Annotated in this window: 52 protein-coding genes and 1 pseudogene (1 of these 53 running past the window's edge); 50 read left to right on the top strand and 3 right to left on the bottom strand. The window is 52.5% G+C overall.

Going from position 1 to position 57671, the window contains the following annotated elements; translation table 11 throughout:
* The 43 genes and pseudogenes from ACTOY7_RS00265 to ACTOY7_RS00055 form a co-directional block, all read left to right on the top strand.
* Positions 1–50, top strand: partial view of a type II toxin-antitoxin system PemK/MazF family toxin gene (locus ACTOY7_RS00265; protein ID WP_160283061.1) — the final stretch only. 298 nt of this gene lie to the left of the window's left edge; 50 of the gene's 348 nt are visible here — the last part of the coding sequence; its start codon lies off the left edge, out of view; the stop codon is at positions 48–50.
* A gap of 160 nt (positions 51–210) precedes the next feature.
* The gene (locus tag ACTOY7_RS00260; RefSeq protein WP_160283060.1) at positions 211–945 is read left to right on the top strand and encodes a YebC/PmpR family DNA-binding transcriptional regulator; all 735 of its coding nucleotides are present in this window, start codon (positions 211–213) and stop codon (positions 943–945) included.
* 86 nt (positions 946–1031) lie between these two features.
* Complete coding sequence (locus tag ACTOY7_RS00255) at positions 1032–2306, top strand: O-acetylhomoserine aminocarboxypropyltransferase/cysteine synthase family protein (protein ID WP_482670480.1); 1275 nt, start codon at positions 1032–1034, stop codon at positions 2304–2306.
* 157 nt (positions 2307–2463) lie between these two features.
* Positions 2464–3156, top strand: a complete 693-nt coding sequence (locus tag ACTOY7_RS00250; RefSeq protein WP_160283058.1) for a ClpP family protease — start codon at positions 2464–2466, stop codon at positions 3154–3156.
* Between the two features lie 117 nt (positions 3157–3273).
* Positions 3274–5829 (top strand): FtsK/SpoIIIE family DNA translocase, encoded by a 2556-nt coding sequence (locus ACTOY7_RS00245; protein WP_160283057.1) that lies wholly within the window; start codon positions 3274–3276, stop codon positions 5827–5829.
* Between the two features lie 116 nt (positions 5830–5945).
* Complete coding sequence (locus ACTOY7_RS00240; protein WP_482670479.1) at positions 5946–7616, top strand: formate--tetrahydrofolate ligase; 1671 nt, start codon at positions 5946–5948, stop codon at positions 7614–7616.
* A 14-nt stretch (positions 7617–7630) separates the two neighbouring features.
* Positions 7631–8467, top strand: a complete 837-nt coding sequence (gene folD, locus ACTOY7_RS00235; RefSeq protein WP_160283055.1) for a bifunctional methylenetetrahydrofolate dehydrogenase/methenyltetrahydrofolate cyclohydrolase FolD — start codon at positions 7631–7633, stop codon at positions 8465–8467.
* A 19-nt stretch (positions 8468–8486) separates the two neighbouring features.
* A complete protein-coding gene (locus ACTOY7_RS00230; RefSeq protein WP_160283054.1) occupies positions 8487–10262 on the top strand; it encodes a chitobiase/beta-hexosaminidase C-terminal domain-containing protein in 1776 nt (591 codons plus the stop codon).
* A 132-nt stretch (positions 10263–10394) separates the two neighbouring features.
* A complete protein-coding gene (locus ACTOY7_RS00225; RefSeq protein ID WP_300884012.1) occupies positions 10395–11576 on the top strand; it encodes an iron-containing alcohol dehydrogenase in 1182 nt (393 codons plus the stop codon).
* Between the two features lie 211 nt (positions 11577–11787).
* Positions 11788–12678: a sulfide/dihydroorotate dehydrogenase-like FAD/NAD-binding protein gene (locus ACTOY7_RS00220; protein ID WP_160281079.1), complete on the top strand. Its 891-nt coding sequence runs from the start codon at positions 11788–11790 to the stop codon at positions 12676–12678.
* Complete coding sequence (gene gltA, locus ACTOY7_RS00215; RefSeq protein WP_160281080.1) at positions 12678–14066, top strand: NADPH-dependent glutamate synthase; 1389 nt, start codon at positions 12678–12680, stop codon at positions 14064–14066. Before ACTOY7_RS00220 ends, gltA begins: the two co-directional genes overlap by 1 nt.
* 142 nt (positions 14067–14208) lie before the next feature.
* Positions 14209–14688 (top strand): 23S rRNA (pseudouridine(1915)-N(3))-methyltransferase RlmH, encoded by a 480-nt coding sequence (gene rlmH, locus ACTOY7_RS00210; RefSeq protein WP_160281081.1) that lies wholly within the window; start codon positions 14209–14211, stop codon positions 14686–14688.
* Positions 14689–14898: 210 nt separating this feature from the next.
* A complete protein-coding gene (locus ACTOY7_RS00205) occupies positions 14899–15777 on the top strand; it encodes a DegV family protein (RefSeq protein ID WP_482670478.1) in 879 nt (292 codons plus the stop codon).
* Complete coding sequence (locus ACTOY7_RS00200; protein ID WP_160281083.1) at positions 15774–16364, top strand: HAD family hydrolase; 591 nt, start codon at positions 15774–15776, stop codon at positions 16362–16364. Before ACTOY7_RS00205 ends, ACTOY7_RS00200 begins: the two co-directional genes overlap by 4 nt.
* A 294-nt stretch (positions 16365–16658) precedes the next feature.
* Complete coding sequence (locus tag ACTOY7_RS00195; RefSeq protein ID WP_160281084.1) at positions 16659–18248, top strand: flotillin family protein; 1590 nt, start codon at positions 16659–16661, stop codon at positions 18246–18248.
* Positions 18249–18404: 156 nt separating this feature from the next.
* Entirely contained in the window at positions 18405–18689 is a 285-nt protein-coding gene (locus ACTOY7_RS00190; RefSeq protein ID WP_300824733.1) for a YabP/YqfC family sporulation protein, read from the top strand.
* Between the two features lie 16 nt (positions 18690–18705).
* Positions 18706–20031, top strand: coding sequence for a sporulation protein YqfD (locus ACTOY7_RS00185; protein WP_300884019.1), 1326 nt, complete (start codon positions 18706–18708; stop codon positions 20029–20031).
* A complete protein-coding gene (locus tag ACTOY7_RS00180; RefSeq protein ID WP_482670477.1) occupies positions 20006–21010 on the top strand; it encodes a PhoH family protein in 1005 nt (334 codons plus the stop codon). The genes ACTOY7_RS00185 and ACTOY7_RS00180 overlap by 26 nt, the downstream gene beginning before the upstream one ends.
* Positions 21011–21092: 82 nt before the next feature.
* Positions 21093–21596, top strand: a complete 504-nt coding sequence (ybeY, locus tag ACTOY7_RS00175; protein ID WP_482670476.1) for an rRNA maturation RNase YbeY — start codon at positions 21093–21095, stop codon at positions 21594–21596.
* Positions 21597–21655: 59 nt separating this feature from the next.
* Positions 21656–23329 carry a putative polysaccharide biosynthesis protein gene (locus ACTOY7_RS00170; protein WP_300884021.1) on the top strand — a complete coding sequence of 558 codons (1674 nt, stop codon included), beginning with the start codon at positions 21656–21658 and terminating at the stop codon, positions 23327–23329.
* A 140-nt stretch (positions 23330–23469) separates the two neighbouring features.
* A complete protein-coding gene (locus tag ACTOY7_RS00165) occupies positions 23470–23868 on the top strand; it encodes a hypothetical protein (protein ID WP_160281089.1) in 399 nt (132 codons plus the stop codon).
* A gap of 13 nt (positions 23869–23881) precedes the next feature.
* A complete protein-coding gene (locus ACTOY7_RS00160) occupies positions 23882–24103 on the top strand; it encodes a DUF896 domain-containing protein (RefSeq protein ID WP_160281090.1) in 222 nt (73 codons plus the stop codon).
* A complete protein-coding gene (locus ACTOY7_RS00155; RefSeq protein ID WP_482670475.1) occupies positions 24081–24743 on the top strand; it encodes a 5-formyltetrahydrofolate cyclo-ligase in 663 nt (220 codons plus the stop codon). The genes ACTOY7_RS00160 and ACTOY7_RS00155 overlap by 23 nt, the downstream gene beginning before the upstream one ends.
* Positions 24733–24915 carry a DUF4250 domain-containing protein gene (locus ACTOY7_RS00150; protein ID WP_160281091.1) on the top strand — a complete coding sequence of 61 codons (183 nt, stop codon included), beginning with the start codon at positions 24733–24735 and terminating at the stop codon, positions 24913–24915. Before ACTOY7_RS00155 ends, ACTOY7_RS00150 begins: the two co-directional genes overlap by 11 nt.
* The gene (miaB, locus tag ACTOY7_RS00145; protein ID WP_482670474.1) at positions 24912–26366 is read left to right on the top strand and encodes a tRNA (N6-isopentenyl adenosine(37)-C2)-methylthiotransferase MiaB; all 1455 of its coding nucleotides are present in this window, start codon (positions 24912–24914) and stop codon (positions 26364–26366) included. The genes ACTOY7_RS00150 and miaB overlap by 4 nt, the downstream gene beginning before the upstream one ends.
* A complete protein-coding gene (locus ACTOY7_RS00140; protein ID WP_300884029.1) occupies positions 26363–26779 on the top strand; it encodes a putative ABC transporter permease in 417 nt (138 codons plus the stop codon). Before miaB ends, ACTOY7_RS00140 begins: the two co-directional genes overlap by 4 nt.
* A gap of 116 nt (positions 26780–26895) precedes the next feature.
* The gene (mutS, locus tag ACTOY7_RS00135) at positions 26896–29550 is read left to right on the top strand and encodes a DNA mismatch repair protein MutS (RefSeq protein ID WP_482670473.1); all 2655 of its coding nucleotides are present in this window, start codon (positions 26896–26898) and stop codon (positions 29548–29550) included.
* A gap of 100 nt (positions 29551–29650) precedes the next feature.
* Complete coding sequence (mutL, locus tag ACTOY7_RS00130; RefSeq protein ID WP_482670472.1) at positions 29651–31747, top strand: DNA mismatch repair endonuclease MutL; 2097 nt, start codon at positions 29651–29653, stop codon at positions 31745–31747.
* A gap of 3 nt (positions 31748–31750) precedes the next feature.
* On the top strand, positions 31751–32695 hold the full coding sequence (gene miaA, locus ACTOY7_RS00125) for a tRNA (adenosine(37)-N6)-dimethylallyltransferase MiaA (protein ID WP_482670485.1): 945 nt from the start codon (positions 31751–31753) through the stop codon (positions 32693–32695).
* A 64-nt stretch (positions 32696–32759) separates the two neighbouring features.
* On the top strand, positions 32760–34058 hold the full coding sequence (locus ACTOY7_RS00120; protein ID WP_482670471.1) for a methionine gamma-lyase family protein: 1299 nt from the start codon (positions 32760–32762) through the stop codon (positions 34056–34058).
* Positions 34059–34188: 130 nt separating this feature from the next.
* The gene (locus ACTOY7_RS00115; RefSeq protein ID WP_482670470.1) at positions 34189–35415 is read left to right on the top strand and encodes a BaiN/RdsA family NAD(P)/FAD-dependent oxidoreductase; all 1227 of its coding nucleotides are present in this window, start codon (positions 34189–34191) and stop codon (positions 35413–35415) included.
* Complete coding sequence (locus ACTOY7_RS00110) at positions 35402–37018, top strand: NAD(P)/FAD-dependent oxidoreductase (RefSeq protein WP_482670469.1); 1617 nt, start codon at positions 35402–35404, stop codon at positions 37016–37018. The genes ACTOY7_RS00115 and ACTOY7_RS00110 overlap by 14 nt, the downstream gene beginning before the upstream one ends.
* Positions 37019–37341: 323 nt before the next feature.
* Positions 37342–38031: a RadC family protein gene (radC, locus tag ACTOY7_RS00105; protein WP_300884037.1), complete on the top strand. Its 690-nt coding sequence runs from the start codon at positions 37342–37344 to the stop codon at positions 38029–38031.
* A 35-nt stretch (positions 38032–38066) separates the two neighbouring features.
* Positions 38067–39098 carry a rod shape-determining protein gene (locus tag ACTOY7_RS00100; RefSeq protein WP_160281098.1) on the top strand — a complete coding sequence of 344 codons (1032 nt, stop codon included), beginning with the start codon at positions 38067–38069 and terminating at the stop codon, positions 39096–39098.
* A 30-nt stretch (positions 39099–39128) separates the two neighbouring features.
* Positions 39129–39995 (top strand): annotated as a pseudogene (gene mreC, locus ACTOY7_RS00095) (rod shape-determining protein MreC); the annotation flags it as partial.
* Between the two features lie 324 nt (positions 39996–40319).
* Positions 40320–40853, top strand: a complete 534-nt coding sequence (gene mreD / locus ACTOY7_RS00090) for a rod shape-determining protein MreD (RefSeq protein ID WP_160281099.1) — start codon at positions 40320–40322, stop codon at positions 40851–40853.
* Entirely contained in the window at positions 40846–43698 is a 2853-nt protein-coding gene (locus ACTOY7_RS00085) for a penicillin-binding transpeptidase domain-containing protein (RefSeq protein ID WP_482670468.1), read from the top strand. The genes mreD and ACTOY7_RS00085 overlap by 8 nt, the downstream gene beginning before the upstream one ends.
* A gap of 14 nt (positions 43699–43712) precedes the next feature.
* Complete coding sequence (locus ACTOY7_RS00080; protein WP_160281100.1) at positions 43713–44363, top strand: septum site-determining protein MinC; 651 nt, start codon at positions 43713–43715, stop codon at positions 44361–44363.
* A gap of 27 nt (positions 44364–44390) precedes the next feature.
* Positions 44391–45182: a septum site-determining protein MinD gene (gene minD / locus ACTOY7_RS00075; RefSeq protein WP_160281101.1), complete on the top strand. Its 792-nt coding sequence runs from the start codon at positions 44391–44393 to the stop codon at positions 45180–45182.
* A gap of 15 nt (positions 45183–45197) precedes the next feature.
* Positions 45198–45407, top strand: a complete 210-nt coding sequence (locus ACTOY7_RS00070) for a cell division topological specificity factor MinE (RefSeq protein WP_160281162.1) — start codon at positions 45198–45200, stop codon at positions 45405–45407.
* Positions 45404–46537, top strand: a complete 1134-nt coding sequence (locus ACTOY7_RS00065; RefSeq protein ID WP_160281102.1) for an FtsW/RodA/SpoVE family cell cycle protein — start codon at positions 45404–45406, stop codon at positions 46535–46537. The genes ACTOY7_RS00070 and ACTOY7_RS00065 overlap by 4 nt, the downstream gene beginning before the upstream one ends.
* Before the next feature lie 15 nt (positions 46538–46552).
* Complete coding sequence (locus ACTOY7_RS00060) at positions 46553–46948, top strand: methylglyoxal synthase (protein WP_016294052.1); 396 nt, start codon at positions 46553–46555, stop codon at positions 46946–46948.
* Between the two features lie 13 nt (positions 46949–46961).
* On the top strand, positions 46962–48137 hold the full coding sequence (locus ACTOY7_RS00055) for a D-alanyl-D-alanine carboxypeptidase family protein (protein WP_482670467.1): 1176 nt from the start codon (positions 46962–46964) through the stop codon (positions 48135–48137).
* 164 nt (positions 48138–48301) lie between these two features.
* Here the strand turns inward: ACTOY7_RS00055 and ACTOY7_RS00050 are convergent, their stop codons facing one another.
* Entirely contained in the window at positions 48302–48517 is a 216-nt protein-coding gene (locus tag ACTOY7_RS00050) for a DUF378 domain-containing protein (protein ID WP_016294050.1), read from the bottom strand.
* 133 nt (positions 48518–48650) lie between these two features.
* Here ACTOY7_RS00050 and ACTOY7_RS00045 point away from each other — a divergent pair, with 133 nt between their 5' ends.
* The 7 genes from ACTOY7_RS00045 (at position 48651) to ACTOY7_RS00015 (ending at position 54591) form a co-directional block, all read left to right on the top strand.
* Positions 48651–50048, top strand: a complete 1398-nt coding sequence (locus ACTOY7_RS00045; protein WP_482670466.1) for a biotin/lipoyl attachment domain-containing protein — start codon at positions 48651–48653, stop codon at positions 50046–50048.
* 26 nt (positions 50049–50074) lie between these two features.
* Entirely contained in the window at positions 50075–50773 is a 699-nt protein-coding gene (locus tag ACTOY7_RS00040; protein WP_394682751.1) for a YggS family pyridoxal phosphate-dependent enzyme, read from the top strand.
* A gap of 38 nt (positions 50774–50811) precedes the next feature.
* Positions 50812–51366, top strand: coding sequence for a cell division protein SepF (locus ACTOY7_RS00035; protein WP_160281106.1), 555 nt, complete (start codon positions 50812–50814; stop codon positions 51364–51366).
* Positions 51366–52187 carry a YlmH/Sll1252 family protein gene (locus ACTOY7_RS00030; protein WP_300884055.1) on the top strand — a complete coding sequence of 274 codons (822 nt, stop codon included), beginning with the start codon at positions 51366–51368 and terminating at the stop codon, positions 52185–52187. Before ACTOY7_RS00035 ends, ACTOY7_RS00030 begins: the two co-directional genes overlap by 1 nt.
* A gap of 21 nt (positions 52188–52208) precedes the next feature.
* Entirely contained in the window at positions 52209–52727 is a 519-nt protein-coding gene (gene lspA / locus ACTOY7_RS00025) for a signal peptidase II (protein WP_300884058.1), read from the top strand.
* Positions 52728–52815: 88 nt separating this feature from the next.
* Positions 52816–53844: an RluA family pseudouridine synthase gene (locus ACTOY7_RS00020; RefSeq protein ID WP_482670484.1), complete on the top strand. Its 1029-nt coding sequence runs from the start codon at positions 52816–52818 to the stop codon at positions 53842–53844.
* Between the two features lie 99 nt (positions 53845–53943).
* On the top strand, positions 53944–54591 hold the full coding sequence (locus ACTOY7_RS00015) for a cytidylate kinase-like family protein (protein WP_160281108.1): 648 nt from the start codon (positions 53944–53946) through the stop codon (positions 54589–54591).
* A 97-nt stretch (positions 54592–54688) separates the two neighbouring features.
* On the opposite strand, the gene ACTOY7_RS00010 is transcribed toward ACTOY7_RS00015, so the two are convergent.
* Positions 54689–55459, bottom strand: coding sequence for a tRNA 2-thiocytidine biosynthesis TtcA family protein (locus ACTOY7_RS00010; protein ID WP_160281109.1), 771 nt, complete (start codon positions 55457–55459; stop codon positions 54689–54691).
* Between the two features lie 16 nt (positions 55460–55475).
* On the bottom strand, positions 55476–56543 hold the full coding sequence (locus ACTOY7_RS00005; RefSeq protein WP_160281110.1) for a tyrosine-type recombinase/integrase: 1068 nt from the start codon (positions 56541–56543) through the stop codon (positions 55476–55478).
* Positions 56544–57671: the final 1128 nt, after the last annotated feature.

Raw genomic sequence — 57671 nt, 5'->3', positions numbered from 1 at the left:
TGTGCAAAGTCAATGAAGCGATTCGGATCAGTCTGGAGCTGAATACATAAAAAGAACGCGCCAGATCCGGAGTTACTGTTCATACCCTGACCGGGCGCTCACAGTAACGATCCGGAACCGCTGCTGTGCTTCCGGCCGGTAAAATAGCTTTACAGATAGAAAAAAGCGTGGTAAACTAAACAAAGCACGAAAAAAGAGGAGATTTGAAAAATGTCAGGACATTCAAAATTCGCAAATATCAAACATAAAAAAGAAAAAAACGACGCGGCAAAGGGGAAGATCTTTACCAAGATCGGACGTGAGCTGGCCGTTGCGGTCAAGGAAGGCGGTGGTCCGGATCCATCGAACAACAGCAGGCTCCGCGACGTCATTGCCAAGGCAAAATCTAACAACATGCCCAATGACACCATAGACAGGAACATCAAAAAGGCGGCGGGAGAGGGTGCCGGGGACAATTACGAGCACATTACATATGAAGGCTACGGTCCCAACGGGACGGCCATCATCGTGAAGACGCTGACAGACAACAAGAACCGCACGGCTTCCAATGTGAGAAATGCCTTTACCAAGGGCAGCGGTAACGTAGGCACACCGGGCTGCGTCTCCTTTATGTTTGACGAGAGGGGACAGATCTTCGTTGCAAAGGAAGACTGTGAGATGGATGCCGATGAGCTGATGATGCTGGCTTTAGACGCAGGCGCGGAGGACTTTTCGGAGGAAGAGGAGAGCTTCGAGATCCTTACAGCCCCGGCGGATTTCAGTGAGGTCCGCCTGAAACTGGAGGAGGCAGGGATTCCCATGGCAGAGGCGGAAGTGACCATGATCCCCCAGACCTATGTGGATCTGACCAGTCCGGAGGATATCAAGAATATCCAGAAAACCCTGGACCTTTTGGAAGAGGATGACGACGTTCAGGACGTATACCACAACTGGAACGAAGATTAAGCGTTTACAGGCCGAACCCCGTTACTGTGAGCATCCGGTCAGTGTGTGATCAGTCATCAGAACAGAGACAACAGGAGGAAATGAACATGAGCGACTTCAGAATAGAGACGAAATGCATCCAGTCCGGATACGAGCCGGGCAATGGGGAACCGCGGGTCCTGCCAATTTACCAGAGTACCACATTTCGGTACACGAGCAGTGAGCAGATGGGACGTCTGTTCGATCTGGAGGAGTCCGGTTATTTTTATACCCGGCTCCAGAACCCGACAAATGATGCTGTAGCGGCAAAGATCTGTGACCTGGAAGGGGGAGCGGCGGCCATGCTGACATCCTCCGGGCAGGCTGCCAGCTTTTATTCTGTGATGAATATAGCCGGAGCAGGGGACCATATCATCTGTTCCTCCGCGCTTTACGGCGGTACATATAACCTTTATGCGCATACGCTGAAAAAGATGGGCGTAGAAGCTACTTTTGTAGATCCGGACTGTACTTCCGGAGAGCTGGAAGGGGCATTCCGTGAGAACACCAAGGCCGTATTCGGTGAGACCATTGCCAATCCGGCGCTGGTTGTCCTGGATCTGGAAAAGTTTGCCGGGGCGGCCCACGCCCACGGGGTTCCGTTTATCGTGGACAATACCTTTGCGACACCGATCAACTGCCGGCCCATTGAGTGGGGAGCGGACATCGTGATCCACTCTACCACAAAGTATATGGACGGCCATGCGTCCTGCGTGGGCGGCGCCATCGTAGACAGCGGGAATTTTGACTGGGAAGCGCACAGCGACAAGTTTCCGGGGCTGACCACACCGGACGAGACCTATCACGGGATCGTCTATACACAGAAGTTTGGAAAGCTGGCATATATCACCAAGGCTACCGCACAGCTGATGCGGGATCTGGGTTCCATCCAGTCGCCCCAGAACGCATTTCTGCTGAATCTGGGATTGGAAACCCTGCATCTGCGGATGCCGCGCCATTGTGAAAATGCGCTGGCGGTTGCGAAGTACCTGAAAAACCACGAAAAGGTGGCATGGGTATCCTGCCCGTCCCTGCCGGACGACAAGTACTATGACCTGGCGCAGAAATACATGCCGAACGGAAGCTGCGGCGTACTCACATTCGGCTTAAAAGGCGGAAGGGCGGCAGCGGTAGAGATGATGGATAAGCTGAAGCTGGTTGCCATCGTGACTCATGTTGCGGACGCAAGGAGCTGCGTGCTCCATCCGGCCAGCCATACCCACCGTCAGATGAACGAACAGGAGCTGGTAGAGGCAGGAGTTCAGCCGGATCTGATCCGTTTCAGCGTGGGAATTGAAAATGTAGAGGATATTATTGCGGATGTAGAGCAGGCACTGCTTTAACTAAGATGGTATGGATGTATACAATTTGCATCCATACCATTTTTGGTGAAAGGGGATTTTTGGAAAAGTGAATTAAGAAACAAAATAATGTCCGTTGTATAATCCGAAGCCTTTTTTCACATACTACCTCTGATCAATATACGAGAAAGGTTGTGAAATGATGGGAGAGACGCAGGAAAAAAAGGAAGCTGAGCGGGAGGAGATCAAGGAGACCGGGACGCTGGATCTGCATCAGAATCCGGACAGACACCGGATCCAGCTGATGACGATCATCGGGGAGATCGAGGGCCATGAGGCGGTGTCCGGCAATACGAAGGCCACCAAGTATGAGCATCTGCTGCCCAGGCTTGCGGAGGCGGAGGACAGCGAGGAAGTGGAAGGCGTCCTGATCCTTCTGAATACACTCGGAGGGGATGTGGAAGCCGGTCTTGCCATTGCGGAGATGATCGCCTCTTTGAGCAAACCGACGGTTTCCCTGGTGCTTGGCGGAAGCCATTCCATCGGCGGACCTTTGGCGGTATCGGCAGATTATTCCTTTATCGTACCAAGCGGGACCATGATCGTCCATCCGGTGCGTTCCAGCGGTATGTTCATCGGGGTCTATCAGAGCTATCGGAATATGGAAAAGACTCAGGATCGGATCACCGGATTTATTGCGGAGCATTCCCGGATCAGCCAGAAAAGACTGGAGGAGCTGATGCTGGATCCGACCCAGCTTGTGAAGGACGTGGGCACCATGTTAGACGGGGAGGACGCGGTCCGGGAGGGCCTGATTGATGAAGTGGGAGGTATCAGTCAGGCGATGAAAAAACTCCATGAAATGATTGACGAAAAGCGGAAAAAGGAGTAAAAATAAATTCGGAAAACAGGACCGAAAATCAGAATTCCAAAATTTTTTGATGACAGTATTTTGAAATAATGCTATACTAGTTTATAGTATGTTCAAAAATACCAAGGGGGAAGTATAATGGCTGCAAAGTCAACCAAAAAGAAAAAATCAACAAATGAAAGGGCAAAAAAAGCACAGGGAAGCCCGGCACTGCAGGAGGAGATCATCATCCTCTGCGTGCTGGCAGTCTGTATCCTGATGCTGATCAGTAACTTCGGACTCGGCGGGCTGGCAGGGGAGGTCTGCTCGGCAGTCCTGTTCGGGATCTTTGGCTGGATGGCCTATCTGATCCCGGTCCTGATGTTCGGAGCAGCGGCATTTCTCGTTTCCAACAGAGGCAATGCCCATGCTTACATAAAGGCGGCCGCTCTGTTGGTCCTGCTGGTGGTGCTCTGCGCGCTTCTGGAGCTGATCATGAATCCCTATACGCCAGGGATGGGTCTTATGACCTATTATAAGCAGGCAAGTATTCATAAAAATTCCGGCGGCCTTCTGGGAGGCTGTCTGGTTATGTTGCTGTGCCCCATCATCGGAGTGGTGGGCAGCTACGTGGTCCTCATCGTGCTGGCGGTTATCTGTGCTATTCTGATCACGGAGCGATCTCTTCTTAAACCGTTGGGAAACAGCAGCCGGAAGATGTATGAGGGCGCAAGACAGCGCCACGAGACTTCTGTGATCCGCCGGGAGGAGCGGATGCAGGAGAAGAGGCAGCGCCGGGAGGAGGACCGGCCTCGGAAGTCTTCACGGAGGCGGCAGAAGATATCCGGTGTTTCCTTTGCCACGACCCTGTCCGAGGGCAGAAAATCGCCAGAGGTCCATGAACTGACGGTGGACGGAATGTCTCCGGATCCGGCGGTATCCCTGGATCTGGAGGATAAGACCACGGATCCTGCGCCTCTGGAGAAGTCCCGGGAAGCTGTTTTTGAAGCGCCTGCGGAGGAATTTGTGATCAACCGGGCCCAGCCGGATTTGGAGGAACAGGACGGATGGGAAGAAGCGGCCGAAGAGCCGGAGCGCTTCCCGGCGGAAGAGAAGCCGGCGAAAAAAGAGACGGTCCGGCCGACGCCGGAAAAGAGCAGTCCGAAAAAGAATGAAAAAGACAGTGCGGCAGACGTGGAAACCGAGGCGGCGGCAGTGGAGGAGAGTATCCGCATGCAGCAGGAGGCTTTGCCGAAGGAATACCATGTGCCGCCGTTCAATCTGCTGAAGAAAGGGAAAAAATCCGGGGGAGACTCGGATACCCAGCTTCGCGCTACGGCCCGCAAGCTGGAACAGACTCTGCAGAACTTCGGCGTGAAGGTGCATGTGACCAACGCAAGCTGCGGTCCTTCCGTGACCCGCTATGAACTGCAGCCGGAGCAGGGTGTCAAGGTCAGCAAGATCGTGGGCCTGTCGGATGATATCAAGCTAAACCTGGCGGTCACCGATCTGAGGATCGAAGCGCCGATCCCCGGCAAGGCCGCGGTGGGGATCGAGGTGCCCAACAGTGAGACGACGGCAGTGATGCTCCGTGACCTGCTGGAGTCATCCGAGTTCCAGCAGAGCAAATCCAGGATCACGGTGGCGGTAGGAAAGGACATTGCCGGAAAGACGGTGGTTGCGGATATCGCCAAGATGCCCCATCTTTTGGTGGCCGGATCTACAGGCTCCGGAAAATCGGTCTGCATCAATACGATGATCATGAGCATCATCTACAAGGCGGATCCGGAGGATGTGAAGCTGATCATGGTGGATCCCAAGGTGGTGGAGCTGAGCATATACAACGGCATCCCGCACCTTATGATCCCGGTCGTGACCGACCCGAAGAAGGCGGCCGGCGCGCTGAACTGGGCCGTAGCAGAGATGATGAAGAGGTATGACCTCTTTGCGAAATATAATGTAAGAGACCTGAAGGGCTTTAATGAAAAAGTGGAGAATCTGGAGGAAGAGGACGCGCCGAAGAAGATGCCCCAGCTCGTTATCATCGTGGACGAGCTGGCGGACCTGATGATGGTGGCGCCCAAAGACGTGGAGGGCGCGATCTGTCGTCTGGCGCAGCTGGCAAGAGCGGCGGGGATCCACCTGATCCTGGCGACCCAGCGTCCGTCCGTCAATGTCATCACCGGACTGATCAAGGCCAACATGCCGTCCCGGATCGCGTTTGCGGTGTCCTCCGGAGTGGATTCCCGAACCATCATCGATATGTCCGGTGCGGAAAAGCTCCTGGGCAAGGGCGATATGCTGTTCTACCCCACAGGAGTTCCCAAGCCCATGCGTGTGCAGGGTTCCTTTGTGTCCGATAAGGAAGTCCAGAAGGTGGTAGATTACCTGATCGAGAATCATGGAAATGCCGATTACAGCAATGAGCTGGAAGAACATATGAATGCAGACATCGGAGGAGATTCCATACCGGTCTCCGACGGAGAGGGAGAGGGCGGAAACGCCCGGGACCAGTATTTTGTGGAAGCAGGAAAGCTGATCATCGATAAGGACAAGGCTTCCATTGGAATGCTGCAGAGGATGTTCAAGATCGGATTCAACCGTGCCGCGCGGATCATGGACCAGCTTTCGGAGGCCGGCGTGGTAGGGCCGGAAGAGGGAACCAAGCCGAGGAAGGTCCTGATGACGGCGGAGGAATTTGAAGAGCTGCTGTAAAATCCATGCGGCTTGTAAAAAAGCGTAACCATAAACAGGCGCCCGTGCTTTGCGGGACGGGCGGCAGGCAGTCGATCCGCCCTGCGGATTGACCGTGATCAACAGGAGGGATACGAATGAAGACAGATATTCAGATTGCACAGGAAGCGGAAATGCTGCCCATTACAGAGGTTGCAGAAAAAGCGGGGATCGAGAAAGAGGATCTGGAGCTTTACGGAAAATACAAAGCAAAGCTTTCCGATGACTTCTGGGAGAAGATAAAGGACAACGAGAACGGAAAGCTGGTCCTTGTGACAGCCATCAACCCTACCCCCGCGGGAGAGGGCAAGACGACCACTACCATCGGACTGGGACAGGCCATGGCAAAGCTTGGGAAAAACGCGGTCATCGCGCTCCGTGAGCCGTCTCTTGGACCCTGCTTCGGGATCAAGGGCGGAGCGGCAGGCGGCGGTTATGCGCAGGTTGTGCCGATGGAGGATCTGAACCTGCATTTCACCGGGGATTTCCATGCCATTACCTCTGCCAATAACCTGCTGGCAGCCATGCTGGACAACCACATCCAGCAGGGGAACGAGCTTGGGATCGACCCCAGACAGGTGGTGTGGAAGCGATGCCTGGATATGAATGACCGGGTACTCCGCAATCTTGTCGTAGGACTGGGCAATAAAATGGACGGGATGGTCCGGGAGGATCACTTTGTCATCACCGTGGCTTCCGAGATCATGGCGGTCCTCTGCCTGGCGGACGATCTGCAGGACCTGAAAAAAAGGCTGGGCAGGATCATTGTGGCATATAATTTTGCCGGAGAGCCGGTGACTGCGGATCAGCTCCATGCAACCGGGGCTATGACGGCACTTTTGAAGGATGCCATTAAGCCCAACCTGATCCAGACGCTGGAGCATACGCCGGCATTGGTACATGGCGGGCCTTTTGCCAATATTGCCCATGGGTGCAACAGCGTCCGGGCAACCAAGACGGCATTGAAGATGAGCGACATTACGATCACAGAGGCCGGATTCGGAGCGGATTTGGGCGCGGAAAAGTTCCTGGATATCAAGTGCAGAAAGGCCGGACTGAAGCCGGATGCGGTGGTCCTGGTGGCAACCGTACGCGCTTTGAAGTATAACGGCGGAGTACCCAAGTCAGAGCTGTCCAGGGAAAATCTGGATGCTTTGGAAAAGGGCATTGTGAATCTGGAAAAGCATATCGAAAATATACAGAAATACGGAGTTCCGGTAGTCGTGACTCTCAATTCCTTTGTCACGGACACGGATGCGGAAAATGAATACATCCGCCGGTTCTGTGAGGAGAAGGGCTGTGAATTTGCCCTTTCGGAGGTATGGGAAAAAGGCGGAGAGGGCGGCATCGCCCTGGCGGAAAAGGTGCTGGAAACACTGGAGACAAAGGAGAGCCGCTTCCATACGCTGTATGAGGACAGCCTTTCCCTGAAAGAAAAGATCGAGACCATTTCCCGGGAGATTTACGGCGCGGGAAAGGTGATCTATGAGCCGGCAGCCGAAAAGCAGCTTGCCAGGATCGAAGCGCTGGGCTTCGGAGAGTTCCCGATCTGCATGGCGAAGAACCAGTATTCCCTTTCCGACGACGCGTCGAAGCTGGGGCGGCCGGAGAACTTTGATATCCATATCCGGGAAGTCTATGTCAGTGCAGGCGCGGGCTTTGTTGTGGCCCTGACCGGAGCGATCATGATTATGCCGGGGCTTCCGAAGGTTCCCGCGGCAAACAGCATTGACGTATCTGATGACGGAAAGATCACCGGACTGTTTTAAAGGAGAAGTAAGATATGGCACAGTTGATAGACGGAAAGAAGATTTCCAATGAGATTAAAGAAGAATTAAAAGCAGAAGTGGAAGCACTTAAAAGGCAGGGAAAGGAGATCTGCCTTGCAGTGGTGCAGGTAGGGCAGGATCCCGCGTCCTGCGTGTATGTGAACAATAAAAAGAAAGCCTGTGCCTATATCGGGATCCGCTCGGAGGCCTATGAGCTTCCGGAGACCGTGGAGGAAGAGGAACTGCTTGCGCTGGTGGAAAAGCTGAATCAGGCCGGACATGTAAACGGGATCCTGGTGCAGCTTCCTCTCCCGGCCCACATTGATGAGGATAAGGTGATCCGGGCTATTTCACCGGATAAGGATGTGGATGGGTTCCATCCGGTCAGTGTAGGGAGACTCTGGATCGGGGAGCCGGGGTTCCTTTCCTGTACGCCGGCCGGGATCATCCAGCTCTTAAAACGCTCAGGGATTTCCATAGACGGGAAGGAATGCGTGATCGTGGGAAGGAGCAATATCGTAGGCAAGCCGATGGCGGCGCTGCTTCTGCGGGAGCATGCCACGGTGACGGTTGCCCATTCCCATACAAAGGATCTGAGGGAGATTACAAAACGGGCGGATATCCTGATCGTTGCCATGGGAAAACGGCAGTTTATCGGGGCAGAATATGTAAAAGACGGGGCTGTTGTGATTGATGTGGGGATGCATCGGGATGAACATAACAAGCTCTGCGGCGATGTGGCATTTGACCAGATATGTGAAAAGACATCTGCGATCACACCGGTTCCGGGAGGAGTAGGACCGATGACGATCGCCATGCTGATGAATAATTGTGTGCAGACAGTGAGGTAGAAATAAGGGGGAGCACAATATGAGATGTAGAAATTGTGGCGCCGAGATTCCGGAGGGCCAGCTGATCTGTCCGTCCTGCCATATGGAAGTGCAGATCGTTCCTGACTATGATCCGCTGCAGGATGTGCTTGCGCGGGAGGTCAAGGGTTCTGTGGAATATGCGACTCGTCCCATTGATTCTCAGGACCTGAGACGCTACCGGAGCCGTGAGGAACGTGAAAATGACTATGCCACCCGCGTACTGAACCAGGGGGAGTACAGAAGTTCCACGCGGGTGCTCAGTCAGGGTGAGATGAGCCGAATCCGTTCCCAGTATACCAGGACGCCGTCGTCCTCCCGTGGAGGCGGCACAACGTCTGTTCGGGGCACCGGATATGCTCCGGGGAATCCGGAAACCGGTTATACCAGAAGGAGTAATCCGTGGGAAGGCGATTATGTCCGGCGGGATTCCGGCTATGCGAACAGAGGGACTGCCAGAGGCTCCGCGCGGGAGACCGGCTATACCGGAAGGACTCCCGGAAATTCCGTACGGGAAAACGGTTATATCGGAAGAAATACGGGGAATTCCGCGCGGGAATCCGGCTATGTCCGAAGAGATTCCGGGAACAGCGGATGGGAAACCGGCTATGCAGGGAGAGATCCCGGAGGTGCTGTACGGGAGTCAGGCTTTTCCAGAAGGGATACCGGGAATCCTCCGCGGGAGACAGGGTATGACCGGGGGGCTTCGGAGGCCCGCCGCGGTACCGGCAATATCCGGCGGGAAAACTCCGGGTCCCAGTATACGGGAAACCTGCGGCAGGATCCGGAGGGCAGGAGACAGGGAACAGGTGAGATCCGGGATTCCCAGGAGCGGAGACGCCTGCAGAGAGAGCGAAAAAAGCGTTCCGCGAAAAAGCGTTTCCAGAAGATGGTCACTGTCTTTTGCGTGATCCTCATCCTCTGTGCGGCAGTGGGCTTTCTTCTGTACCAGAATTCCTATGCAGGCGCAGTAGGGAAGGGACAGAAAGCGCTCCAGACCGGGGACTATTCTGCCGCGGAGACTTATTTTGAACGTGCCTTGAAAAAGGATGTGAAAAAGCCAGATGCCTATGCCGGGCTGGCAAAGGTGTATATCCAGCAGAAAAATCTGGAAAAAGCGGAGGGAGTTTTCATTGCGGCAATTGATTCTCAGCCGGAAAACGGAGATTTGTATGAGGCGGCGATCCGGTTCTATATCGAGTCTGAGCAGCCGGAAAAGATCTCCCCGCTGCTGGAGGGGTGTGATTCTGCCGTATTGTCCAGAGTGTCGGATTATGTGTCGGAGGCGCCTGTATTCAGCCTGGATGAGGGAAGCTACCAGGAAGTGCAGGAGACTTCTCTAACGGGAGAGGGAACGATCTATTTTACGGAGGACGGAAGTACCCCTGACGAATCCAGCACCGAGTATACCGAACCCATTCTGCTCAGCGAGGGGACTACAGTCTTAAAGGCGGTCTGCATCAATAAAAAGGGGATCCCAAGCCTTGTTTCCACCAGGACCTATACGGTCGAGCTGCAGGGCGAAGGAGCGCCTGCGGTGACGCCCTCCACCGGAAAATACAGCGCGCCCTTCCAGATTACCATTCAGGTGCCGGAAGGCTATACTGCGTATTATACCGTAGACGGCACTACGCCGTCGGCCGCGTCTCAGATATACGGCGGGCCGATCGACGTAACGGAAGGAGGTGGCAGCCTGATCTTCTCGGCTGTGCTGATCAGTGATACCGGAAAGATGACTCCGGTCACAAAACGGAATTATACCCTGCAGTTTGAGTAGGATATTTCGTATATTTTTTATAAATCTTTTTTGAAATTTTTAGTAAATATGCTTGTGTTAAAAGTTTCACAGTGCTATAATAAAAGCTGTTTAAATAATAACACATAGATCATACATAAGGAGATGTGTAACATGAGCAGATTTACATTACCAAGAGACGTTTACCACGGAAAAGGATGTCTGGAAGAACTGAAGAACCTGAAAGGGAAAAAGGCTATCCTCGTTGTCGGCGGCGGTTCCATGAAGCGCCAGGGATTTCTGGATAAGGCAGTGGATTATCTGAAGGAAGCAGGCATGGAAGTGGAGCTGTTCGAGGGCGTTGAGCCGGATCCGTCCGTTGAGACCGTTATGAAGGGCGCGGAGGCGATGCGCGCGTTTGAGCCTGACTGGATCGTATCCATGGGCGGCGGTTCTCCGATTGATGCCGCAAAGGCAATGTGGGCATTCTATGAGTACCCGGATGTGACCTTTGAGGATCTCTGTATTCCGTTTAATTTCCCGGAATTGAGACAGAAAGCAAAATTCTGCGCGATCCCGTCCACATCAGGAACCGCGACGGAAGTGACCGCGTTTTCCGTGATCACGGATTACAGCACGGGCGTGAAGTATCCCCTGGCGGACTTTAACATTACTCCGGATGTAGCGATCGTAGATCCGGATCTGGTAACCGGACTCCCGGTAAAGCAGGTTGCTTACACCGGTATGGATGCTCTGACGCATGCCATCGAAGCATATGTGTCCACATTGAACGGACCGTTTACGGATCCTCTGGCGCTCCAGGCAATCGAGATGGTTCTGGATTACCTTCCGGCTTCCTATCACTGCGATATGGATGCCAGGGAACAGATGCACTACGCACAGTGCCTTGCGGGAATGGCATTTTCCAACGCTTTGCTTGGAATCGTTCACTCCATGGCGCACAAGACCGGCGCGGCATTCTCCACAGGACATATCCCGCACGGCTGCGCAAACGCGATCTATCTGCCTTATGTGATCAAATATAACGCAAAGGATTCCGTCGCGGCAAGCCGCTATGCGGACATCGCGCGCAGAATGGGTCTGCCGGGAGCATCGGAGAAGGCTCTGATTAACAGCCTGTGCGAAAAGATCGACGCATTCAACGTTGAGCTGAATATCCCCAAAACATTGAAGGACTTCGGCATCAATGAGGACGAGTTTAAGGAGAAGGTAGCCAAGATCGCGGAGCTGGCAGTAGGCGATGCATGTACCGGATCCAATCCGCGCTCCATCGACCCGGCAGCAATGGAAAAATTATTCACATGTACATATTACGGAACAGAGGTTGATTTTTAAAAACCGCGGGGCAGGCACGATCCTTGGTGCCTGCCCCCGTTTTGACACCATCGTATGCAGAAATGTATGTTACTGTACACACCCTGACAGGGAGTGTACAGTAACCAAATGTATTCACTTCAATTAAATTTGTGAAAAGAATACTTGTAAACGGGCTGTTGATATCGTATGATATGTTATGCAGAAGATGAGTCTATACAGGAGGAAGAACATGTACAAGATTTTAAAAGCAGAAAAACTGGCTGATAAGATTATACTCATGGACGTGCTTGCGCCGCGCGTTGCGAAGCATTGTCAGCCGGGACAGTTTGTGATCGTGAAAATGGATGACAAAGGGGAGAGGATTCCGCTTACGATCTGTGATTATGACCGGGAAGCAGGAACCATTACCATTGTATTTCAGGAGGTAGGGGCTTCCACGACGAAGATGGCAGACCTGAAAGAGGGAGATGCGTTCCGTGACTTCGTAGGGCCTCTCGGATGTGCGTCCGAATTTGTAAATGAAGATATGGAAGAGCTGAAAAAGAAAAAAATGCTCTTTGTGGCAGGCGGTGTGGGAGCCGCGCCTGTTTATCCACAGGTGAAATGGCTCCATGAGCACGGGATTGACGCAGATGTGATCCTGGGCGCGAAGACAAAGGATATGGTCATCCTGGAGAAAGAGCTGGAAGCAGTGGCGGGCAATCTCTATGTGACCACAGATGACGGCTCCTACGGCCGTTCCGGTATGGTTACGACCGTGATTGAGGATCTTGTCACGAAGGAAGGCAAGCAGTACGATGTGTGCGTAGCCATCGGACCGATGATCATGATGAAGTTTGTCTGCATGCTGACGAAAAAGCTGGAGCTGCCGACCATCGTCAGCATGAACCCGATCATGGTAGACGGAACCGGTATGTGCGGGGCATGCCGTCTGCAGGTGGGAGACGAGATCAAGTTTGCATGTGTGGACGGACCGGAATTTGACGGACATCTTGTAGATTTTGACCAGGCAATGAAGAGAAGCCAGATGTATAAGACAGAAGAAGGCCGTGCAATGCTTAAGCTCACGGAAGGGGATACACACCACGGCGGATGTGGAAATTGCGGAGGTGACAACTAATGGCAGATGTATTAAAGAAAGTGCCTGTCAGAGAACAGGAACCCAAGGTACGCGCTACGAATTTTGAAGAGGTTTGTCTGGGCTACAATCAGGAGGAGGCCATGGAAGAAGCTTCCCGCTGCATCAACTGCAAGAACGCGAAGTGCGTCAGCGGATGTCCGGTGGCCATTGATATTCCGGGATTTATCAAGGAAGTCAAGGAAGGCAATATCGAAGAGGCCTATAAGGTGATCGGAAAAGCATCCGCGTTGCCGGCAATCTGCGGACGTGTCTGTCCCCAGGAATCCCAGTGCGAGGGAAAATGTATCCGGGGGATCAAGGGCGAGCCGGTATCCATCGGCAAGCTGGAGCGGTTTGTCGCGGATTATGCCCTGGAGCATGACATCAAACCGGTAGGAGCGGAAAGCACCAACGGACATAAGGTTGCGGTCATCGGCTCCGGCCCGTCCGGCCTGACCTGCGCCGGTGACCTGGCAAAGATGGGCTACGAGGTGACGGTATTCGAGGCGCTTCACGAGCTGGGCGGCGTGCTGGTATATGGGATTCCGGAGTTCCGTCTTCCGAAGCAGAAGGTGGTTGCAAAGGAGATCGAGAAGGTAAAAGAGCTGGGTGTGAAGTTTGAGACCAATGTGGTCATCGGAAAGTCTACCACCATTGACCAGCTTATCGAGGAAGAAGGCTTTGAGGCCGTATTTATCGGTTCAGGCGCGGGACTCCCGATGTTCATGGGCATTCCGGGGGAAAATGCCAACGGCGTATTCTCCGCCAATGAATACCTGACCAGGAGCAACCTGATGAAAGCCTTTGACGAGTCCTATGATACCCCCATCGTTGGCGGTAAGAAGGTGGCGGTCGTTGGCGGCGGAAACGTGGCCATGGACGCCGCAAGAACGGCGCTGCGTCTCGGAGCAGAGGTACATATCGTGTACAGGAGAAGCGAGGCGGAGCTTCCGGCCAGAGTGGAAGAGGTTCATCATGCGAAGGAAGAGGGTGTGATCTTCGACTTGCTCACCAATCCGAAGGAAATCTTTGTCGATGACAAGGGGAATGTAAAGGGCATGAAGGTCATCAAGATGGAGCTCGGCGAGCCGGACGCGTCCGGAAGAAGACGTCCGGTGGAGGTTCCGGGATCTGAGTATGAGATTGAAGTGGATACCGTGATCATGTCACTGGGGACTTCTCCGAATCCGCTGATCTCCTCCACCACAAAGGGGCTGGAGACCAACCGATGGAAATGTATCGTTGCGGACGAAGAGTTCGGCAAGACCTCCAAGGAAGGGGTTTATGCCGGCGGCGACGCGGTGACAGGCGCGGCGACGGTCATTCTTGCCATGGGTGCTGGAAAAGCGGGCGCGCATGGAATTGATGAATATTTAAAAAATAAATAATTGCAGATACGATCAGACCTGTTCTCTGGTAGGACAGGTCTGATCGTGCAGTTCTGGCAGAATATGAAGAAAACGATAGATTCAGCGGTCAGAGCACAGCATTTTGCGGTGTGGAGATCTGACTGGAAAGAGACTGGATGAAATGAAGATCACATTGATCACTGTAGGTAAAATAAAGGAAAAATATCTCAGGGACGCAATCGGGGAATACAGCAAACGTCTGGGCGGCTATTGCAAGCTGGAGATCATAGAGGTTGCGGATGAGAAGACCCCGGACCATGCCGGCGAGGGGCAGGAGCAGCTGATCCTCTCCAGAGAGGCGGAGCGTATCCTGAAATACATCAAAGAAGACGCCTATATCATGACACTGGAGATCAGCGGGAAGCAACTTTCCTCCGAGGAGCTGGCTGCCAGGATCGAGCAGCTTGGGGTGCAGGGGAGAGGGCATCTGATCTTTATCATCGGAGGCTCCATCGGATTGGGAAAGGAAGTCCTTGGCAGGTCAGACTTTGCCCTCAGTTTTTCGAAAATGACCTTTCCCCATCAGCTGATGCGGGTGATCCTGCTGGAACAGATCTACCGGAGCTTCCGGATCATCCATGGGGCTCCCTACCACAAATAAAAAAGCCATATCCAAAAGAACGTGTTATTCCTTTGGATATGGCTTTTCAGATGTATTATTTCAACAGAAAAAAGATTGTGTAACATTCCTGAGGATGATATAATTGTTCCGTAAGTTACAAAGCAAAAGCAGATTTCTCTAAAATAGCAGCATGCGGGCGGGCCTGCCTGCGGCTTTTTGGAGCAGATCATAACACATTTGGAGGTTAAGATGAACGACTATATCATATGTATGGATGCTTCCGGCGATATCATCCGGGAAGCGGCCCTGGAAAACGAAATTCAATTTGTGCCTATGGAGTATTCGATCGGAGAGGAGATGCGTACATCCAGAGGATGCGAGAGTGAGGAACTGCTGAAAACATTTTATGACGGACAGCGCGGAGGCGACCTGACCAAGACATCCCAGATTTCCCCGTATATGTATGAGGAATATTTCAAGCAATTCCTGGAGCTTGGGAAGTCCATTCTGTATTTCTGCCTGTCAGGCGGGCTTTCCTCTACCTATCAAAGCGCCGTGCTCGCCGCGGAGACTTTGAAGGAGGATTATCCGGAGGCGGAGGTGATCCCGGTGGATACGCTGGCAGCGACAGGTGGGATCGGCCTTTTGGTGGAAAAGGCCATCGAAAACCGAAAGGACGGCATGTCCATCCAGGAAAATCTGGAATCCGTTCGGGCCGTGATCCCCAGACTGCGCCATTACTTTATGGTACAGGATCTGATGTATCTGAAGCGGGGCGGACGCGTCAGCGCGGCAACCGCCATTGTGGGCTCTGCGCTGAATATCAAGCCCATGCTAATCGTCAATGAAGAGGGAAAGCTTGTGAACGTGGATAAGAAACGCGGGAACAAAGCGGCCATGTCTTCTCTGTTTGCGTCGTTCAAAGAAAATTATGATCCGGAGACGGATACCAGGATCTACATCTGCGATTCGGACGCGCCGGAGCTTGCGCAAGGGCTTGCCGAAAAAATAAAAGAGGCGGAGCCAGGCGTGACGATACGCCGCACCATGCTGTCGCCAATCATCGGCGCCCATACCGGCCCGGGAATGGTTGCGGTGATTCTGTTCGGCAAGGAGAAAACATCATGATAAAAAATATCATATTTGATATGGGAAATGTTTTGCTGCAGTATGATCCGGGCGTCTGTCTGCACCATTTTGTAGAGCAGGAGGAAGACCGGGCACTGATCCGCCGGGAGCTTTTCGAAGGCCCAGAGTGGGTGGAAGGGGATCTGGGGCATATTACGGATGAAGAACGTTTTGACGGTGTGAGCCGAAGAGTTCCCGAGAGGCTCCATGGAGAGCTGAAAGCATGCACAGAGCAGTGGCACATGTGCATGCGGCCGGTTGCCGGGGCGAAGGAATTCTGTGGGTACGCAAAGGAGCAGGGCTACCGCCTCTTTGTGCTGTCCAATGCCAGCAGCTCCTTTTATCAGTATTTCCAGAGATTTGCGCCGCTGGATTATTTTGATGGGATCGTGGTATCCTGCGACATCCATATGATCAAGCCGGATGTCCGCATTTATCAGTATCTTCTGGACAAATATCAGCTGACGCCGGAGGAGAGCTTCTTTATCGATGATATGCCCGAAAATGTGGCTGGCGCCCAAAAAGCCGGGATCCGCGGGGCGATTTTTCACGGAGACTTCGAGAAGATCCGAAAGAGTTTGGAATAAAAGAAGTTACAGGTCACACCTTGACCAGGCGTGCCCTGTAACTCAGGCCGTCATTTAAAATTGCCTACGGCAATGGACGGCCTGAATCCCAGCTTTTATGTGCATCCTCCTGACCAATCAGCGTAGTGATTGGTCAGTGTGTGACATGTAACAAAAGAATACATTTTAATGTTGGAATAGTCAGAAAATATTGCGCCGGATGACGGAAAGTGATAAAATAGGATGTGAAGAAAAGGAATCGTCCGCGAATCGTTTCGGAGGATTCTTAATAGAATGACAAAGGAGAAAAAGAATATGAATAGTATGGTATTCGATGTTGTACTGAAAGTCGTTCCGGTGGTTCTGATTCTGCTGATCCTTCTCATCATCCTGGCATCCGGATATGTGAAGGCATCCCCGGATACGGCTTACATCATTTCCGGTTTGAGAAAGCAGCCGAAGGTGCTGATCGGAAAAGCAGGCATCAAGATTCCGTTTCTGGAGAAGAAGGATGAGCTGAACCTGCAGCTGATCCCCATTGATGTCAAGACCTCCAGCGCGGTACCCACCGCGGATTATATCAATATCCGGGTGGACGCGGCGGTGAACGTGAAGATCAGCGACCAGCCCGAGCGCCTTTCCCTGGCGGCGCAGAACTTTTTAAACCGTCCCACTGATTATATCGCCCAGGTATCCAGGGAAGTGCTGGAGGGCAATATGCGCGAAATCGTAGGAAAGATGAACCTGGAAGAGATGGTATCGGACCGCCAGAAGTTCGCCACACTGGTGAAGGAGAACGCGGAGCCGGACCTTGCGGCCATGGGGCTGGACATTGTCAGCTTCAACGTACAGAACTTCGTGGACGGCAACGGCGTGATTGAAAATCTGGGTGTAGACAACATCGTGAAGATCCAGAAGAACGCGGCCATTTCCAGGGCGGACAGTGAGAAGGAGATCGCCAAGGCTCAGGCCAAGGCGAAGAAGGAAGCCAACGACGCCCAGGTGACCTCCGAGCTGGAGATTGCCAATGCCCGGGCAAGGGCCCAGAAGGAAAAGGCGGTCGTACAGGCACAGGCCAACCAAGAGGCAAAGGAAGCGGAGATCAGCGCCGCGACTCTGATCGCCCAGAAGGAAAACGACCTGGAGATCCGCAAGGCAGAGCTTCAGAAGGATGCGGACACCAAGAAGGCCATCGCCGATTCCGCATACCAGATCCAGAAGGAAACCGAACGTAAGACCGTGGAGATCGCCACTGCGGACGCGAATCTGGCACGCCAGGAAAAAGCCATCGCCCTGCAGGAGAAGGAAGTGGAGCTGACAGAGCGCAATCTGGAAGCCACCGTGAAGAAGCAGGCAGAGGCGGAGCGCTACGCGAAGCAGCAGGAATCCGATGCCAAGCTCTACGAGGTACAGCGCAATTCTGAGGCCCAGCTCTTTGAACGGCAGAAAAACGCAGAAGCAGATAAGTTTGAGCGGGAGAAGGAAGCGGAAGCATTGAAAGCCACCGCAGAGGCTCAGAAGTATGCCATGGAACAGGAAGCGGAAGGAATCCGCAGCAAGGGTCTTGCGGAAGCCGAGGCTATCAAGGCAAAGGCGCTTGCAGAAGCGGAGGGTATCGAAAAGAAGGCGGAAGCCATGAAGCAGATGGGCGAAGCCGCGATTCTGGAGATGTACTTTAAGGCTATGCCGGAGATTGCCAGAAATATTGCGGAGCCTCTCGGCAAGGTGGATAAGATCACCATGTACGGGGACGGCAATACCTCGAAGCTGGTGAAGGATATTGTGGGAACCTTTACCCAGGTGTCAGACGGGCTGAAGGAATCCACAGGCGTTGACGTACAGTCCGTATTATCCGGATTCTTAGGCGCAAAGCTGGCGGACGATACCGGCGAAGCGGAAAAATAAGGTTTCGCGTTTAAAACGCGGATTCAGCTCTTTTTACCTGCTTTGGTAAAACAGACAAGGAAAAGGCCCGGAGAATTTGTTCGCGGTTCTCAGGTATAGGATAGAACAGCCGCACATATACTCTTGATAAAAGGTGTATGTGTGGCTGTTTTTTTTATGGATCATGAACGTGAAAACGAAGGGCTCAAAAGCCGTCTGGTATCCGCTGCCGGCATGCCGAAGGATGTGGTGCTGGGTGCGGCCGTGGTCACACTTCTCGGCGACTCCGAGGTGTGCATCGAGAACTACCGCGGGATTATCGAATACACCGAATGCCTGATCCGGGTACAGGCTAAGGGAAAACAGATCCGCCTGCATGGGAAGCATCTGCAGATCGAATATTATACCAACGACGAAATGAAGATCACAGGAACCATATGCTCCCTGGAATTCTGCAAATGAAAGAGAGGTAACCAATGTGATACAAGCAATCCTTCGATACATACGCGGATATGTGAAGATCCGGATCCAGGGCTATTCGCCGGAGCGGTTTCTGAACCTGTGCCGGTATCATCACATCCTGATCTGGGGGCTGAGACCTAAGGACAATGCCTACGAGATGTATCTGACGCTGGACGGCTTTCGAAAGCTGCGGCCGATCATCCGGAAGACCCATACCAGGGTGGCCCTGCTGGAGCGGTGCGGACTTCCCTTCTTCATCCGGAAGCACCGGAAACGGAAAGCGTTTCTGACAGGGGCGCTGATCTGTATCGGGCTTTTGTTTTTCTATTCCAGCTATATCTGGGATATTCATTTTGAAGGGAATGACAAATGGACAGACCAGACGCTGCTGGAATTTCTGGAAACAAAAGAGGTCTCTCCGGGAATGCCGAAAAGCAGGGTGGACTGCAGCCAGATTGTAAAGGATATCCGGGCGCGGTATGATGATATCGTGTGGGTTTCCGCCTCTATGGACGGAAGCCGGCTTCGAATCCAGATCAAGGAAAATGAGGACACGTTCCAGGAGGAAGAAAAGAGCCGGGATCCCTCCGGCGAGCCGGAAAGTTCCCAAAACGGGAATGCATCCCAGGAGACGGCCAGGAGCGATGGGGCAGACCAGACCCCGACCGATCTGGTGGCATCCCAGGACGGGGTGATCACCAGCATCATTACCCGCAGCGGGGTGCCCATGGTCCATGTGGGGGATTCGGTAAAAAAAGGGGACCTGCTGGTATCCGGGCGGGTGGAAGTCTTGAACGACGCGGCGGAAGTCATCGGCTACCAGTACCAGCAGTCGGACGCAGATATCTTTGCGGACACCCAGATGGCTTACAAGGACCAGATTCCCCTCACCTATCAGAAAAAAACATACGATCCCTACGAGCAGCGCAGGCTCTGGTACATACGGCTGGGACCCTTTCGGATCTCTGCCGGCACCCTTTCCCATGATTTTCCCAAATGGGAAAAGTATACGGAGGAGTACCAGCTCAGGCTGGGAGAAAACTTTTACCTGCCGGTGGATTACGGTATGATCTGTATTAAATCCTATCAAACGAAAGAAAAAAAATACTCAAAACAGAAGCTTCAGGAGATTTTGACGAAAAATTTTACACAATTTTCCAAAGAAATGGAAGAAAAGGGTATTCAAATTTGTGAAAATAGTGTTAAAATACATGTGTACAAAAATTCTGCCGTTGCCAGCGGCACCCTGTATCTGAATCAGAAGATCACAGAGACGGCAGATACGGAAATTCTGACGATTGAAAGGAACGAACAGGATGAGTCTAACGGAACTGATGGTTGACATTCCAGCAGAACATGAGAATAATGTATTTGGGCAGTTTGACAACTATGCAAAGAAGATCGAGCGCACCTTCCGCGTGACTCTGATCGCGCGGGACGGCGCAGTGAAGGTCCTGGGGGAAGGCGCGGCGGCAGAGAAGGCCAGGCGTGTCCTGACCCAGCTTACGGAACTTTCCAGGCGGGGCAATATCATTACCGAACAGAATGTGGATTACGCCATTTCCCTGGTATTCGAGGATCAGGAGGAGGCCCTTGTGGAGATCGACAGGGACCTGATCTGCTATACCCTTCAGGGGAAGCCCATCAAGCCCAAGACACTGGGACAGAAGAAGTATGTGGATGCCGTCAAGGGCGGCATGGTCACCTTCGGACTGGGACCTGCCGGAACGGGAAAGACCTATCTGGCCATGGCCATGGCGGTCACCGCATTTAAAAATAACGAGGTAAGCCGGATCATCCTGACCCGGCCGGCCATCGAGGCAGGAGAGAAGCTGGGCTTCCTTCCCGGCGACCTGCAGAGCAAGATCGATCCCTACCTGCGTCCGCTCTATGACGCCCTGTACCAGATCATGGGGGCGGAGGCTTTTTTGAAAAATTCCGAAAAGGGGCTGATCGAAGTGGCGCCTCTGGCATACATGAGGGGACGTACACTGGACAACGCGTTTATCATTCTGGACGAGGCTCAGAATACGACGCCTGCCCAGATGAAAATGTTCCTGACCCGGATCGGCTTTGGGTCCAAGGTTGTGATCACAGGGGATTCCACCCAGAAGGACCTGCCGTCGGGAACGGTATCGGGCCTGGATGTGGCGGTCAAGGTGGTCAAAAATATCGAAGACGTGAAGATCTGTACGCTCACCAGCAAGGACGTGGTGCGCCATCCGCTGGTCCAGAGGATCGTCAAGGCATATGAGGATTATGAGAAGAAGGAAATGCGCTCCGGAGGAAACGCGGGGCGGAACAGACGGCGGCGGAATTAACCTTTGGGCCTCGGAGAGGAAACTATTTGAAACATGCCGTGCCGTGTAAAGCGTATGACAGAACAGATAAAGGAGAATGACCGTGAGTACAGCGAGTATCTATTATGAAGAAGAGGGCGGCATCCGTCTGCCCTTTGACCCGGAGCCTGCCGCAAGGACAGTGATCGAGGAAACTCTGGAATATGAAGGATGCCCTTTTGAGGCGGAGGTGAATCTGCTTTTGACAACGGATGAGGAGATCCATACCATGAACCGGGAATTCCGGCAGATCGACGCCCCTACGGACGTGCTTTCATTTCCCATGCTGGAATATCAGACCCCGGGGGATTTTTCAGGCTTCGAAGAGGAGGAAGATTCCTTCGATCCGGAGTCGGGGGAGCTTCTGCTGGGGGATATCGTGATCTCCAAGGATAAGGTCCTGAGGCAGGCGGAGGAATACGGGCATTCCCCAAAGAGAGAATTTGCTTTTCTGATCGCCCATAGTATGTTACACTTATTTGGATATGACCATATGGAAGAGGACGAACGCCTGGTCATGGAACAAAAGCAGCGGGAGATCCTGGAGCGTGTGGGAATCCTGCGGTAAAAAATGCGGACAGATCAGCAATGTTTTGTGATGCGCACTAAGGTTTACGGAGGATATGAATGTCTGAGATACAGGGAAGAAAACGAAAACAAAAAAAAGATGATTTTCTGATGCAGGGCATGATCCTCGCTGTAGCAATGGTTCTGACCAAGGTGATCGGGGTGGTCTACCGGATTCCCCTGACCAATATCCTGGGGGACGAGGGGATGGGGTTTTATGGCTATGCCTTTGAGGTGTATGCCTTGACCCTCATGCTGTCCTCCTTAAGCATCCCTACGGCCGTCTCCAAGCTGGTGGCCGCAAGGGTGGCCATGCGGCAGAGGCGCAATGCGTTCCGGGTATTCGTCTGCGCGTTTATGCTGTCCGCGGCGGTGGGCATCGTCGTGACGCTGCTGATCTTTTTCGGCGCGGATGCCATTTCCCTGCATATGATGAAATCTCCACTCAGCGCATATGCCTTAAAGGTCCTGTCGCTGGGTCTGGTCATCGTAGCGATCCTGGGAGTCTTAAGAGGGTATTTCCAGGGGCTCGGGACCATGCTGCCGACTGCGGTGTCCCAGATCATCGAGCAGGTCATCAATGCGGTGGTCAGCATCGTGGGAGCCAGCATCCTGTTCGGCATCGGGACGGAGGCGGCGCAGAAGAACGGAGAAGAGCTGCTCGCCCCGGCATACGGAGCCGCGGGAGGAACGCTGGGAACGGTGGCAGGCGCGCTGTTCGCCCTGATCTTTCTGGGCTTCTCATTTTTGATCTACCGCCCGGTGATCTACCGGCAGATCCGCATGGACCATATCCGAAAGCGAGAGAGCTACGGGCGGATCCTGAAGATCTTGCTTCTGACGATCGCTCCGGTGATCTTCAGCACGGCCATTTACAATATCAATCAGATCCTGGATCTGACCATATTTAACAGCATCATGTCCGCGCAGGGGTATACGGAAAAGGAATATATGGCCATGCAGGGGATCTTTACCGGAAAATACAATACGCTGATCAATGTGCCCCTTGCCATGGCAAACGGACTGGCGGCATCGGTGATCCCCAGTCTGACGGCCGCGGTGACCCAGCGGGACCGGAAGCAGATCCACAGTAAGATCTCCCAGACGCTGAAGCTTACCATGGTGATCGCCATGCCCTGCTTTATCGGATTTATCGTACTGGCATCTCCGCTGATGGTGTTTCTGTTCAATGACGACAGCAAGACACCGGCGGCGTTGCTGATGCTTGGGGCTGTTACCGTGGTGCTGTACTGCTACGCCACGATCGCCAATTCCATCCTGCAGGGTCTGGATGAGATGGGGACGCCGGCCAGGAATGCCGGGATTTCTCTGATCGTGCACCTGATCGCGCTGTTTATCATGCTTGTGGTACTGAAATGGAACATCTACGCGCTGGTAGGGAGCAATATCGTGTTTTCCCTCTGTATGTGCGTTCTGAACAGCAGCGGGATCCGAAGCGCCTGCGGCTACCGGCAGGAGGTGGACCGGACGTTTCTCAGGCCGCTGACAGCAGCTCTGATCATGGGAATTTTTACGTATCTGGCGCATTTGCTTTTGGATATAACCATCGGCGGGCGGTTTATCCCGGTTGCAGGGGCCATTGTGATCGCGGTGATCGTATATGTGTTCGCCGCTTTGAAGCTGGGCGTATTCACGGGCCAGGACATCAAGGATCTGCCCCAGGGAAAGAAGATCTATCGGATCTGCAGAAAATATCATCTGCTGCCGAGATAAGGAGCTGCAAAACATAAATGATACAGATCCTGACGTTTTTTTAGATATCAAACGCTTCGGAATGAATAAATTTTGATAAAAAAACCAATACTTCGTATAAAAGGAGCTGCTGTGAACGGCGGCAAGAGGAGTGAATCCTTATGAAGCAGAAGTATTATATTGGTTTTTTTATGACGGTATTTTTTATGGTCTCCCTGCTCGGTATCGGATACCAGATGAGCTACCAGTATGTCGTGGACAGGCATGCGGCGCAGGTAAAGGCGGAACAGGAGCAGGAGCAGGAGCGGGAACAGATTCCGGAGGCCCCGAAGGAGGAGCTGGTTACCACCAGGGGGACCGCCCAGAAGAATGAAGGGTATTATCTCTGCGCTCTGCAGGGATATGTGGTGGTCTATCTGGGCGATCATGAGACGATCTATGAGATGACGGAGATTCCCCTCGACACCCTGCCGGACAATGTACGCTCGGAGGTGGAGTCCGGGAAGTATGTGGAGACGGCCAGGGAATTGTATGGATTTTTAGAGAATTATTCCAGTTGAAAGGACAGGCGCTATGGACGAACAGAAGATAAAAAGGATTAATGAATTATACAGGAAATCAAAGGCGGAAGGACTGACCGGGGAGGAGCGCAAGGAGCAAAAGCTTCTTCGGGAAGAATATCTGGAGAGCATCCGGGGGAATTTGAGAAGCCAGCTCAACAAGATCGACATCAGAGAAAAGGATGGAACCATCGTAAATCTTGGTGAAAAATATGGAAACAAAAAAGGAAATTAGAGCCCGTGCATTGAAAGAACGCGGGGCACTGCCGCTCCAGGCCAGAGAAGCATACGGCCGGGAGATCCTCAGGCTAGCGGCGGCCCATCCGTTTTTTCAAAATGCCCGGGAGATTTATTGTTATGCCTCCTTTCGGGATGAGGTGCCTACTTTTAGCCTGATGGAGGAGGCATGGAAAGCCGGGAAGCGGGTTGCGGTTCCGCGTGTAACGGACGGACAGGAGATGGAGTTCTGTTACATAGAAAGCCTTTGCGCTCTGCGGCCGGGATATTGCGGAATCCCGGAGCCAGACGGACTGCAGGCACAAAAGGCAGTGCCGCGCATGTCCAGCGCGGACGGACAGGAAATGCCCGGGAACAGATTCGGGCCGGAGAGCCAGTCTGCCGCCGGGAGGGGCTTGTCTGGAAGAGAATACGGTGATATACTGATGATTCTGCCGGGCGCCGCATTTGACAGGAAGGGAAACCGGATCGGATACGGAAGAGGATTTTACGACCGGTATCTGCAGCATGCTCCTCAGTGCCGCCGGATGGGGCTGGCGTATTTTGTGCAGTGTGTGGAAGAGATTCCGGCGGGCCCCTGGGATATCCCCGCGGAGGCCGTCATCACAGAGAAAGGAAATTATGTACATGTGGAATGAATTGCCGAAGGATCCCATGATCCTGCTGAGTTTGGTCAATACAAAGCTTCGAAATCATTATGACTCGCTGGATGCGTTTTGTCAGGATATGGGGATTGAAAAACAGGAACTGACAGACAGGCTGGGGCAGATTGACTATGAATATATGGAAGAAAGGAATCAGTTCGTATGACGATAGATTTGGATAAGATCGATTTAAGCACAGCGGCTCCTGCCGAAGAACCGGCGCGTCAGTTTTATTTCCTGGTGAAGTGCCGGGAATGGGTGAAGAGCTTTGAGCAGAAGTACGGACGCCCTCCCAGGTCCCATGTGACCACCTTCGGCTGCCAGATGAACGCACGGGATTCGGAAAAGCTGGAGGGGATCCTGAAGAACGCCGGATATGTGGAAGAGCCGGACGAAAAAAAGGCGGATTTTGTTATTTTCAATACCTGCACTGTGCGGGAGAACGCCAACCAGCGGCTGTACGGAAGGCTGGGACAGTTAAGCCGCGGCAGGAAGCAGAATCCGGAGATGAAGATTGCGCTGTGCGGCTGCATGATGCAGGAGGCAGAGGTCCTGGAAAAGCTGCAAAAAAGCTATTCCTTTGTGAGCCTGGTATTCGGGACCCACAACATCTATAAATTCGCGGAGTTGCTTTCTGCCTGCCTGGATGCAGACCGGATGCTGATCGACGTGTGGGAGGATACGGACAAGATCGTAGAGGACATTCCCAGCGAACGGAAGTTTTCCTTCAAATCCGGGGTCAATATCATGACCGGGTGCAACAATTTCTGCAGCTACTGCATTGTCCCCTATGTCAGAGGGCGGGAGCGAAGCCGGAGGCCTGAGGATATCCTGCGGGAGATTCAGGCATTGGCATCAGACGGTGTGGTAGAGGTCATGCTGCTGGGGCAGAATGTCAATTCCTATGGGAAGACCCTGGAGCATCCCATCAGCTTTGCGGAGCTTCTGACCAAGATTGAACAGATCGACGGACTGGAACGGATCCGGTTCATGACCTCCCATCCCAAGGATCTTTCCGATGAACTGATCGAAGTGATGGGAACGTCCAAAAAGATCTGCAGGCATCTCCATCTTCCGGTCCAGTCCGGAAGTACCCGGATTCTGGAGAAGATGAACCGCAGGTATACAAAAGAACATTATCTGATGCTGACGGAAAAGATCCGCCGCGCCGCGCCTGAGATTTCCCTGACCACGGATATCATTGTCGGCTTTCCGGGGGAGACGGAGGAAGATTTTCAGGAGACTCTGGACCTTGTCCGCCGGGTGCGCTATGACGCTGTGTTTACCTTCCAGTATTCCAGAAGAACGGGCACGCCTGCTGCCGTCATGGAAGGGCAGGTGACGCCGGAGGTGATGAAGGACCGGTTTGACCGTCTGCTTGCAGAGGTACAGGCCATTTCCTCGGAGGTCTGCAGCGTACATACAGGTTCCGTCCAGGAGGTACTGGTGGAATCTGTAAATGACCATGACCCGGCGCTTCTGACCGGGCGCATGAGCAACAACCTGCTGGTGCATTTCCCGGGGGATCCATCCCTCATAGGGAAGCTTGCTTCTGTCAGGCTGAAGGAATGCAGGGGGTTCTATTACCTTGGCGAAGGAGGACATGTTTTGACGTGAAACGGATAAGTGAATACTTTTTTATCTGGGCCCTGGGAGGGATCCTGTACTATACCATTGAAGTGACATTCCGGGGATTTTCCCACTGGTCCATGTTCGTGCTGGGCGGCTTCTGCCTGCTGTTCTTTGGATGGCAGGGCCTGCTGTTAAAATGGCAGGATCCCCTCTGGCTCCAGGTGCTTCGATGCACCCTGTTTGTAGGGGCGGGGGAATTCATTACGGGCATGATCGTCAATAAGTGGATGAAATGGGAAGTGTGGGATTATTCCAATCAGCCACTGCAGCTGTTCGGGCAGGTCTGCGTCCCGTTTCTGATCCTGTTTTCCGGGCTCTGCGCGCTGGGGATCCTGCTGTCCGGATATCTGCTCCACTGGCTCTACGGGGAAGAGAAGCCCCATTTTCATGTGCTGTAGGCGCACGCATTTCGGAAGCTGTCCTGTTTCGATGTGATTCAGGCGCGGGCGCCTATCAGAATACGACAGAGAAATGAACGCTGTGTTTCATTGAGATACGAAAGGAAGGCAACGATTTGGCAGAATTAACACCAATGATGCAGAAATATATGGATACGAAAGCGGAATATCCCGGCTGTATCTTATTTTACAGGCTGGGAGATTTCTACGAGATGTTCTTTGAAGATGCCGTTACGGTGTCCCGGGAGCTGGAGCTGACCCTGACCGGGAAAAGCTGCGGGCTGGAAGAGCGGGCGCCCATGTGCGGCGTCCCTTATCATGCCGTGGACGGGTATCTCAACCGGCTGGTGGCCAAGGGCTACAAGGTGGCTATCTGTGAACAGACCGAGGATCCGAAGCAGGCAAAGGGGCTGGTCCGGCGTGAGGTGGTGCGGGTGGTCACGCCGGGCACGATCCTGGACAGCCAGATGATGGATGAATCCAGAAATAACTATATCATGTGTATCGTATATCTGGCGGACCGATACGGAGTCTCGGTGGCGGATGTGTCCACAGGGGATTACTTCGTGACGGAGCTGCCGGACGGCGGAAAGCTCAAAGATGAGATCTTCAAATTCACGCCTTCCGAGATCATCTGCAACGAGTCCTTCTATATGAGCGGAATGGATCTGGATGACTTAAAGGACAGGCTAAAGATCGCGCTGTATGCTCTGGATGCCTGGTATTTTGACGATGCTCTGTGCAGAAAAAACCTTCTGGAGCATTTTCAGGTCAAGACACTGGACGGGCTGGGGCTGGGAGACCTGGACTGCGGCGTGATCAGCGCGGGGGCATTGCTCCAGTATCTTCTGGAGACCCAGAAGAATAACCTGGCCCATATGACCCGCATTACACCCTATACCACGGGAAAATATATGATGCTGGACAGCTCCACAAGACGGAATCTGGAGCTGTGCGAGACGCTGCGGGAGAAGCAGAAGCGGGGGTCGCTGCTCTGGGTGCTGGACAAGACCCGCACCGCCATGGGAGCGCGGACGCTGCGGAAGTATGTGGAGCAGCCCCTGATCGAGCAGGGGGAGATCGAGCGGCGGCTGGACGCCGTGGCCGAGTTAAAGGACGCGGCCATCAGCCGGGAGGAGATCCGGGAATACTTATCTCCGGTCTACGACCTGGAACGGCTGATCACCAAGATTACCTACGGCACCGCCAATCCCCGGGATCTGACGGCTTTTTCCGGTTCTCTGGAAATGCTGCCTCATGTCCGGTACATATTGGAGGAAATGCACTCTGACCTGCTCTGTGAGGTCCGGGAGAATCTGGACACCTTAGAGGACCTCTGCTCCCTGGTCAAGTCGGCCATTGCGGAGGAACCGCCTCTTGCCATGAAGGAGGGGAACATCATCCGGGACGGCTACAACCAGGAGGTGGATACCCTGCGCCGGGCCAAATCCGAGGGCAAGGGGTGGCTTGCCAGGCTGGAAGAGGAAGAGCGGGAAAAGACCGGGATCAAGAATTTAAAGATCAAATACAACAAGGTATTCGGTTATTATCTGGAGGTGACCAATTCCTACAAGAACATGGTGCCTGACTATTTCACGCGCAAGCAGACCCTTGCCAACGCAGAGCGGTATATCACGCCGGAGCTCAAAGATCTGGAGGATACCATCCTGGGGGCGGAGGACAAGCTGTATGCCCTGGAATATGAGCTGTACTGCACGGTCCGGGATACTATTGCCGGGGAGGTGGAGCGGATCCAGCGGACGGCCGGGGCTGTCGCGGAGCTGGATGTATTTTCCACATTGGCTCTGGTGGCGGAGCGGAACCATTATGTAAGGCCCCAGATCAACGGGAAGGGCGTCATCGATATCAAGGACGGCCGTCATCCGGTGGTGGAGCAGATGATCCCGGACGGCTCTTTTATCTGCAACGATACGTTTCTCAATGACAAGAAACAGCGCATTTCCATCATCACCGGACCCAATATGGCAGGAAAGTCCACCTATATGCGGCAGACAGCCCTGATCGTGCTGATGGCCCAGATCGGTTCCTTTGTGCCGGCGGCGAAGGCGGATATCGGCTTGGTGGACCGGATTTTTACCCGAGTGGGAGCGTCAGACGACCTGGCATCCGGCCAGAGCACCTTTATGGTAGAGATGACGGAGGTGGCCAACATCCTTCGCAATGCCACGGCCAAAAGCCTTCTGATCCTGGATGAGATCGGAAGGGGGACCAGCACATTTGACGGGCTGTCCATTGCCTGGGCGGTGGTGGAGTATATCAGCGATGCCAGGCTTTTGGGCGCCAAGACTCTGTTTGCCACCCATTACCATGAGCTGACGGAGCTGGAGGGGAAGATCGAGCATGTCAATAATTACTGCATCGCCGTCAAGGAAAAGGGCGATGATATTGTGTTCCTGCGTAAGATCGTCAAGGGCGGCGCGGATAAGAGCTACGGGATCCAGGTGGCCAAGCTGGCGGGAGTGCCGGACCTGGTCATCACCCGGGCCAAGGAAATCGTGGAGGAGCTTTCAGACGGGGATATCACAGACCGGGTCAGCGAGATCGCGGTGAAGTGTCCCCAGAAGCCGCAGAAAAAGGTGAAATCCAGGAAATATGATGAGGTGGACCTGACACAGTTTTCTCTCTTTGACACTGTTCAGGACGACGATGTGCTGGAAGAGCTGAAAAATATCGATGTGGGCAATCTGACACCCATCGACGCGCTGAATACCATTTACCGGTTACAGAATAAATTGAAGAACCGATGGTAAGAAAACGTGCGGGACGGGACAGAGGAAATCCGCAGTCGGACGCGCGGGAGACAGACGGAAATACATGACGGGTGTTCTCATAGAAATAAGGAGGCAGGCTATGGCACGGATTCAGGTTTTGGATCAGACGACAATTGATAAGATCGCCGCGGGAGAGGTCATTGAGCGGCCGGCTTCCATCGTCAAGGAGCTGGCGGAAAATGCCATTGATGCCGGGGCAAATACGCTCACGGTGGAGATCGAGGACGGGGGGATCACCCTAATCCGGATCACGGACAACGGGTGCGGCATCCTGAAAGAGGATATCCGAAATGCGTTTCTGCGCCATTCCACGAGCAAAATTCGGTGCGTGGAGGATCTGTCCCGGATCACATCTCTGGGCTTTAGGGGGGAAGCTCTGTCCAGCATTGCCGCTGTGACGAAGGTGGAGCTGGTAACGAAGCCGAAGGAGGAAACCTTCGGCGTCCGGTATGTGATCGAAGGCGGACGGGAGATATCCATGGAAGAGACCGGGGCGGCAGACGGGACCACATTTGCTGTGCGGCAGCTTTTTTACAATGTGCCTGCCCGCAGGAAGTTTTTGAAGACCGCCATGACGGAGGCCGGACATGTGCAAGATCTTCTGATGCGCCTGGCGCTTTCCCATCCAGAGGTGGCTTTCCGCTTTTTGAATAACCGGCAGGAAAAGCTGAGGACCTCCGGGAGCGGGAAGTTGGATGAGGTGATCTACAATCTCTATGGGCGGGATGTGGCGTCCAACCTTCTGGAGCTGGATCATCCGGCAGACGGCATCCGCATCCGGGGCTACATCGGCAAGCCGGTGATCACCCGGGGAAACCGGAATTTTGAGACCTTTTTTGTGAATGGAAGATATGTGAAAAGCGCCATGATCTCCAAGGCGCTGGAGGATGCCTGCAAGGATTTCATGATGCAGCACAAATTTCCCTTTGCGGTGCTGGCATTTGAGATCGATACCGAGCAGGTGGACGTGAATGTCCATCCCACAAAGATGGAGCTGCGCTTTCAGAAGCAGCAGGAGGTCTACAACACGGTCTTTGAAGGGATTCACAGAAGACTTCTGGAACCGGAATTGATTCCTCAGGTAGAGGTGCCGGAGCCGAAAACTATGCCGGAGGAGGATACGGCTAAGGGAGAGGGCGCATGCGGATCAGAGGCCAAAGCTGTGCCCGGGGGAGGAACGGAGGAAGCCAGCCGGATGCCCGCTGGGAGCCCATTCCTGCTCAAACCGAAGAAAACGGGAATGGAGCAGGAAATCCAGGACGAGGACTATTTTATCCGGAAAATGCGGGAGCGCGTGCTGGAGTATCATGAGAATTTAAAGGCATCCGCAGAAACGGCGGGGGCAGAAAGCCTGCCGGATTCCGATTATGATAAAGCATCCGATTTTGGACTTGAACAGAGGAAAGTAAGCGATCAGGAGAACAGATCGTCCGCAGCCCGTGACAGAACAGCGGCTTTTGGCCGCGGAACCATGCCCGGGTTCCTCCGCGAAAACCAGGAATACCACACATCCGGGAAGCCGCAGGCCCTTCGGGAGGATATCCAGGCAAAGCAGATGGATTTGTTCGAGGAGAAGCTGTTAAAACGGGACATCCGCGCAGAGTATAAGCTGGTGGGCCAGGTATTCGACACCTACTGGCTTGTCCAGTTTCAGGACAACCTGTACATCATTGACCAGCATGCCGCCCACGAGCGTGTCCTGTATGAACGCACATTGAAGGAGATGAAAAACCGGGAGTATACCTCGCAGTACTTAAGCCCGCCGGTGATCCTGACCCTTTCCATGCAGGAGGCACGGCTGCTGGATGAACACATGGACCGGTTTCAGCGGATTGGTTTCGAGATCGAGCCCTTCGGCGGAAAGGAATATGCAGTCCGCGCAGTCCCCGCCAACCTGTTTGGGATCGCCAAAAAGGAACTCCTTCTGGAAATGCTGGATACCCTGTCGGACAGTGTGAACACGTCCATGACGCCGGAGCTGATTGATGAAAAGGTGGCGTCCCTGTCCTGCAAGGCTGCGGTGAAGGGGAACAGCCGTCTCTCTGCCCAGGAGGTGGATGCGCTGATCGGGGAACTGCTGTTATTATCCAACCCCTATCACTGTCCCCACGGACGCCCCACGATCATCGCCATGTCAAAGCGGGATCTGGAGAAAAAGTTTAAGAGGATCGTATAAATGATGAAACAACCACTGATCATACTGACAGGACCTACCGCAGTCGGGAAGACGAAGATGTCCATCGCCCTGGCAAAGGCGGTCGGCGGGGAGATCATTTCCGCAGATTCCATGCAGGTCTACCGCCAGATGGACATCGGCTCCGCGAAGATCCGTCCGGAGGAAATGGACGGGATCCGGCACCATCTGATCGATGTGCTGGATCCGGACGAGGCGTTCCATGTGGTCCGTTTTCAGGAGATGGCAAAGGCGGCTATGGACCAGATCTACGGGAGGCACAAGATCCCGATCCTGACAGGGGGAACGGGGTTTTATATCCAGGCCGTTTTATATGACATCGACTTTACGGAAAACGGAGGCGACAGCGCATACCGGAGAGAACTGGAAGGACTGGCACGGGAGAATGGGCCGGAATTTCTCCATCGGATGCTTGCGCAGGTGGATGCCCGGTCCGCGGAGGAGATCCACGCCCACAATGTGAAGAGGACCATCCGCGCGCTGGGATATTTCCATCAGACCGGGAAAAAAATATCGGAGCACAATCAGGAGCAGAGGGAAAAGGAATCTCCCTATAACTTTGCCTATTTTGTATTGAACGACGAACGGCAGCGCCTGTATGAGCGGATTGACCGCCGGGTGGACGAGATGCTGGAGGACGGGCTGGAGGAAGAGGTGATCCGGCTTAAGGATCGCGGCTTTACAAGGGACATGGTCTCCATGCAGGGTCTTGGATATAAGGAAATGCTGGATTATCTGGAAGGAAACTGCTCCTTAGAGGAGGCCGTCACGATCATCAAACGGGATACCCGGCATTTCGCGAAGCGGCAGATCACCTGGTTTAAGCGGGAGCGGGATGTGATCTGGCTTGACAAGGACAAAGCGGATCATAATGAGGATGTATTATTAAACCAGATGCTTGGTGAACTGAAAAGACGGCAGATCGTATGACGCGCATGGAACTGCATTTTACACTGTGAAGAAAAAAGAGCAGGAAAAAGGAGAAACAGATCAAATGGAACAGTTAAAGATATACAAAAGCCTTGGAATCTCGGAGGAAGTATTCGCGGCCGGAGAACGTCTGGAGCAGGAGCTGATGCCCCGGTTTCTGGAATTTGACAAAACGGCGGAATTAAACCAGTTAAAGGTACTGGGGGCCATGCAGAAGAACCGGGTCAGCGCGGAGTGCTTCCAGTATTCCACCGGATACGGATACAATGACAACGGAAGGGATACGCTGGAACGTGTTTACGCAGATACCTTTCACACGGAGGCGGCTCTTGTCCGTCCCCAGATCACCTGTGGGACACACGCTCTGGCATTGGCATTGTCCGCGAATCTGCGTCCGGGAGACGAACTCTTGTGCCCTGTGGGAAAGCCTTATGATACCCTGGAAGAGGTGATCGGGATCCGGCCCTCCAGAGGGTCTCTGGCGGAATACGGGGTCACCTACCGGCAGGTGGAATTGAAAGAAGACGGATATTTCGACTATCCGGCCATTGAGCGGAGCCTGAATGAAAAGACCAGGCTGGTCACGATCCAGCGCTCCAAGGGCTATCAGACCCGGCCCAGCTATTCCGTGGAAAAGATCGGGGAGCTGATTGCCTTTATCAAGGGGATTCGTCCGGACGTGATCTGTATGGTGGATAACTGCTACGGTGAATTTGTAGAGGCCAAAGAACCCAGCGACGTGGGCGCGGACATGGTGGTAGGGTCTCTGATCAAGAATCCGGGAGGCGGACTGGCGCCCATCGGCGGTTATGTGGCAGGCCGGGAAGATCTGATCGAGAACTGCGGGTGCCGCCTGACCTCTCCGGGATTGGGCCGGGAGGTGGGAGCTTCCCTGGGTGTGACGCAGTCTTTCTACCAGGGCTTTTTCCTGGCTCCTGTGGTGGTCAGCAGCGCCTTAAAAGGAGCCGTATTTGCGGCCAATCTCTATGAGCGGCTTGGCTTTTCCGTGATTCCGAACAGTGTGGAATCCAGGCATGATATCATCCAGGCCGTAACGCTTGGGACCCCGGAGGGCGTGGTTGCGTTCTGTCAGGGCGTACAGGCGGCGGCCCCGGTGGACAGCTACGTGACCCCGGTTCCTTGGGCCATGCCGGGCTATGACAGTGATGTGATCATGGCGGCAGGGGCATTTGTACAGGGATCCTCCATTGAGCTGAGCGCGGACGGACCCATCAAGCCGCCTTATGCCGTGTATTTCCAGGGCGGACTCACCTGGCCCAGCGCAAAGCTGGGGATTCTGCAGTCGCTGCAGTATCTGGCCAATGCAGGACTGGTGTCCGGCCGCCAGATTGATGCCCTGTGAAACGGCCGGATGGCCTGGGATGCTCCTGGGTATACTATACAGAACAGGAGAATCCATACATCACACGCTTTAGGGACTGCGGGGGATGTAGTGCATTCCATACAGTTCTTTAGAAAGAAGGAGGGCGGAAATGGGAAATGTAACCATCATAGGGGGCGGGGCTTCCGGCCTGACGGCGGCCATCACCGCAGCGTCTGCCGGGGCCAGGGTGACTCTGATCGAGCAGAATGACCGGGTGGGGAAAAAGATTTTATCCACCGGAAACGGAAGATGCAACTATACCAATCTGCACCAGGAGCCTTCCTGCTATCATTCGGAGGATCCGTCCTTCCCATGGGGGATCATCCAGCAGTTTGATGCCGGAGAAACCGTAAAATATTTCCGAGAGCTGGGTATTTTTCCCAAAAACCGGGAGGGCTACCTGTATCCCAATTCCGACCAGGCATCCTCGGTCCTGGATGTGCTTCGGATGGAATGCCGGAGGCTCCATGCGGAGATAAGGACAGACTGCAGATGTACAGAGATCCGGCCGAAAAAAAACGGGTTTCGCCTGAAAACCACATCAGGAGAATTTCCTGCGGACCGAGTGATCCTGGCCGCAGGATCCGCGGCGTCAGCCGTGGCCGGAAGCGGGGATCTGGGCTACCGGCTTGCCAGACAGCTGGGACACCGGATCGTACCGGTGGTTCCGGCGCTGGTCCAGCTCCGGTGCCGGGAGGACTTTTACAAAAGCATCTCCGGAGTGCGGGTGGCTGGAGCCGTTGAGATCTTTGCGGATCAGGTCTGCATTGCCCGGGACCGGGGAGAGATCCAGCTGACCAATTACGGAATCTCCGGCATCCCGGTTTTTCAGGTGAGCGGCGCGGCGGCCCGGGCATTATATCACAGACAGTCTGTGAAGGCGGTGCTGGACTTCATGCCGGATATGGAATGGAAAGCCTTTCTGGACTTTTTGAAGGAACGGACCCGGATCCGACCGGAAAAAACACTGGAGGAGTTCTTTGTAGGGCTGTTCCCCAAAAAGCTGTGGGATCTGTGGCTCCGTCTCAGCGGACTTTCCCGGAGCCAGGCCGTGGGGACGCTTAGGGATGGACAGATGGAAGCGCTGACCCGCCTGATCCGGCAGTTTGAAACCAACGTCACCGCCGCCAATTCCTTTGCCCAGGCACAGGTCTGCCGGGGAGGCGTAGATACCCGGGACGTGGATCCAGGGACACTGGAATCCCGTTTGATCCCGGGGCTTTATTTTGCGGGGGAGGTGCTGGATGTGGACGGACTCTGCGGCGGGTATAACCTGCAGTGGGCATGGTCCAGCGGCCATGTAGCGGGAAAGGAGGCGGCCCATGCTAAGGCTTAGTCAGATCCGGCTTCGGCCGGGACACAGTGAACAGGAGCTGGAGGACAGGCTCCGAAAACTTTTAAATCTGAAAAAATCAGAACCTTTGGAATATCGGATTTTCAAACAGTCCATTGATGCCAGAAAAAAGCCGGATATTTTTTATACCTATACGGTAGATGTGAAGCTCCGGCAGGAGGAGGCTGTTCTGAAGCGGGCTGGCCAAAAGAAACAGAGGCCCGGACAGATTGAAAAGCAGGAAGAGGTTCTCTACCAGCCACCGGCTCATGGAGCAAAAAAGCTTTCCCACAGGCCGGTGGTAGCTGGGGCAGGCCCTGCCGGACTGTTCTGTGCCTGGCTCCTGGCACGGGAGGGGTATCGGCCGCTGCTGTTGGAAAGAGGCGCTCCGGTGGAGGAGCGGATCCGGGATGTGGAGGCGTTCTGGAAGGGTGGACCTCTGGATCCAGAATCCAATGTTCAGTTTGGGGAGGGCGGCGCGGGCACCTTTTCCGACGGAAAGCTGAATACCCTGGTGAAGGATGCCTGCGGCCGGAACCGTCTGGTGCTGGAGGCCTTTGTCCGTTTCGGCGCGCCGGAGCAGATCCTGTACGAGCAGAAGCCGCACATCGGTACGGACATTCTTTCCCGGGTGATCCGAAATCTGCGGGAGGAGATCCGGCAGTCAGGCGGGGAGATCCGGTTTCACAGCCGTCTCACCGGCCTCACCTGCGCAGAGAACGCAGAGGGCCGCAGCCTTCGGCAGATCACAGTCAATGACATGGAGGAGATTCCCGCAGAGGTCCTGGTGATCGCCGTCGGGCACAGCGCCCGGGATACTTTCAGGATGCTGCTGGACAGCGGGATTCCCATGCAGGCCAAGGCCTTTGCGGTGGGGGTGCGCGTGGAGCATCCCCAGCAGATGATCCAGAAAGTCCAGTACGGAAGCTGCTGGGCCGGGAAGCTGCCGGCCGCATCCTATAAGCTGTCGGAAAATCTGGACAACGGGCGGGGCGTGTATACTTTCTGCATGTGTCCGGGAGGGTATGTGGTCAACGCATCCTCCGAGGCGGGGCGGATTGCCGTCAACGGCATGAGCTACCACGGCCGGGCGGGAATCAATGCCAACAGTGCGGTGATCGTGACCGTATCTCCCAAAGATTTTGGGAATGATCATCCCCTAGCCGGGGTAGAGTTTCAGCGCCGGCTGGAAGCTACTGCGTACCGGGAGGGACAGGGCAGGATTCCGGTGCAGCGCTTCGGGGACTTCTGCAGAAATGTGCGGACAACGGCGCTGGGAATGATCCTGCCCCAGATCAAAGGGGAATATAGACTGGCAAATGTGCGGGGGATCTTCCCGGAAGAGCTGGCGGACTCCCTGCAGCGTGGGATCTGCGCCATGGACAAAAGGATTCCCGGATTTGCGAGGGAGGATATGGTACTGTCCGGCGTGGAGAGCCGGACCTCCTCGCCGGTGCGGATGATCCGGGGAGATACGATGGAATGTGAGATTGGCGGGATCTATCCCTGCGGCGAAGGGGCCGGATACGCAGGGGGGATCATGTCGGCGGCCATGGATGGGGTGAAAGTGGGGGAAGCGATCATTGGGCGGTTTAGGGGGCTGTGAGTGAATGGGATCTCCCAATCGTCCGTTTCTATTCACAGCCGCCACTCCAAACGCATGCGCAAAAACAGCCGGCAAGCCGGCTGCAGCTGCGCCACAGCTTGATTTTTTGCTTATGTGTTTGGAGTGACTGCTTCCCGCCGCAGGAGAACCGGCAGACAGATTCTTACAAGCGAGCTTGACGAATCTGTCTGCCGGTTCTCCTGCGGCTGTGAATAGAAACTGGTGTTTCACAAAAATTTCAGATTCGAAACCTGTACACGATTTTCAAATTATGGTAAAATACGTGTTATGTGCTGTGCCATCTTCATAGCAGGTAAAAACATATGAAAACAATGAAAGAACTGAACATGGAAGAACGTCCTTATGAGAAGTGCGAACGTTTTGGGCCGGAGAACCTGACGGACAGTGAGCTGTTAGCGGTTCTTCTGCGGACCGGGACGCGGGGGGAGAACATCGTGGAGCTGGCGAAGCGGATCCTGTATTCGGATCAATTCCAGGGAGGGCTTCTCGGTATCCACCGCTGGTCTTTTGAACAGCTGACCCGGATCAAGGGGATCGGCAAGGTCAAGGCCACCCAGATTCTCTGTCTCTGTGAGCTTGCCAAAAGGCTTTCCAAGGCGAGCGCTGGGCCGGAACTGAACTTCAATATTCCCAGCACCATTGCGCGCTATTATATGGAGGATCTGCGGCATCAGAAGCAGGAGACCATGAAGCTTTTGCTGCTGAATACCAAGTCCAGGCTCATAGGAGAGACGGATATTTCCAGGGGGACCGTCAACACGTCGGTCATTTCTCCAAGGGAATTGTTTGTAGAGGCTCTGCAGAAGGACGCTGTGTCAATCATCCTGCTCCATAACCATCCCAGCGGCGATCCCACGCCCAGCAGGGAGGATATTCTTGTCACCAGGAGAGTGTATGAGGCCGGTATGATGATCGGTGTGGAGCTTCTGGACCATATCGTCATAGGTAATAACTGCTACAGCAGCATGAGGGAGCAGGGGATCCTGAACTAAGGGACTGTATGCTCCGAAAAAAGGAAGTGTAACGGATGTTTCGGAATATTTACGGGCTGGATTTGGGAACCTACGAGATCAAGGTTTTTGATAAAAAAAGAGATTTTATCTGGAAAGAACGAAATATCATTGCAAAAAAAGATCAGAAGTTCCTCTATGCGGCGGGAGATGAGGCATGGGACATGTTTGAGAAGGCGCCGGAGAATATCGAAGTACTGTTTCCCATGCAGGGCGGCGCGATCGCAAAGTTCGACGACATGCAGTGTCTCCTTCAGGAGCTTTTAAAAAAGGAACGCCCCTTTTACGGCGGCTCGGAATATCTGGTGGCGGTTCCCACGGATGTCACGGAGGTGGAGAAGCGGGCGTTCTATGACTTGGTCTGCCATTCCGCGGCCCGGGCCAGGACCGTCAGGATCGCGGAGCGGGCCATTGTGGATGCCATCGGCTTCGGGGTCAATGTGAACCGTACGGAGGGGATTTTTATCGTCAATATGGGCGGAGGCTCCACAGAGATCTCTGTTCTGTCCCGCGGCGGGATGGTCATGAACCGACTGATGAAGCTGGGCGGGGAGCATCTGGATCAGGCGATCCAGGATCAGGTACGGCATCACCTGGAATTTCTGATCGGCAGGCGCACAGCGGAGATGCTGCGCCAGGATTTCGGGATCTTCGAGGATGCCACCTGTACCGCAATCAACGTATCCGGCAGGAATCTGCGTACCAGGGTACCGGAATACCGGGAGATCCCGGTGGGGATGGTGAGGGCGGCCATGCGGGAGCCGCTGAAGGAATGTGTGTCGGAGATCCGGGCCATGTTCGACCGGACGCCTCCCACCGTGCGCGGCGGTCTGCAGAAGAACGGGATCTGCCTCACCGGAGGGCTGGCCAATTTAAAGGAGCTTTCTACATATCTGGAGGAAAGCACAGGTCTCGCGGTCCGAACAGTTTCCCGTCCGGAGCTCTGCGTGGTGGAAGGACTGAAGAAGATCATCCAGGACAAGCGGGCATATAAGGAATGGACCTATTCCCTGCTGGATGGGGATTACAAATGGTTAAGAAAGCTTTAAGACAGATTGCGGGGGGAACGATCATCCATTATGAAGAAAAAAAATCAGACGACCAATACAAATAAATATCTGCTTGCCGGATTGACCATGGTCTGTATCCTGCTGATGCTGCTGTCCGTATTCTATGAAAAGACAGCGGGACCGTTTAAGGTGCTTGCCAATCTTACGGTCATTCCGATGCAGCAGGGGTTCAATAAGGTGGGCAGTCTGCTCATCGATGTCAGTGAGAACTTCGGTACACTGGAGGAAGCGCGTAAATTAAATAAAAGCCTGCAGGCGCAGATTGATGAGCTGATCATGCAGAATAACAACCTGCAGGAGGAAAAATACGAGCTGGAGCGGCTCAGGGAATTGTACAAATTGGACCAGAATTACGCGGAATACGAAAAGGTCGGCGCCCGTGTGATCAGCAAGGATCCCGGAAACTGGTTCAGCAGCTTTACCATCGATAAAGGGAGCCTGAACGGGATTCGGGTGGATATGAACGTGATTGCGGGGAGCGGGCTGGTAGGGATCGTGACTGAGGTCGGGCCTACCTGGGCGACCGTGCGTTCCATTATTGATGATTCCAGCAATATGGGAGGCATGGTACTGTCTACCTCGGACACCTGTATCGTGCGCGGAGATCTGTCCCTGATCAATGACGGGAAGATGCGTTTTGAGCAGATGGAGAATAATGACAATAAGGTGGAGGTGGGCGAGCAGATCGTGACCTCTCACATCAGTGATAAATACCTGCAGGGGATTTTGATCGGTTATGTCAGCGAGGTCCAGGTAGATTCCAACAATCTGACCCGGTCCGGTTACCTGACCCCTGTGGTCAATTTCAAAAAGCTTCAGGAAGTGCTCGTCATTACGAAGACCAAGGCGGAGCTGACCGGAACCGACGTGACCCAGGAGGATGCAGGAGCAGCAGAACCGGCCGGAGCGGAGGCGGGAGGAGACGCCGGAGGGGGAACGGACGCTGAAGGCGGCCAGCCTGCGGAAAACGGAGCGGGAGAGGGCGCGCCTTCCGGAAATGAACCAGCGAACGGCCAGCCTGCGGAAAACGGAGCAGGGGAAAGCGCGCCTTCCGAAAACGGGGCAGGACAGGGAGCACCGGGGGATGCCGCGGCCGGGCCGGAAGGAACCGACTCCGGCGGGGAAGGCCCTTCCGGAGCGCCTCCGGCAGATGTACCGGAAGGGGAGTAACACGAATCAGGAGTAGGAAAGGAGAGGGATATGAAAGGAATCAAGATCAAACGTGTCATCGTGACGGCTCTGGCAGTGTGCGTCTGCTATATGCTGCAATGCACCCTGTTTCCCAGCCTGGCGCTGGCATCCGTCAAGCCGAATATCCTGATCATACTGACCGCTTCCTACGGATTCATGCGGGGGCCGAAGGACGGGATGCTGGTGGGCTTCTTTTCCGGGCTTCTGACAGACATCCAGTTTGGGAATATCCTGGGCTTTTACGCTCTGATCTATTTAGTGGCAGGCTATGTGAACGGACTGTTTGAACAGATGTATTATGACGAGGACATTAAGCTGCCTCTGGCGCTGGTGGGAGCAACGGAGTTCATCTACGGGCTGGTCATCTATCTGCTGATGTTCATGCTGCGGAGCGAATTTGATTTTTTACATTATCTGAGACATATTATCATACCGGAGCTCATATATACTATAGTAGTGACACTGGGACTTTATCCTCTCATACTTTTCATAAACCACAGGTTAGACGCAGAAGAAAAAAGGAGTGCAGGCAAATTTGTTTAGAAAAATCTCGAAAAGGATCAAAAAAACAATCATTCAGATCTCGGAATCCAGGCTCCTGGTCCTGATCCTGGTATTCTGCTTCCTGTATGCGGTCCTGATCAACAGGCTGTTTGGGCTGCAGATCGTCAAAGGCGAATACTATATGGATAACTATAAGCTGCAGATTCGGAAGGAACGGGATCTGCAGGGCACCCGGGGCAATATCTACGACCGGAACGGGGATCTGCTGGCCTACAATGAGCTGGCTTATTCCGTGGTCTTTGAAGATGATATCTCAGGAACCGAGGATCGGAATGAGACTCTCAACCGGATCATGGACGAGGTGATCCGGATCGTGGAATCTCATGGAGACAGTGTCATTCACAGCTTCGGGATCGTGCTGGATCCTGCCGGCAACTACCAGTTCACCCAGACCAATGAGACGCTCCGGCTTCGTTTTGTGGCCGATGTATACGGTCTGAGGACCATTGACGAGCTGACCAGGGAGCAGGAAAACGCGACGGCGGAGGAGCTGATCCATTACCTCTGCACCCATGAGATCTATGGTTATGACCTGGATGAAACGAAGCTGGACAGGGAGTATATCCTGAAGATGATCAATCTTCGGTATGCCATCAACCTGAACAGCTACCAGAAATATATTCCTACCGTGCTGGCCTCAGATGTGAGCGATGAGACCCGGTTCGCCATTATGGAAAACCTGGATCGGATGGCAGGCGTGGGTATTGAGACGGAATACCTGCGTAGATACACGGACAGCCAGTACTTTGCCTCTCTGATCGGGTACACCGGGAAGATTTCCCAGGAAGAATACGACGCCCTAGATGAAGATCAGAAGGAGCGGTATGCCTTGTCGGATATTGTGGGAAAATCCGGCATCGAGCAGGTCATGGACAATGTCCTCCAGGGGGATCGGGGAAGCCGGGTCTTCTATGTGGACAGCGTCGGCAAGGTGACGGAGGAGGTTAGCTTTGTGGAGCCGGGAGCCGGCAATGACGTGTATCTCACGATCGACAGGAAGCTGCAGCAGCAGACTTACCGGATCATTGAAGAGAAGATTGCGGGAGTGGTCCTTTCCAAATTGAGCACGATCATGAATTATGACCCCAGTCTGGAGAAGGATACAAAATATATCGTCATCCCGGCGGATGATGCCTACTTTGCCTTTATCGCGAATCAGATCATTGATGAACAGCATTTCGGCAAGGAAGATGCCGGGGCGGCGGAAAAAGAGGTGTATGCCGTATATGAAGCCCGGAAGACCACTGTCATGAACGAGATCCTGGCGGAGCTGAACGGCACCACCCCCTACCAGAGCCTGTCGGCCGAGATGCAGGGATATATGGATTATATGGAGACGATCCTGCTGGGAGGGATCCTGCTGGACGATGCCATTGACGCGGCAGACCCTACCTATCAGGCGTGGTCAAAGGATGAGAGCATCAGCATGAACCAATATCTGAATTATGCGATCTCCAAAAACTGGATTGATACTTCCCGGCTCAGCGAGTATATCTCATCCGAATATTCCGATGCGGCGGAGGTCTATCAGGCCATCCTGAGCTACCTGAAAGATTATTTGAGTTCGGATATGAATTTCGACAAACTTCTCTACAAATATCTTATAAAATCAGGGAGTATCTCAGGCGCGCAGATCTGTGCCATTGTATATGAGCAGGGAGCGCTGCCGATGGATGAGGGGACCTATAATGGCCTCCGCGCCGGAGGGATTGATTCTTTTGGCTGGCTGCATACGCAGATCCAGACGCTTTCGATCACGCCCGGGCAGCTTGCCCTGGAGCCATGTACAGGTTCCGCGGTGGTGAGTGATCCCAATACGGGAGAGGTGCTGGCCTGTGTGTCTTATCCGGGATATGACAATAACCGGTTGGCCAATACCATGGATTCCGATTATTATAATCAGCTTGTAACCGGGCTTTCCCGTCCGTTTTACAACAATGCCACACAGGAGACCACGGCTCCGGGTTCCACCTACAAGATGGTATCCTCCGTGGCTGCCCTGACAGAGGGTACCATCCAGGGAGATACCTACATCTCCTGCGGCGGCGCGTTTGAAGGGGTCACCCCGAATCCGCAGTGCTGGTCTTATCCCAATGGACACGGCGGGCTGAATGTGGTGGACGCGCTGAATCAATCCTGCAACGTATTTTATTATACTGTGGGATTCCAGTTCGGACTGGACAGGGAAGGAGGCTATGACAGCGACCGGGGGATTGAGGTCCTTCGGAAGTATGCGGAAGGGTTCGGCCTGGGAGAGACCTCCGGTCTTGAGATTCCAGAGACGGAGCCCAATATTTCCGATACGGATTCCGTGCTGTCGGCCATCGGACAGGGTACCAACAACTACACGGTGAGCCAGCTGAACCGCTATGTATCCACGGTCGCCAATAAGGGAACGGTGTACAAGCTGACCCTTCTGGACCGGACGACGGACGCCAACGGAAAGATCATCAAAAAGTATGAACCGATGGTGATCAATGAGATGAAGCGTGTTTCCAACAGCACATGGGATCTGGTCCACAACGGAATGATCGCCATGATCAACAGTACATCCAGCTTCAGCAATATGGGCGGACTCCAGATGGCTGGGAAGACGGGAACCGCGCAGCAGAGCGCCATCCATCCGGACCATGCGGTATTTGTAGGCTTCGCGCCTGCCGAGGAACCGGAAATCGCCGTGGCCGTGCGGATCGCCAATGGATATACCTCCGCTTACGCGGCGGAGATCGGAAGGGATATTGTAAGAGCAAAATATGAGCTTGTGGAAGAGGATGAGCTGATCACCGGAAAGGCGGCAGAACTTGGAGACGCGATTTCTGATTAGGAAGTGAGAAAAATATGGACAGGCTTGTTACGATCAAGAGCTGCAGGTACGGGATGGAGATCTATCTGGATCCGGAGACTTCCTTTGATGTCCTCCTGGAGCATATACGAGAGAAGTTCTGCAGCTCCGCCAGATTTTTTCAGGGGGCGCAGGTTGCGGTCTCCTTTCTGGGACGCAGGCTGAACTATACGGAAGAGCAGGCTGTTTTAAGCCTGATCGCAGATACTACGGAGATGGATGTCGTATGCGTCATAGACCAGGACCGGGAGCATGAGCTGGCTTACAGACGGGCTGTGGAAAAGACATTATCCGAGCTTCCGGTCAGGGACGGGCAGTTCTATCGGGGTACTTTAGGAAAAAGACAGGTGATTGAATCGGATACCAGCATCGTGATCCTGGGAAATGTGGAACCCGGGGCGTCTGTTATTGCGAAGGGGAACATTGTCGTTGTGGGCGCCCTGTACGGAAGCGCGCATGCCGGAGCCACAGGGAATCTGGATGCCTGTATCGCGGCCCTTTCCATGAGCCCCAGGTCTCTCAGGATCGGGGACATGGAAATCGGAAGCCGGGAGAGATACGGGAACGGTTTTCGGGATCAGGGACCCGGGATCGCGGCCGTTGACGGCGGCAGGATTTATCTTGATCCACTTGTAGAACAGCCATGAATCAGAAATTGCAGGAGGACAGCAAGAATGGGAGAAGTAATTGTCATTACATCAGGAAAAGGCGGAGTCGGCAAAACGACCACAACGGCAAATATCGGGGTCGGACTGGCTCAGGCAGGTAAAAAAGTGATCGTCATTGACACGGATCTCGGACTTCGGAATCTGGATGTGGTCATGGGACTGGAAAATAAGATCGTATATAATCTGGTTGACGTGATAGAAGGCAATTGCCGCGTCAAGCAGGCGCTGATCAGGGACAAGCGTTTTGCGGAGCTGTATCTGCTTCCTTCGGCCCAGACCAGGGATAAGTCTTCTGTCTCTCCGGAGCAGATGCAGAAGCTGGTGTCGGAGCTGAAATCAGAATTTGACTATATTCTGCTGGACTGCCCAGCAGGAATCGAGCAGGGTTTCCAGAACGCCATTGCAGGGGCGGACCGGGCGGTGATCGTGACCACACCGGAGGTTTCCGCGATCCGGGACGCGGATCGGATCATCGGTCTTCTGGAGACCAGAGGGATCAAAAAGAATGCCCTGATCATCAACCGGCTGCGGATCGATATGGTGCAGAAGGGCGATATGATGTCTGTGGAGGATGTGACGGAGATTCTGGCGATTCCCCTCATCGGGGTGATCCCGGATGACGAGCAGATCGTGATCGCCACCAACCAGGGGGAACCGATCATCGGCACGGACAGTCTGTCAGGGCATGCCTACGATCATATCTGCAGACGGCTTCTCGGGGAAGAGATCCCGATTCCGGATTTCAGCCGCCCGGACGGACTTTTTTCAAGGATCCGCAGGATGCTGGGAAAAAAGTAAGGGGGCAAAAACATGATGAGTGTACCTTCCGTTCAGATTGCAAAAGACCGGCTTCACGACCTTCTCAATGCGGATCGGCTGAAATGTACGCCGGATATGACAGAAAAGCTGTCTGCGGACATCTACTATGCCCTGTCCAAATATATCGAGGTCAGACGGGAAAACTTTGATCTCAGGATTACACGTTCGGATATACATATCAAATATACAGGAGAGAAAGATTGAAAACCTTTATCCAACATATACTTCATCGGTATCATTTGAAAGATTATAAATTCAGCCTTGTCGCACTGGTGCTTGCGATCTCCGTGATCGGAGTGTTTATCGTCGGCAGCGCGCAGGCGTCCTCACAGGGAAAGCAGGCCATGGGCGTAGCCATGGGCCTGGTAGCTATGGTTGTGATCTCACTGATTGATTATGAGTGGGTGCTCAATAATTTCTACTGGCTCATGTACGCGGCGAATATCATATTGCTGTTCGCCGTTCTCCTGTTCGGGGAAAACATCAATGGTGCCACCCGGTGGCTGAACCTTGGATTTGTCCAGTTCCAGCCTTCCGACCTGACAAAGATCATCACAGTCCTGTTTTATGCGAAGTTTTTGACGAAGTATGAGCATGTAGTCAATAAGATCCGGTTCATCTGTATCGCGGTGGTGCTGATGCTGCCTTCCCTGGCGCTGATCTTTAAGCAGCCCAACCTGTCCAATACCATCTGCCTGGGAATGCTCTTCTGCGTGCTGATGTTCATGGGAGGCTTAAGCTACAAATATATCCGTAATATCCTTGCGGTGTGTGTCCCGCTGGCGGTAATCCTGTTTATCATCGTGATCCAGCCGAATCAGCCACTGATCCATGATTACCAGCAGAACCGGATCCTTGCCTGGCTGGAGCCGGAAAAGTACGAATCCGAAGAAGCCTATCAGCAGCTGAATTCGATCATGGCCATCGGCTCCGGACAATTGACCGGAAAGGGGTATAATAACTCCGCGACCACCTCCGTAAAGAACGGAAAATTCATCTCTGAACCACAGACAGACTTTATTTTTGCAATAATTGGAGAAGAATTAGGATTTGTGGGTTGTTGTGTCGTGATAATTTTGTTATTATTAATAGTAATAGATTGTATTTTGATTGGGATGAAGGCGAAGGACGCAGCGGGGCGCATCATCTGCGCCGGAGTTGCCGCACTGATCGGGATCCAGAGTTTCATCAACATCAGTGTGGCTACCATGTTGTTTCCGAATACGGGGATTTCCCTGCCGTTTATCAGTTATGGCATGACTTCGGTCATATGTTTTTACATGGGAATCGGATTCGTGCTGAATGTCGGGCTTCAGCCGAACAAATATCAGTAGAGGAGAGGGCATATCATGAATATTGGACTGGTTGCACATGACGCGAAGAAAAAATTGATGCAGAATTTTTGTATTGCCTACAGAGGGATCTTAAACAAGCACAATCTGTACGCAACAGAGACAACGGGGATTCTTGTGGAAAGTGTGACAAATCTTAACATCCATAAATACCTGGCGGGACATCTGGGCGGAAAGCAGATGCTGGGCGCGCAGATCGAGCAGAATGACATGGATCTTATGATTTTTTTCCGTGACCCTTTAAGCCCCAGATCACATGAACCGGATGTGAATGATATCGTTCGGCTGTGTGACGAATATAACATACCGATGGCTACAAACATCGCTACGGCAGAGGCTTTGATCCTGGCTCTGGACAGAGGCGATCTGGACTGGAGGGAGCTGTACAGATGAAAGGCGGATATGCATGAGTAGAACTGAACATGATTTCCGGCAGAGACCAGAATCAAACAGAAGAAGGACCGATCGGCAGGAGCCCGGCAGAAGGAACGGAAGCGGCAGAAGACCAGAGGAACAGAGGCCGGCGGAGCGGATGCGGAGAAACCGGGGAGCGCAGCCTGTCAGAAGGAGACGGAAGAGACGCAGAAAACAGGCGGTAAAGGGACTGCTTTTATCGGCGGTACTGCTGACGACACTGCTTGTACTGGGAGCTGCCGGATTTCTGCGCTATCTGAAAGCTGCGGATGCAAAGACGATGTATGCAGCCCTTTATGAGACGGAACACTATAATCAGGATCAGTACCAGGGCGAGCTGTTCGCGTCGGAGCTGTGTGTGGCTGCGGGAGATGTGGTGCTGAATGGATTTAACGGAGACCCGACGCTTCATGCAGCGGGCTTATTTGACGTGAACCAGAAACAGGTTCTCTACGCAGACCGGATTCATGAGGAGCTTTATCCTGCAAGCACGACCAAGCTGATGACGGCCTATCTGGCCTTAAAGCACGGCAATCTGGAGGATGTGGTGACAGTCAGTGAGACGGCGGTATCCTTTGTGGATCCGGAGGCGTCGCTGTGCGGTCTCCAGGTGGGAGACCAGCTTTCTCTGTACGATCTGCTGTGCGGCCTGATTCTGCATTCGGGAAATGACAATGCGGCGGTGATCGCGGAGCATATCGGCGGAAGCCAGGAAGGCTTTGTAGAGATGATGAACCAGGAGGCTCTAAGCCTGGGGGCTACTCATACGCATTTTCAGAATCCCCACGGACTGCATGAGGACGGACATTATACCACTGCCTATGACCTGTACCTGATGTTCAACGCCTGCATCCAGGACGAGCGGTTTATCGATATCATCTCCATGAAATCCTATCATGCCACGCTGACCGGTATGGACGGAAGCATTCGGACCGAGGATTGGCCGGCTTCCAACTATTATTCCGCAGGGCTTGCGGATCCTCCGGCCGGGGTCAACGTGATCGGCGGAAAAACGGGAACCACGGACCAGGCGGGGTCCTGCGTGATATTGTACAATCTGGACAGTACGGGTCGTCCTCTGATCTCGGTTGTCATGGGGGCCGATCATAAGGATCTGCTGTACAGCGACATGTCTCAGATCCTGTCTGCAGGGACCGCGGGGAGCTGAAATGATTGAGGCGGAGAAGAAGTGTTATCCCGCACGAAAAAGCAAAGGGAATGAAATCGGATTATATGAGGGAAGAAAAGCTGCGGCCTGTGCGGAGAATGGTATGTAGCGCGCCCGGCGATTCCGGGGCTGACTGTGCCCCGGACGATCACCGCGCGGATGGGTCAGGAAGATGTACTGTCAGACATGGTATCCATTCTTCCATACAGACTGATCAGATAGAGTCCGCACAGTCCTACGATTGTATAGATAATTCTGGCAAACCAGCTGAGATTTCCAAAAAGGAATGCAACCAGGTCAAATCGAAAGATACCGACCAGGAGCCAGTTTGCCGCACCGATGATGACAAGAGTCAGGGCAGTATTGTCGAACCACTTCATGCTATTTCCTCCTTTTCTCTGAGCTTGCTTTCAGTATTGACAATTTGAAGTAGAAATATACATGCAAAAGTGATATACTTGTTAACGATACTACGTCAGCAAACATAAAAACGGAAAATCGGAGGAGTGGAAGTTGGCAGTCCGAAGGAAGGATCTCGCTAAGATCAGCCAGTATAAAACAAAGCAGGAAATGAATATCGGCATACTGATCTTTACACTGATCTTGTTGTATCTGATCGTTACGGTATTTACGTATGCGACTTCAAAGCGGATCTCCACATATGAAGTCCGCAGGGGAAGTATTGTAAAGGATAATTCCTACAATGGACTGATCCTGAGACAGGAAGTGACCGCTGCTGCGGAATCCGGAGGATACATCAGCTATTTCCGCAATGAGAACAGTAAGGTCAAGACGGGAAGTAATATTTACGCGGTGTCTCCCATGAGATTGGATATAGAAGTTTCCACAGAAACAGAAGAGTTTACTTACGGAACCGAAGTGCAGAAAAATCTGACGCTGAAGACCCAGAATTTTAATGAAAATTTTCATCCGCAGAAGTTTTCATCCGTATATACATTGAAAAATGAACTGACCGGGATTCTGCGGGATGCGTCGAATCAGTCAAAGATGACGCGGTTAGACACCCTGATCTCGCAAAACAGCGGAAATATCCATGTCGGCAAGAGCGCTGCGGACGGGATCTTGGTCCGTACCATTGACGGGTATGAGTCCTTATCCGAGCAGACCTTAAAACCGGAGGACTTTGACAGGACCAGCTATTCGGCCGTACGCCTGGAGGATCAGGCAGAGGTAGGAGCCGGGGATATCGTGTACAAGCTGGTAACCGGGGAAGAATGGTATGTCTATATCCAGCTTGACAAAGCGATGGCGGAAGAACTGGCAGAGACTACCTATATCAAAACTAGGATTGATAAGGACAATGAGACGGTATGGGCGGATTTTTCCATCCTGCAGATTGACGAAAACTATTATGGAAAGCTGTTGTTCGACAATTCCATGATCCGCTATGCAGGGGATCGTTTTTTGAATATTGAGTTGATCACAGAACAGGAAAGCGGTCTGAAAATTCCGAAAAGCGCGGTCATTGAGAAGGAATTCTATGTGGTTCCGGCAGAGTATCTGGCATCCAACAAGAGCGGAACCGCACAGGGGGTCCTGGTACGGAAAAAGAATGACGAGAGTGGGGAACTGGAAGAGGTTTTTCAGGCTGCGGATATTTATTATATGACGGAGAAAGGGGATTTTTACCTGGATCCGGAAGATTTCGGACCGAATACGTTCCTGATGAAAGAAGGTTCTTCCGAGACATTTCTCTTAAAGGATCAGGACACTTTGCAGGGTGTATACAACATTAATCAGGGATACGCGGTGTTCAGGAGGGTTCTGATCCTGTGTGAGAATGCGGATTATTATATTGTAGAAGAGGGAGCCTCCTACAGTCTTTCCAACTATGACCACATTGTTCTGGACGGCAACATGGTGGAGGATTCTGAAGTGGTGTTCCAGTAAGCGTATCAAAAAGGAGAGTTTGAGTGATGATAAGGGATCAGCTGCATGAAGTAGAGACAAGAATACAGGCTGCCTGCGCGCGGGCGGGACGGAAACGGGAGGAAGTGACCCTGATCGCGGTCAGCAAGACGAAGCCGGTGGAAGTCCTTAGGGAAGCCTATGATCTGGGCGTCCGGGTGTTTGGGGAGAATAAGGTTCAAGAGCTGACAGAGAAGTTTGGCGCCCTGCCCACGGATATCCACTGGCATATGATCGGGCATCTGCAGACCAACAAAGTAAAGTATATCGTAGAGAAAGCGGAACTGATCCACTCGGTGGATTCGTTACGGCTTGCCCAGGCGATTGAAAAGGAAGCGGCAAAAAGAGGGCTGACCTCGGATATTCTCGTAGAAGTCAATGTGGCGGAGGAGAAGAGCAAGTTCGGTGTCCGGGTGAATGAGGTCATTTCGTTCATCGAAACGCTTGCGAAATTTCCGCACTTACATGTATGCGGACTCATGACGATCGCCCCTTTTGTGGAAAATCCCGAAGAAAATAGGCCAATTTTTAAAAATTTACATAAATTATCTGTTGACATCGCACACAAAAACATTGATAATGTTAACGTAAATATACTTTCAATGGGGATGACCAATGATTATGAGGTTGCAATTGAAGAAGGAGCAACTATGGTTCGGGTAGGGACCGGAATCTTTGGTGCCAGGGACTATGGGGTCTCTGGCTAGAAAGTAAGGGCAGTAAAAAGTTTGATTGGAGTGTAAACATGAGTATATTTGACAAATTCCTTGACATCATGAAATTGAATGATGACGATGACTACGACGATGATTTCTATGATGACGATGATTTTTACGAGGATGATTACGAAGAGAGGCCCAGGCGTTCCTTTTTCAATAAAAAGACGAACAGCAAAGACAGTTACGATGACTTTGATATGCAGCAGGAGAGCAGCCGGGTACCTGCGCCCAGCAGCAATGTAACTCCAATGCGTCAGCCTTCTTCCCGGAGAAGCGGCGGGAACAATGCGGGGATGGAGGTCTGTGTGGTAAAGCCGATTTCTGTGGATGACTCCCGTGAGATTACGGAGACACTTCTTTCGGGACGTACGGTGATCCTGAATCTGGAGGGGATGGATCTGGAGATCGCGCAGAGGATCATTGATTTTATTTCCGGAGCTACCTTTGCGATCAGCGGGAATCTGCAGAAGATTTCCAATTATATTTTCCTCGTGACCCCGACAAACGTAGACATTACAGGGGATCTTCAGGATCTTCTCAGCGGTTCCATGGAGCAACCGACCGTGCGGGGAAGATATTGATGATGCGGGATGAAGAATTATTGGCAAAACGGTTGACCGAGCTGTCTCGTCAGTCCTTCCACCGCGGGATCATTACATATACGGATTTTCTCAATCTGAATGAACAAAGTATTCTGCATGCACTGCCAAAGAATTCCTTATATACGGAATATACCCTTTTTGGCGGGTATGATTCTGCAGAGCGTCAGATGGCGGCTTTCCTGCCTGAAGATGCTCTTTCTTTGCGTGGCAGGCCTGCCAGGAGCCGGGACGAAAAAGGGGCCGGCAGCCCAGGCGTGGACAAGGTTGTTTTTATGGATAGGATGGCTGTGCTTCGGATCACCCCTCTCCATGAAAAATTTGCGGACGCGCTGACCCACCGGGATTATCTGGGGGCCGTTATGAACCTGGGACTGGAGCGCGGAAAAATGGGGGATATTTTGATTGATGGTCTGGATGCCCTGATCTTCATAGACGCGAAGCTCAGGGACTTTCTCAAAGAAGAGCTGACCCGGGTCCGTCATACGTCTGTTTTGGTGTCTGAGGAGGACTGGGAGGATTTCCGGTATACGCAGAACGTGCAGGAGATCCGGGGGACGGTTTCGTCTCTCAGGCTGGATGCCCTGCTTTCCCTTGCGTTTGCCTCGTCCAGAAGTAAGCTCGCCGGATTGATCGAAACGGGGAAGGTATTTGTGAACGGGAGACTTATGACCTCCAATGGGTATCATATCAAGGAGCAGGACATTATTTCGGTAAGAGGGATGGGGAAGTTTCAGTATGTGGAGCAGCTTTCCGTTACAAAGAAAAACAGGATCTGTGTGCGGATCCATAAATATATTTAAGCAGCAGGGAGGAAAAGGAGAATGGACGGGCAATTTGGAAAAGTAAGAGACTATCTGACGGCAGCCCTCTGCTGTGCCGCGGCAGTGTTGCTGGATCAGGTAACAAAGCACCTGGCGGTGGCGCATTTAAAGCTTCAGAGGGAGATCGTCCTGATTCCCGGGGTGTTTGAGCTTCGCTATCTGGAAAACCGTGGGGCGGCCTTCGGGCTGTTCCAGAACCGGCAGATGTTTTTTGTATGCGCCGCGGTTGTCATATTTCTTCTGATCGGCTTTTTCTATGGAAGGATCCCCGGCGGCCGCAGGTATCTACCCATGCGGATCTGCGGGGTTCTGATCTGCGCGGGCGCTGTAGGTAATCTGATCGATCGGATCCGTTATCAGTATGTGGTGGACTTTTTTTATTTCAGCCTGATCGATTTTCCGATATTTAATGTGGCGGACTGTTATGCGGTGATCGCATGTATTTTGTTTGCCTATCTGATCCTGTTCTTTTATAAAGAGGAGGAATTGGAGTGGTTTGCATTTTTTAAGAGTAAGTAATCTGGTTCTGTTCACGGTGCCCTTGTACGTTGCTGCAAGGCATCCGTTATTTTATGACAGTTCCGGGACTGTGGGTGTGGTGAGGAGAATGGTTGCATTGAATGAGGCAGGAGCAGTGTTTGAATTTATCATGGAAGAGGAAGAGCCGGAGCGGATCGACAAATTATTGTCCTCCGCGCTTCCGGATTTTTCACGTTCCTATCTGCAGAAGCTGGTGAAAGAAGGGGCGGTCCTGGTCAATAAAAAAGAAGTGAAGCCCAATCATAAAGTGAATCCCGGGGATGTTGTAGAGATATCTGTTCCGGAGCCGGAGCTGCCGGACATCTCACCGGAGGACATTCCTCTGGATATTCTGTATGAGGATGAAGAGATTCTGGTTGTGAATAAACCAAAGGGGATGGTGGTCCATCCGGCGCCCGGACATTCCGGCGGTACGCTGGTCAATGCGGTCATGTACCATTGCCAGGGGAAGCTCTCCGGGATCAATGGGGTCACCCGTCCCGGAATCGTACACCGGATCGACCGGGATACCACCGGTTCCCTTGTGATCTGCAAAAGTGACCGGGCGCACCAGGCCCTGGCCGAGCAGCTGAAGGAGCATTCCATTACCCGCAGATACCGAGCGGTTGTGCTGGGAATCATAGCAGGGGAGGGCGGTACGGTAAATGCCCCCATCGGACGCCATCCGACTGACCGGAAAAAGATGAGCAGCAGGTGTAAGAACGGAAAGCCTGCCGTGACCCATTACAGGGTGCTGGAACGCTTTTATAACGACTGCCTGCCTCCGCGTCTAAGATGTGTTTCCGGGGGCTCTAAGGGGGGAAATTCGAAGGGATACACGTATATCGAATGCCAGCTGGAAACCGGGCGCACGCATCAGATCCGGGTGCATCTGTCGGAGATCGGATATCCGATCCTGGGGGATACGGTCTATGGGCCGGCAAAGTGTCCGTTTCCTCTTACTGGGCAGACTCTGCATGCCAGAATATTGGGATTTGTCCATCCGATTTCCGGAGAATATATGGAATTTGACGCGCCCCTTCCGGAGTATTTTGAAGAGCTTCTCAGGAAAATGAGATCTGCCGGACCGATGCCTTTTCTTTCAGGAGATTGTTAAATTTCACAAAAATTTTACAAGGATTCTTGTAAAATATGTTTATATTCGATATAATAAAAGAAAAGACAGTATTTTAGCTGCAAAGGAGAGTGATTGCTTATGAAAACGAACACAATAATAACAATCGGCAGACAATATGGAAGTGCCGGAAGAGAGATTGGCTACAAGATCGCGGATGATCTTGGAATCAAGCTTTATGATAAAGAGATGCTCGCAAGAGCGGCAAAAGAGAGCGGGATCTGCGAGGAGATCTTCGAAAACCATGATGAGAAGCCTACCAACAGCTTTTTGTATTCTCTTGTTATGGATACCTATTCCATGGGCTATACGGGAAATACATACACGGATATGCCCATCAACCATAAGGTATTTCTGGCACAGTTTGATGCCATCAAGAAGATTGCGGATGAAGGACCCTGTATTTTGGTCGGAAGATGTGCGGATTACGCACTGGAGTCTTATGATAATGTTGTCAGTGTTTTCATTCACGCGGACATGGACGCCCGCATACGCCGGATCGCGCGGATCTATGATCTGCCGGATAACAAAGCAAAGGATAAGATCGTTAAAACAGACAAGAAGCGCGCAAGCTATTATAACTATTATACGAATAAACGCTGGTCGGACGCTGTGAGCTACGAATTATGCCTGAACAGCTCCCAGCTTGGAATTGAGGGTACAGCCCATATTATTGAAGAATATATTGTCAGGAAAGAAAGTCTCTCTTCAGAGCAGAGGAGAATTTAATATATAAATAATTTACAAGAGTAATATAAAGATCAGAGCTAAGAATATCAGAAAAAGGATTCGGCAGAAGTCACAATCTGGCCGGATCCTTTTTACTTTATGGCCGGGAAAGCCTGTGGGCATCGCCGCCTGAGATTTTCCTGTAGGTATTACGTTCAGGCCATCCCTGGATATTTCCGCTCAGGATGGCATGGAACATCCGCTCCTTGGCTCCGGGATGCTCTCGATTGAGCTGTTGGACCAGTTCCTTAGCGTACTGGCGTTTGGTATATCCGTCTACCGGACACTTTTTCTTCAAAGCAGGGAGATCGTATTGATGCTGAAAACCGATCACATCCGTCTCATTCAAGAACATCAGGGGACGTATGACGGTCAGGTCCATCCGATCCAGATAGGTCTTTGGGGAAAAGGAATGGAACCTGCCTTCAAAAATGAGGGACAGGAGCATGGTTTCGATGATATCGTCCATATGATGACCGTAAGCCACCTTATTGCAGCCCATTTCCTTCACAGCCTGATTCAGAGCGCCTTTGCGCATTTTCGCGCACAGAGAGCAGGGATTGGATTCCTTACGTACATCAAAGAGGATCTGGTAGATATCCGAAGCAACGACCCTGTATGGAACCTGCATCGTGCCGCATAATTCCCGGATGGGCTCCAAGTCAAAGTCCGGGAAGCCCAGATCCACGGTCACGGCGCTCAGTTCAAAATGCTGCGGATAAAACCGTTTCAGGCCATGGAGGGCATAGAGCAGGGTGAGGCTGTCTTTGCCGCCGGAGATCCCGACCGCAATATGGTCTCCCTCCTGGATCATCGCATATTCATCAATCGCTTTTCTTGTAATGCTTAATAAACGTTGTAGCTGCATATCGGTTAACATCCTTTCATGGCTCCCGAAGCTTTACCGCGCCTGCGGCCTGCCTGCGGCGATTTTCATCAATTGCGGCATAATGCTTCTTTGTGGTATTAACATCCTTGTGCCCGAGTACATCCGCCACCAGATAGATATCCCCGGTTTCCTTGTACAGGGTCGTGCCGTAGGTACTGCGCAGCTTATGAGGCGTAATTTTCTTATTCGGGGTGACCTCCCGGGCATACTTTTTGACCATGTTTTCTACGGCCTGTACGCCGATCCTGCGGCGCTGCGTGGACAAAAACAAGGCATTTTCATGGCCCGGCAGGGGAGTGACAGCCTTTCGGGTCGTATACAGATACATTTTCAGCGCTTCTTCCACTTCCTCACCGAAATATACAACCATCTCGTTGCCGCCTTTTCGGACAACCTTGATCCCGTTATTTTTAAAATCCACATCCTGGATATCCAGGCCTACGCATTCCGAGACACGGATCCCGGTGCCCAGCAGCAGAATAATGATCGCAAAATCCCGGTTTTTCGTCTTTTCATAATATCGTCTGCGCTGGCCGGTGAACTCGCTGCCCCCATGCTCGATATAATCCAGGAGCATGGCCACCTCGTCCGTATCCAAACGGATGATCGCCTTGTCATGGAGCTTCGGCATATCCACAAGCAGGGACGGATTCCTGGAAATGACTTGGCGCTTGAAGAAATAGCCGTAAAAACTCCTCAATGCGGACATTTTGCGGGATAATCCCTTTTCCGCATTGGTGATCTGTTTTTCCTCCGGATTCTTGTAGACCTTCAGATATTCCTGGTATTCCTCAATATCGACCGGTTCGATGCGCTCCAGATCCTGTACCGTAAACTGATCCACGGTATAATTTTTGTAGACCGGGTTATTCTCCATCAAAAAATGGAAAAACACCCGGATGTCATAGGCATAAGAAATCCGGGTCCGTGTGGAAGTCTGCGGTTCCACAGCCCGGAAATAATCCTTTGCAAATGGAGGCAGCGTTTTTAAAATCTCGCGCAAACGCAAGGTATCATCAATATAAAGCTGCTCATGATATGTTTTTGTATTCGTATCAGCCATGAATCAAAACCTCCCCAAAATCAATGAACTTGCCATATTATAGCATGAATCGTCGTATTTGTCTATAGATCTTTTGGAAAAATCGGTATTTGTCGTATAGATCTATTTTGCTGATTCTGTTACTGTCCACATCATAAAAAGAACGTAAATTAAGAAGAAAGCTAATTCGCATATAAAAAACCGTATGCAGTTCTGAATGTACAACCAGAACTGCATACGATCTTTTATAAAAATATAAAGGTGTAATTATGAAAAGATCTGTACGCAAAAATCTTTTCATCAATCAAAAACCCGGTCGCTGATATCAATGGGAACATTCCAAGGAAATGGCCAAGATCACTTATCAGGCGGGTTTTTTGATCCGCGCGGCAGTCATCTTTGTGTACATGTGGGGACATGTACAATGCTGGCTTCACTGCTTCGCGGGAATGAATTTATATCAAATAACGTGGGGACGTATATTGATATCCGGTAGGCTGCTCCTGCATTCCATGGAATGGGGATCCACGCATGAAGGACACATGAAATTACGTAAAGCACCGATCTTCGGTACCGCACAATATATTGTTCTATTAATCAGGGCGGTAAAACAAAAAAACAGCTTCTTTTTTTGGGTGTGTATTATTGTATACAAAATTATGGAGTTATTTTTGCGGCTTTACAGAAAAAGTCAAAAAACACAATTAGCATTGTATACATGTATTCTTCTACAGGCAAAAATAAAAAAACGTAAAATTAATTACGAGAAACAAATGAGTATATAAACAAGTGTTCGCGCCTGCATTATTAAGTATATATCAGGAACGTTTGTTTGTCAATCATTATTTTAAATTTTGCAGATAAAAAATCAAGATGCGTTACTGGTCAGACCCTGACCAGATTCCATTAAATACTGAATAGTAAAAGTGGGAATAGACACATCTTTGCTCATTTTTTTGCAAGGCATATTTAAAAAAATATGCCTTGTTTCTATTGATATCCTCATTGTCATATGTTATAATATATGACAATGAGGTGGGGTTATGGACATTGTAAAATACAAAAACCAGTCCGGCGTGACATATGCTTATGAATCTATTTCCGAATGGGATCCAGTCAAAAAGCAGTCCCGCCCCAAACGTAAGTATC

This window comes from Schaedlerella sp. (assembly GCF_056796775.1).
This window is presented reverse-complemented; position numbering and strand designations above follow the sequence as displayed.

Coding starts and splice junctions, on each gene's coding strand:
- ACTOY7_RS00260 (WP_160283060.1), top strand. CDS start 211: ATGTCAGGACATTCAAAATTCGCAAATATCAAACATAAAAAAGAAAAA.
- ACTOY7_RS00255 (WP_482670480.1), top strand. CDS start 1,032: ATGAGCGACTTCAGAATAGAGACGAAATGCATCCAGTCCGGATACGAG.
- ACTOY7_RS00250 (WP_160283058.1), top strand. CDS start 2,464: ATGATGGGAGAGACGCAGGAAAAAAAGGAAGCTGAGCGGGAGGAGATC.
- ACTOY7_RS00245 (WP_160283057.1), top strand. CDS start 3,274: ATGGCTGCAAAGTCAACCAAAAAGAAAAAATCAACAAATGAAAGGGCA.
- ACTOY7_RS00240 (WP_482670479.1), top strand. CDS start 5,946: ATGAAGACAGATATTCAGATTGCACAGGAAGCGGAAATGCTGCCCATT.
- folD (WP_160283055.1), top strand. CDS start 7,631: ATGGCACAGTTGATAGACGGAAAGAAGATTTCCAATGAGATTAAAGAA.
- ACTOY7_RS00230 (WP_160283054.1), top strand. CDS start 8,487: ATGAGATGTAGAAATTGTGGCGCCGAGATTCCGGAGGGCCAGCTGATC.
- ACTOY7_RS00225 (WP_300884012.1), top strand. CDS start 10,395: ATGAGCAGATTTACATTACCAAGAGACGTTTACCACGGAAAAGGATGT.
- ACTOY7_RS00220 (WP_160281079.1), top strand. CDS start 11,788: ATGTACAAGATTTTAAAAGCAGAAAAACTGGCTGATAAGATTATACTC.
- gltA (WP_160281080.1), top strand. CDS start 12,678: ATGGCAGATGTATTAAAGAAAGTGCCTGTCAGAGAACAGGAACCCAAG.
- rlmH (WP_160281081.1), top strand. CDS start 14,209: ATGAAGATCACATTGATCACTGTAGGTAAAATAAAGGAAAAATATCTC.
- ACTOY7_RS00205 (WP_482670478.1), top strand. CDS start 14,899: ATGAACGACTATATCATATGTATGGATGCTTCCGGCGATATCATCCGG.
- ACTOY7_RS00200 (WP_160281083.1), top strand. CDS start 15,774: ATGATAAAAAATATCATATTTGATATGGGAAATGTTTTGCTGCAGTAT.
- ACTOY7_RS00195 (WP_160281084.1), top strand. CDS start 16,659: ATGAATAGTATGGTATTCGATGTTGTACTGAAAGTCGTTCCGGTGGTT.
- ACTOY7_RS00190 (WP_300824733.1), top strand. CDS start 18,405: ATGGATCATGAACGTGAAAACGAAGGGCTCAAAAGCCGTCTGGTATCC.
- ACTOY7_RS00180 (WP_482670477.1), top strand. CDS start 20,006: ATGAGTCTAACGGAACTGATGGTTGACATTCCAGCAGAACATGAGAAT.
- ACTOY7_RS00170 (WP_300884021.1), top strand. CDS start 21,656: ATGTCTGAGATACAGGGAAGAAAACGAAAACAAAAAAAAGATGATTTT.
- ACTOY7_RS00165 (WP_160281089.1), top strand. CDS start 23,470: ATGAAGCAGAAGTATTATATTGGTTTTTTTATGACGGTATTTTTTATG.
- ACTOY7_RS00160 (WP_160281090.1), top strand. CDS start 23,882: ATGGACGAACAGAAGATAAAAAGGATTAATGAATTATACAGGAAATCA.
- ACTOY7_RS00155 (WP_482670475.1), top strand. CDS start 24,081: ATGGAAACAAAAAAGGAAATTAGAGCCCGTGCATTGAAAGAACGCGGG.
- ACTOY7_RS00150 (WP_160281091.1), top strand. CDS start 24,733: ATGTGGAATGAATTGCCGAAGGATCCCATGATCCTGCTGAGTTTGGTC.
- miaB (WP_482670474.1), top strand. CDS start 24,912: ATGACGATAGATTTGGATAAGATCGATTTAAGCACAGCGGCTCCTGCC.
- mutL (WP_482670472.1), top strand. CDS start 29,651: ATGGCACGGATTCAGGTTTTGGATCAGACGACAATTGATAAGATCGCC.
- miaA (WP_482670485.1), top strand. CDS start 31,751: ATGAAACAACCACTGATCATACTGACAGGACCTACCGCAGTCGGGAAG.
- ACTOY7_RS00120 (WP_482670471.1), top strand. CDS start 32,760: ATGGAACAGTTAAAGATATACAAAAGCCTTGGAATCTCGGAGGAAGTA.
- ACTOY7_RS00115 (WP_482670470.1), top strand. CDS start 34,189: ATGGGAAATGTAACCATCATAGGGGGCGGGGCTTCCGGCCTGACGGCG.
- ACTOY7_RS00110 (WP_482670469.1), top strand. CDS start 35,402: ATGCTAAGGCTTAGTCAGATCCGGCTTCGGCCGGGACACAGTGAACAG.
- radC (WP_300884037.1), top strand. CDS start 37,342: ATGAAAACAATGAAAGAACTGAACATGGAAGAACGTCCTTATGAGAAG.
- ACTOY7_RS00100 (WP_160281098.1), top strand. CDS start 38,067: ATGTTTCGGAATATTTACGGGCTGGATTTGGGAACCTACGAGATCAAG.
- mreD (WP_160281099.1), top strand. CDS start 40,320: ATGAAAGGAATCAAGATCAAACGTGTCATCGTGACGGCTCTGGCAGTG.
- ACTOY7_RS00080 (WP_160281100.1), top strand. CDS start 43,713: ATGGACAGGCTTGTTACGATCAAGAGCTGCAGGTACGGGATGGAGATC.
- minD (WP_160281101.1), top strand. CDS start 44,391: ATGGGAGAAGTAATTGTCATTACATCAGGAAAAGGCGGAGTCGGCAAA.
- ACTOY7_RS00070 (WP_160281162.1), top strand. CDS start 45,198: ATGAGTGTACCTTCCGTTCAGATTGCAAAAGACCGGCTTCACGACCTT.
- ACTOY7_RS00060 (WP_016294052.1), top strand. CDS start 46,553: ATGAATATTGGACTGGTTGCACATGACGCGAAGAAAAAATTGATGCAG.
- ACTOY7_RS00055 (WP_482670467.1), top strand. CDS start 46,962: ATGAGTAGAACTGAACATGATTTCCGGCAGAGACCAGAATCAAACAGA.
- ACTOY7_RS00050 (WP_016294050.1), bottom strand. CDS start 48,517: ATGAAGTGGTTCGACAATACTGCCCTGACTCTTGTCATCATCGGTGCG.
- ACTOY7_RS00040 (WP_394682751.1), top strand. CDS start 50,075: ATGATAAGGGATCAGCTGCATGAAGTAGAGACAAGAATACAGGCTGCC.
- ACTOY7_RS00035 (WP_160281106.1), top strand. CDS start 50,812: ATGAGTATATTTGACAAATTCCTTGACATCATGAAATTGAATGATGAC.
- ACTOY7_RS00030 (WP_300884055.1), top strand. CDS start 51,366: ATGATGCGGGATGAAGAATTATTGGCAAAACGGTTGACCGAGCTGTCT.
- lspA (WP_300884058.1), top strand. CDS start 52,209: ATGGACGGGCAATTTGGAAAAGTAAGAGACTATCTGACGGCAGCCCTC.
- ACTOY7_RS00020 (WP_482670484.1), top strand. CDS start 52,816: ATGGTTGCATTGAATGAGGCAGGAGCAGTGTTTGAATTTATCATGGAA.
- ACTOY7_RS00015 (WP_160281108.1), top strand. CDS start 53,944: ATGAAAACGAACACAATAATAACAATCGGCAGACAATATGGAAGTGCC.
- ACTOY7_RS00010 (WP_160281109.1), bottom strand. CDS start 55,459: ATGCAGCTACAACGTTTATTAAGCATTACAAGAAAAGCGATTGATGAA.
- ACTOY7_RS00005 (WP_160281110.1), bottom strand. CDS start 56,543: ATGGCTGATACGAATACAAAAACATATCATGAGCAGCTTTATATTGAT.